Below are 56,912 nucleotides of genomic sequence, written 5' to 3' on the forward strand. Positions count from 1 at the left end.
TGTACTGACCTGCCAGGTACATCTCGGCGAAGCGGTCTTTCAACGGAGACTCCGGGGTGTAACCGGTACGAACCGGTTCCCACAGTCCCTTACCATGCATACCACCGTCTTCCGCCTTGGAGAACTTAACCAGCGTCTCTTTCGGCGTGGCGTTGATGGCATGGTTGTCTGCCTCGTACCCGAACATGAACTTCATCTTGGATTTTGCCTTATGGAACAGACTGTCCGTCTGATGCATCGGCATCAACCAAGACCGGGTGATCGACTGCTGACCGCCGTACCGGAAGTTGGACTGGTACGGAGTGGTCATCGACAACGCGCGTCCGTCCGGGCGCTCTTCGTGCGCTTTAACCGAGCGTTCCGTTGACGTCCAGCAAGAGTGTTTCATCATTGCCGTATGGTACGGGTACGCCGGGTTGTACTTCGCACGGAGCATCAGGCGGGCAACCTTGTAGCGCGGATCCGACGGCTTCCAGCCCATGTACGGGCGGTCGGCCGGGTTCGCGTCTACATACACGTAGTCGCCGTCGTTGATACCCAGGTCCTTACACAGGAACGGGTTCATGTGAACCTGCCACTCACCAACACCCGGAGACCGCTTGTCCATGCGGTAAGGATCGCCGAAGTTGTTGTTCCAGATCATGTTCCAGTCAGTCGTCGCCCAGGACGAATGAGCCGTATGCCTGGATTTCGGAGTGACGCAGTAGAACCGGTACCCCTTCTCCCACAAGAAGTTCTTGGTCGTACGTACGGAAGACCACGGCTTCTTGATGTTACGAACGTGACGCAGATCCGGATCCTGCTCGTCTTCCGGAATCCCGTAATCGTCCGGGCGGATGTAGGGGTTGGTGGATACGATGACGTTCGGCAGGTAAGGAGTCGCCTCAGGACCTTCCCTGTGAACGATGAAGTTTTCACCCCATTCGATCGCTTCCGGCTCGTCGTTGTAGAACTGGATGCGGCCGTTCGGAGTGTAGAAGGGTTTGGACTCCGTGTACATTTCCCAGAACGGAGACCGCGGGTAGGTGCGGTACAGCAACAGACAGGCACCCGGCTCACCATACTTGCCGTTGATGATGTCGTCGATGTTGTAACCCATACCTGCGGTCGACGTGGTGAACAACCGGCGAATCATTGCCTTCGTCCGGTTCGGAGCTTCACCCTCGTATACCTTCACGTAATCCGCAAAGCGTTTGTCACCGGTGACCTGGGACAGGCGTTTTGCGAACTCGCGGTGGATCAGGTTGTCATCGATCGTGTCGAATACCGGTTTGATGCCGGTGCCGCCCCAGATCTGATGGAACGGGTTCGAACACGCCGAAGTGATCTCGTAAGACTCGAACTCGGCCCAGCTGTTCGCCGCCAGTACAAAGTCAGCGTACTCGCAGGAACCGGTGAACTCGATGTCCTGAGCCACGATCATGTCTACGTTGTTGTTGGTGTTGAACACCAGCTCGTAGAACCACTTCGCGTTGTTGATGACGTTGACGTTAACAAACCAGATCAACTTACTCGGAGTCGGCATATGGGTGCGGCCCGTGAAGACCTTACGTCCATACCGCGGGGTATTGACGATCAGAGCCTTGTCACGATGCGCCCAGTAACCCACTTCCTCACCCTTCAGGTAGCCTTTAACATTGGCCCAGTCCACGTTCTTGGAGATGTCCAGAACGGGGTTGAAGGGATCTTCCGCAACCATGGAAGCGAAGCCCGGTCCCGACCAGTGAGAACCCTGGTAGTTACCGGCCTTGTAGTTACCCGCCCAGGTGTGGGAACCGGAACCTTTCGGTCCGACGTTACCCGTCAGCATGAGAGGTACATACGACGCCCGGTTGTGCATGGTGGCGTGGAAGTAATGGTTGATACCTTCACCGTAGTGAATCTCAACCGGCTTGATGGTACCGATGTCGCGTGCCAGACGTACAACCAGATCCTTCGGGGCATGGGAGATCTGGTTTACTGAATCCAGATCGTAGTCCTTCAGGTGGATTTTGTACATCTCGTACAACGGCATAACGGTGATGGTCTTGCCGCTGACCAGCTTGATGTCATAAACACCGTCCAGGGCCGGGTCGATGTTCTTCTTCCGCATCTTCGCGCCAATGTCCTCGCGAGTCACGGCGACCGGTTTGTCGGTGTTGGTGTCCCAAACTACGAAGTCCGGCATTTTGTCCCGGTTGAAGTTCTTCATCCACTTGGTCGTAAAACCGTCCTTAGGCAGGGGCTGGTTTTTGTAACCGGGGATGTAGTCGTCCGGGTGCAACCGGATCAGGTTGTCCGTGCGGACCAGCAACGGCATGTCGGTATAGTCCTTGACGTAATCCACGTCGACCAAACCTTCATCCATGATGATCTTCGCACAACCCAGGAAGATGGAAATGTCGGAGGCGCCGGCGCGGCACGGAATCCAGTAGTCCGCTTTCGTGGAAGGCGGGTTGTATTCCGGGCAGACGGTTACCAGCGTACCGCCACGTTCCATGATTTCCGTGTACCAGTGAGCTTCCGGCATCTTGTTCTCAATGAGGTTTTTACCCCACTGAATGGTCAGCTTCGCATACCGGTGGTCGGCGAAGTCGATGTCGGAAGTCTGCATGCCATGCGTCCAGGAATGACCCGGAGCCTGGTCACCATGCCAGGTGTAGTTGGACCATGCGCGTCCGCCCAGCACCTGACCCGGGCCGCGGCCGCGAATGATCGCATCCAGAAGACCGACCATGTTGGCGAGGCGGTAGATACCATACTTACCGACAACACCCAGCAGGCCCATGCCGCCGCGATACTTGAAAGTACGCGGGCCGGATCCGCCCATGGCTTCGATCATCTCAGGCTGATAACCTTCGTTCTTCAGGCGCTGGGCACCGCGCTGACCGCTGTAGGCTTTACCTACGGCAACGTGGCCTTTTGCCAGATAAGTGAAGGTATCGTCCCAGGTCATGCGGACGAACTCGTCCGTGCCCCGGCTGGTGAACTTATATTTTTCCCGGTTCTCCTTGTCCAGATAAGGAAAGCCGTCGTCGGCCCACTGCTTCCAGCCAACGCGCAACATCGGATACTTGTTGCGGTACGGTCCATAAACACGACGCGGGAACGTCATGCCGCGGAGACACATGCGCGGGTTCCACGCTGCGTCCGCCTGGTTGCCGTACAGATCGCGAATCTTGTGGTGATCGTAGTTCTGCTCGATCCGCATCAGAATGCCGTTACGTACGAAACCGCGCACACGACACTGATGGGTGTCGTTCGGCGAACAGCAGTACGTGAACGAGCGTTCGTACTTATATTGATCGCGATAAACTTCTTCCCAACGACGATCCGGATAGGACTCCAAGGGATTCCCAACCTTCACAACGGGTTTCAACTGAGCGCCTACCCTCTTGCTCGAAAGCGCCATGGCCGAAGCCACACCAGCACTCACCTGCAAGAACTTCCTTCGATTCAAACGCATAAACTTAAACCTCCCTTAGGTTAACAGTTGGCTTAAAAACCGAACTTGTATCCTGATAAAACTTCCCCCGGCGGCCTCACCTGCCGACCGCCCAACCAAATCCTCCTTTCTAAATTTCTGAAACCTGATTTTTGATAATCTATTTTCTGACCCTAGTGACTAAAAACTTACCTGTAAAATTTTCCCAACCCTAATCAGACCTGGCCAAAAAAAAAACCTGATACCCGTTTCGGCCTTATTTTAAGCCTTGAAACGAGATACCAGGTTTTGAAAACCGGTTTTCCCAATGCGGTGAAAATGTGAATTTAGGACCCGTTCGCCACATGTCGAAAACACCAATCCAGGGCAAAATTAACGTGCTGGGGAATCCGTGCATGCCTCTTTATACTTAAATCCAAATGCCTTGTCAAACCCTTTTTATCAAGCCTATTTGAAAAATTTTACGCCCCCAAAGTGGGGTAAAAATTGATTAAATATTAGGCAAAAACAGGGCTGAATTTCCGCTTTTTCCACAACCTCCTGCGGTCTTCCCGCATTATACAAAAAAACCTTTTAAAAACAAATATTTAAACAAAATTTTGGGTGTTTTGCCTATAAAAAATAGAGCTCTTGATCCGCCTCCCCTGGTCCAAAAAATCATTAAACCTTTTAAAATAAATGAGTTAAATGAAAGTTGCTTATTCTTCCCCAGGTTCCATTTATTATCAAATCCACTGGAAATTCATATTTATGAAATCAGAAAAAATTATTCAATGATAAGAAAAAAAGCCTCCAATCTAAAAAAATGGAATAAATGTAAATAAAATAAGAAGTTAAAAATAATCCAACTATAATCTGCAGAAAACCCAAGAAAAATCTGTAAATCCTATACTTAATAAATGATCTCCTATTGATGTATAGGCATACATCCCGATTGGACCCGGGCCCTGTTTTCCCGGAATGGGGGGAGGGTGTCCTATGCTGATTTCGGGGATTCACCCGGGTCAATGCGCTTTTTCTCGGGCGGGGGGTGGATTTGGCTTTCACCCCTGCCGGAATTGCAGTTATAATCCCCACTTTTTCAACTCCCCTTGCTGTCGATGAGACGACCACGAATCGCCATATACCCGGGCACGTTTGACCCGGTCACCAACGGGCATCTCGACATCATGAAGCGCGCCCTGTGCCTGTGCGACAAACTGATCGTGGCCGTCGCCCTGAACCCGAAAAAGAATCCGCTGTTCACGGTGGAGGACCGTGTCGCCTTCATCCAGGATGCGGTGAAGAAGTACGATAATATTCTGGTTCATCCCTTCGGCAGTCTGCTGACGGAGTTCGCCGACGGCAAAAAGGCGTCGATCATAGTCAAGGGTCTGCGCGCCGTTTCCGATTTCGAGTACGAGTTGCAGATGGGATTGATGAACCGCAACCTCAATGACAAACTGGAAACGGTGTTCATGATCCCGAGCCAGGAGTTTTCGTTTTTGAGCTCGAGTTTCGTCAAGGAAATCGCCAAGCACGGCGGCGATGTGAGCAAGATGGTCCCCAAAGCCGTGCTGAAAGGATTCACAAAGGTCAAACCGCTATGAAGTTCTCGCAACGTATCCAGAACATCAAACCGTCCATGACCCTCGCCATCACCGCCAAGGCCAAAGCCATGTCGGCGCAGGGCGACAACGTGATCGGCTTCGGCGCGGGTGAACCCGACTTTGGCACGCCGGAGAACATCAAGCAGGCGGCCATCGACGCCATCAACAACAACGAAACGTACTACACGCCGGTCGGCGGCACGGACAAACTGAAAGACGCGATCCTCGAAAAATTCAAACGCGATAACGGGCTTGCCTATTCACGCGAGCAGATCATCGTTTCCTGCGGCGCCAAGCATTCGTTCTACAACCTGGCGATGGTGCTGTGGGACAAGGGCGATGAAGTCATCGTCCCCGCGCCGTACTGGGTGTCGTATCCGGAGATGGTGACCGTGGCCGACGCCACGCCGGTGATTGTCCAGACGGACCAGGAAAATGATTTCAAACTCACGCCGGAGCAGTTGCAGGCCGCCATCACACCGCAGTCCCGCGCCGTGGTCATCAACAGCCCGTCGAACCCGACCGGCTCCGCCTACACGCGCGCCGAGCTGGAAGCACTGGCCGAAGTCGCGCTCAAGAACAAGCTGATGGTGGTGTCGGATGAGATTTACGAGAAGATCGTGTTCGACGGTTTCGAGCACGTGAGCATTGCTTCATTCAGCGAGGAAATGAGGAAGAACACCGTCGTCATCAACGGCGCGTCGAAGTGCTTCGCCATGACCGGCTGGCGCATCGGTTACCTTGCGGCGGAAGCGGATATCGTGAAAGCCGTGAACAAAATCCAAGGGCAGAGCACGTCGAACCCCACCTCCATCGCACAGGCTGCGTGCGTGGAAGCGCTCACCGGAGCCAAGACGGAAACCGCCATCGCCAGCATGGTCGATGCGTTCACCCAGCGGCGCAATGTGCTGATGGACCGCTACGCGGCGATCGACGGAGTGAAGTGTTACAAACCGGTGGGGAGTTTCTACAGCTTCCCGGATTTCTCCGCGTACTACGGCAGGACGTATAAAGGAAAGACGCTGAACGGGTCGTTGGACATCGCCGACTTTCTCTTGGAAGAAGCGAAGGTGGCGGTGGTGCCGGGAATCGCTTTCGGCGCGGATGCCAACCAGCGCCTGTCCTTCGCCACCTCGCTGCAGAACATCGAAGAAGGTCTGGATCGGATTCAGAAGGCGTTGGGGTTGCTTTAGGCGACATGGCCCCGGCAAGCGGGCTATTGTTCCACCGGGCGTTGCCCGGCTCCCCTCCTTTTCAAGGAGGGGATTGAGGGGAGGTTACCGATACGCGGAATCAGCTTCCTCGATTCCGTTTTCACTTCTCGTCTTTTATTTTTTAGCCCCGTATTTAATCAGAAGATCCACCATTTCATTGTCTTCGCTTTCCACGGCAATATCCAAGGGGACTTTGTCTTCATAATCGGGTTTATTGATATCGGCTCCATGCTTTATCAATAAATTTACAATGGTCAATCTATTGGGGTATCCTTTTACAAACAAATAAGCGGCATGATGTAAAGAAGTGGCGCCAAATATATCCTGAATATTTGAATCTGCACCGCCTTTTAACAATAGTTGAACCATATCCAGGTTTCCAAGCCCAACAGCGTGATGAAGGGGTGTAGCTTTATGTGAATTCAGGGCATTCGCGTTCCCTCCATGCCGTAACAAAAGTTTTGCCATTTCAATATTCCCATCCCTACCTACTGAAAGATGCAAAGGTGTCTCTAGACTCTCCCCGTTCTCTCCAATTGCATTCACGTTCGCCCCATGCGTTAAAAGAAACTTAGCGATTTCATACTGGTTTTCCATTACAGCTACATGAAGTGGAGTGAACATATTCATGGTAACGGCATTTATATCTGCCCCTTCCCGCACCAGTTTTTTTACCTCTTTTAAGTTTCCCATTGCCACAGCCTCATGCAGTGGAATCGGTTCTTCACCGGATATTTCCCAGCCTGAAACCAGAGATTTTGTTGGCAAAATAAACTTTTCACCATCCGCAAAACCAAAGGAAGCCATGAACAGGTTCGAAATGAAAATGAGATAAAAGATTTGATTGTGCATCGTTACACCCCCACTTTATTCTAAAAGAAGGTGTGACTTTTGATGAAACTTTTAAATATATGTCGAGCAAAAAACCCTCAACCACAAAATCCTAAACACACATTGCCCGCTGGAATGTTTTCAAGGATAATTACACGGATGGAAACGGACTTGCTGGCACGCGGGAAGAAGGAGGCGCACCGAGTGCGGAGCGTCCCTAAAAACAGAAATTGCTTTCTGGATTTTAAGGCAAAAAAAATCCCGCCTGTTCGGGCGGGGTATTTTCTGATCAGATTCGCGTGAACCTAAGGTGTCGCTGAAGGGCAGGGGGGTGATGCGGACAGGGGGTCAGGAATTGCAGCCGTCGCCGTCGCAGGAATTCGGCGGCGTGTCGGCGGAAGGCAGTCCTCCCTGCTCCTTTTCCTTGTTGCGTTTCGCTTCCACCTCCAAGGCGCACTTGTAGGCGTGAAGCTTATCCTCGATCTTCGGCCGGCACCGTTTGGCCTTGCAGTTGCCGGTGCCCACGCGGATGGCCCGCCGGAGGGCCTCAAAAGACAGTGCTCCGTCCTGGATGGCTTTCATGATGGTGCCACCGGTTATACTTCTACAAATGCAGACTTTTTTGAAGTGATCGACCCAGTCGGTTTCGGTCTTGAGGGTCATATTTTCCTCGCCATGTGATTCGCAGTTTGTCATTATATCTTGGTTTTAACGTAAGTTAACCCTTTTTTTCAAAAGGTGTCGATGAAGGTTTTCGGCCTCGCCGCGGCCACCGGGGTGCTCCTCGCTTGTTCCTTCCCCCGCATGGACTGGGAATTCCTTGCCTGGGGGGCGCTCATCCCCTTGTTTTTCGCGGTTTTCGGCCAGACGCCGAAGCGCGCCGCCCTGCTGGGATTCACCGCCGGAATGGTGTTTTACGGCATCAGTTTGAGCTGGGTGACGAACACTTTAGTCAACTACGGAAACATCCCGACCGTGATTGCCTGGCCCATCCTTTTTCTGCTGGCCGGGTATCTTAGCGCCTACATGGCGCTTTTCTGTTTTCTGACAGTCCAGCTCAGCCGCAACCACCCGCTTTACTTCATCGCGCTGCCCCCCTTTCTGTGGACGGCGCTGGAATACCTGCGCTCCACCCATCTGGAGTACGGCTTCTCCTGGCAGGGGCTGGGCTACTCGCAATACCTGAACCTGCCCGTCCTGCAGATGGCCGACCTCACCGGCGTCTATGGCATCTCGTTTCTGATCGTCGGGGTCAACGCCTGCCTGTTCTACGTGTTCCATCCGCGCCTGCGCAAAGAAACGCCGTGGAGCCGCTACCGCACGCACGTGTCGGTGACCATGTTCAGCGTCTATGCGCTGGTGATCGCTTACGGTTGGTCGGTGATGAACGCGCACGAAGAAAAACCCGTCAAGCCGTTGAAAGTGGCCATGGTGCAGGGCAACATCCCGCAGCAGATGAAATGGGACCCGCAGTACAAGCAGGAGATCCTGAACACCTACCGCGAGCTCACGGTGAAGGCGGCGGTGAGCGGTCCGGACTTCATCGTGTGGCCGGAGGCGGTGACCCCGTTTTATTTTCTGAACGATCTTGAGGGCACCACGGCGGTCGTGACACTGGCCGACGAACTGGACACGCCGCTTCTCTTCGGCAGTCCCCGCGCGGAACAGCAGGGCGGCAAATGGGTCTCCTACAACAGCGCGTACCTGCTGTCCGGGGACGGCAACATCAAAGGTCGTTACGACAAGATTCACCTGGTGCCGTTCGGCGAGTTCATCCCGTGGCAGTCGGTGCTGTTCTTCCTCGACAAGATGGTGGTGGGCATCGGCGACTTCGGCCGCGGTGAAGAGGCGATGGTGTTCAACCTCAACGGGTACAGGTTTGCCGTGTCCATCTGTTACGAGATCACCTTTCCGGATCTCGTGCGGCGTCCGGTCGATAACGGCGCGCAGTTTCTGGTGAACATCACCAACGACGCCTGGTTCGGCAAAAGCGCGGCATCGTATCAACACATCAGCATGGCCGCCCTGAGGGCCGTCGAAAACCGTGTACCGATTGTGCGCGCCGCGAATACCGGGATCAGCGGCGCGGTGGACCGGCTGGGGCGCATCACCCCCACGACCGAGTTGTTCGAACGCGAGGTGCTGATCGCCAGTATTCAGCCCCGAACCGGTCCCGCCACGCTGTATTCGCGGTTTGGCGACTGGTTCTGCTACCTGTCCCTGGTAATTTCGGCGGCACTGGGCCTCACCGCCTGGCGGCGCACCCGCCCCCTGTCTAGCGTCCGGCCAACCACGCCGCCGGACGGGCCCCCAACTTGAAAATCAAAAACGGTTTTCTTGCACGGCGCATTGCCGTAAAGTAATCTGTCAACGGAGAATTCATCGATGGAAAACGAAACCCAACAGGCCACCTTTGGCGCCGGATGCTTCTGGCACGTGGAACACGCGTTCCGCCAACTGCGCGGCGTCACCCACACTTCCGTCGGCTACAGCGGCGGGCATGTGCAAAACCCCAACTACCGCATGGTGTGCACCGGCGAGACGGGTCACGCCGAAGTCGTGCGCGTGCATTACGATCCCAACGTGGTCTCTTACGAAGAACTGCTGAACGTGTTCTGGCAGGAGCACGATCCGACATCGCTCAACCGGCAGGGACCGGACGTCGGCACGCAGTACCGCTCCGCCATCTTCTACCACACGCCCGAGCAGGAGAAGATCGCGCGCGAGACGGTGGACAAGCTCAACCAGTCGGGCAAGTACAGCTCGCCCATCGTCACCGAGATCGCCGAGGCGGGGCCGTACTACCTCGCCGAAGACTACCATCAGCAGTACTTTGACAAGCGCCGCCGCTTCATGGGCGCCAACCGGGAGCAGGGGTTTTAATTTCAGTTTCGCGGGAGGTTGTCATGCAGGAAGAACACAACGAATCCAAACCGAACCGGCGCACGGTCCATTACCTGAGCAAGACGCAGATCAAAAAGGAGTGGGCGAAGCTCGACCTCGACGACCTGGAAAAACCGCCTCCCAGCGAAGAAGCCCTCACCCTTCACGAACTCTACGAAGACGACCTGTTCGGCCTCGGCAACGAATAGGCCCGCCTGGCGGGCAGGCAGATGGGTAATGCGCGGTGGGCGAACGATGGTCGGCGAGCCCAATTAAAAATCCAGTCCGTTGCTTCCGGACGCAGTCCGGCTAACCTCCAACCAGGGTTTCCATCACCACATTGATATTGGTGTCGCCGGCGTTGGCGTCGATCTTGCCCTCCATGTCGCCGGGCGTCGATTTCAGGTTGCCGTCGTTGTCCAGCCGGAACAGCAGGGTGACGGCCCCGTCGAACTCCGTATCCGGCAGCATGGCGTCCGCCTGGCCAATGCGGAATTCATACGGAAACTGCGCGCCGATGACGCGCTTGACCGCCAGCGGAGCACCGCCCTTCACCCCGTGCGGCCGCGCCAGGATGAACAACACCGGCGTCTCCGGCAGGTTTTTCTGCAATTCCGGGGTCAAAGACAGCGTCCCGGTGATTTCCTTGCCGCCCCGAACCTGCTCACCCAGCACGATGTGCGCCTGCTTATTGCCCGGCTCGACATCGATGCGGCCTTCCAGGTCGCCGGGCCGCGCCTTGGGGTCGCCGTCCAGGTCCAGACGTGCCGACACGGTGAGCGGTCCGTCAAAGCTGGTTCCCTGCATCATCACATCCGCCGGGCCCAGCGAGTACTCCATCGGGAAATTGAACAGGTTGATCTTCTTCACAGCCAGCGGAGGACCACTCTCCACCCCGCGCGGCCGGGCATAGAGGAAAACTACCGCCGACTGCGTCACCATCGGCGTCTGACCTTCTCCCAGGGTGATGGTTCCCTCCACCGCCTTGGCCTGGAGCTTGGGATCGTTCTTTTTCTCCAGTTTTTCCACCACGGCGGGAGGCACCTTGTGTTCTTTCAACTCCCGCTCGCAGGCGCTCAGTACCAAACCTGTGGATAAAAGCCCGATTATGATAAAAAATTTGAAAATGACTTTCAAAGTATATAAAATTTTTGACATAGGATGAATCCTGACAAGGTTCTTTGCATCACAATAGCAGAGGATACAAAAAAATTCATTATTTAGCACATGTGGGTGTAACAGCGAACACCTTTCATTCTGGGGAGGTAGGACGATTTCTTAAAGTGGATGCGCCTTACCGAGACGGTCTTGAAGCAGGAGTTCCGGACCCCAAAAAGAGGAGGGATCCGTATGTTTTATCCGGTTAAAGTTCTCGATGAAGACGGAAATATCAAAAAAGTACTGTCTCCCAAAAAACTGAGCAAGGAATACTGGGGCAAGGTCTTTGACGACAAAAACCGTGCTTCCAAGGGAAAAAAAGGCAAACGCCCGGCGACCAAAAACGACCCCCTGTTGGAGCCGGACGAACACGCATTGGAGGATTGAGCCGGGTTCACCTGCGTGAACCGGGATATCAATCCACCTCCCGACCAACCTCCAGGGGTTGGTGATTCTCCCGCTAATGCAAGAGGAAGGGCCGGGTGCTTCAAGCATCCGGCCCTTCTTCTTTTTAATCCGCACCAGATGGGTAATGCCTCACCCGTACCCGATGATCCGGGGGCCCAATTTAAAATCCAACAAGCCGCCTGCGGATGCGGCCCGCCTTTTTGTACCGTTTTTTATTTTCCCGGACCTGGTGAACGCGGCGCCGATTTCCCGGCCATGGCACGCCGGTAATCCTCGCCTTCCATTTTCACAAACCGGCACATCTCCGCAAGCCGCGAGAAAATGCGGTCACCCACCTTTTCTTCCAGCGTCTCCTCCCCCGCCCAGCTTTGGGAAGCATCGCTCCGGGAAAATTCCACGCGCGTGTCTTTCGTTTTCTTGCCGCGGTCAGGCTGCGACACTTCATCCGTGTAGTTGGTGGTGAAGATGGTCACTTTGTCGGCGGCATTGTAACGATTGGAAATGATCTGGTCGAGCATCGTCAACTCCCACTCCGTGTTACGCCCCTTTGCCAGTTCGTCGATCACCAGCACCGGCGCATGCACGAAGGGATTGATGATGGCCTGCTCGGAGAGGTCCTGCGAATACCCGTGCCGGATATCGGACAGCAATTGGAAAAAGTCGATGAATTTGCCGTGTACGCCTTTCTCCAGCAGCAACGCTTTTAAAATGCTCACCGCCAGATGCGTCTTGCCCACACCCGGTGTGCCCATGAACAAAAGACCGCACTGCGGTTCCTTGTCGAAGTCTTTCACAAAATCCCGGGCGATCCGGAGAGCCAGCTTGTTGGCCTGCGAACCGATGGGATGGTAGGTATCGAACTGGGTTTCGAGGTACTTGCCGGGCAGGTTGGCGTCGTTGAACCGGTCGAGGGATTTTTTCAACTCGGCACATTCGCATTCCTGTAGAAACGACACCCCGGTTTCGTCCTCGGCGAAAACATGGCCGCGTCCGCCGCAGGCCGTGCACACGAAGCACTCACACACCGCCGCCCGCAACCGGCCTTCCCGGTTGTCCAAAACATAATGGTTGCCGCGGCAGGCCTTGCAGCTTTTTTCGGACGTGGTGCGGGGGCGGGTCATCTGGCCGCCTTTCCGAGCTCATCTTCCACCTGCTCGCGCATTCCCGTCAGCGATACGCGCGGCGACGCCGACCGCGACTGCGCAGTGGCGGTGCGGTACGCCGTTTCGATGGCGCGGCACAACACCTCCACGGGCACGCGGCGGTTTTCCCACTGCGTGATGAGGTCGTAATCGCTGGCGGACAGCGACAGGCCCGACCCCTTGAGCGTCAGAAAAAACTGTTCGACGTGGGTCAGGTAATTGAGGTTGTCCCGCTCCAGGAGACTCATGCGAACGTGCGGCGAAAGGATGATTGGAGTGAAGTGTTACCGAATGGTACTGCCTGCCCGGTTTCTTTTCAAGCCGTAATGTCGAGAAGCGTTCCGGTCATATCGTCGGCGGCGCGTATGGCGCTGGCGTTGGCGCGGAACTGGCTGGAGGCGAGAATCTGTTGCACAATTTCTTCGGTGATGTCGACGTTCGACAACTCAAGACTCCCCGATTGCAGGGTGCCGAGCGAGTTGGTGCCGGGACTGCCGAAGATGGGTTGACCTGACGAACCGCTGACGGTGAAGAGGCCGTTGCCCAGAGCGTTCAGTCCGGCGGGATTCTGGAACCCCGCGAGTTGCAGTTGACCCACCGTCTGTGTCTGTCCGTTGACCAGCGCGGAGACGCTTCCGTCGGGACCGATGCTCACATTCTGCGCGTTGCCGGGAATGGTGATTTCCGGAATCAGCGGATGCCCGTCGGCGGTGACGAGCCGGCCGCTGCCGTCGATCTTGATCGCCCCCAGGCGGGTGAAACCGGTGCCGCCACCCCCAAGTGTGACCTGCAAAAATCCGTTGCCCAGAACCGCGACATCCAAGGGATTGCTTGTCGGGACGAGGGGTCCTTGAGAGGGGGACCGCGTCACACCTGCAACGCGCGCACCACCGGAGGCGTTGTCCACGATATTGACGCGACTGCTTTTGAATCCGGGGGTCTGTACGTTGGCGAGGTTGTTGGCGCTGGCCTGCAGTTTGCGGCTGGCCGTATTGAGTCCGGAAAGCGAGGAAAACAAGGAATTGATCATGCATCACCTCCCTGATGGCCCGGAGCAGGCCCATGCGCTTTTTAGGCCGCCGCCGGCTCCATACCCGCGACGGGCTCCGCCATCACGGCGGGTTCTGCGATGGGTGCGAGCACAGGTTCCACCACGGGCGCGAACACCAGCGGCCGGATCATCGCGGTTTCATCACAACGTTCCTGTTTCGGGCACACCTTGCAGTCCCGCCAGATTTTTTCCGGCAGGCCGTTTTTGTCGATCACCTCGAACCCAAACCGGTGAAACAGCGGCACGGCATAAGTCAGCACGAACACGTGCGAGTACCCGGCGTGGATGGCGTCGTCGATGCCGCCTTCGATCAGGCGGCTGGCAATGCCCTTGCGCGCGTGGTCGCGGTGTACCGCCAGCGAGCGAATTTCGACCAGGCCTTCGGCGCCATAGCTGAGCGCCAGAACGCCCCGAACCTGTCCGTCTTCCCGGTATACGCGGAACTGATGGAGGTTTTTCTTAACGTCCTCGAGCACGCGAGGCAACATGAGGCCCGACTCCGCGTAGTCGTTGATGAGGTCCAGAATGTCTTCGGCGTCGCCGGGCTGTGCTTGTGTGATCATGCAGTAAGGGATTCGTTGTTGTCTTCGGGGTCGACGCCGTCCATCACCGACAACGCGTAATCGAAATCGTCGTAGTTGACGATCTCGCTGTCGGGGTACGATACGATCCGCAGGTTGATTTTCAGAAATGCGTCGGCCGGACCGGGGTTGAGTGCCTCTTCCACGTCCGACTTCAGCCGGTTGGCCATTTGACAGGCGGCATCACCCCAAATTCCGGGGAGAAGCACCATGAAATCGCCGTCGTTGACCCGGAACAGCAGGTCGCCGTCGCGTGAATTTTGCTGGAGAATGCGGCCGATCTCGACGAGCATTTGATACCTGTCTATGTCCCCAGTATTCATGAGATCATCCCAATAGTCAATCTGCAATTTGACGCAGGAAAGGCTCTTTTCGTAACGCCTTGCGCGGTCGAACTCGCGTTTGATGGCGGTGTTCAGATACGACTCGTTGTACAGTCCGGTTACGGAATCCAGGAGAGATTGATTTTTCATTCCTTCCATCAGGAGCACGTTGTCGATGGCGATTCCCAGTTTCTCGGCGGTGCGCTCCAGGTAGTCGGTGCGAAGCCCCTCATGAAACTGCGCCGGGTCAATGCTGCCCAGGCACAAAGCGCCGGCCATCTTGCCGTGCAGGGGGATGGGGATCAACGCCTCAGAGCGGATGGGTCCGGAGTCGGTCTCGGCGAACAGATCCGATCCCGCTCCCAGGTTGTTGCGCATCAACGGGCCCCAGCCGTTTTGAAACCAGTCGAACAGCGTTTCCTGGTCGATCAGGCGCAGGCTTTCCACGCCGTCGCGCGGCGAGCCCTGCGGCAGGCTGGAAGCGATGAAATGATCCGCACCGTCCACCAGGCAGATCATCACCCCCTGGATGCCGAAACGTTTGATGATCTCGCTCCGGATCTCGCCTGCCATCTGGAGGAAGTTGTGGCTGTACAGACAGATGCGCTCGATCTCGAACAGGTGCTCGAGAATGCGCTCGTTGCACTCCGCTACTTCCATGAACCATTCGAGTTGACCCTTGATGTGTTCCTTGTCCTGCTGAACGCGGCGCAGGATGCGGTCGGCGATGCTGAGTGTCTTGAGCGGTTGCAGGGGCAGGTCGGTTTCCTCGATGGATTTGATCCGGGTCAACAGCTCCGGGTAGTCGTTGAAAAATTCCGGGTGTTCGTTCAAATACAAAGCCACTTCGTCGTTGTTCATTCTCGCATCCTTCCCACTACCGGTGAATATTACAGGTGCGGAAAACCGGGCTTTCCCACCCCCGTCCGGGTAAAAACAGAAAACATTGAAATTTCAACACTTATAAAAGAGGGCGATTTGAGGCTCTCTTATAAGCCATTGATTTTTTTGAAGTTGATTAGGTAAGCATTATAACCGAAATCTGTTTAGCTGTCTCCATAAAAATGAAATTATCTGATTGAATTTTTGGGGGTTATGGGATGGTGCGGAAATCAGGGGAAAATGGGGAAGGTCCAACCGGGCGATGGATTCAAGGGTAGGGGGGCACGGCGGGCGGGGTGTCGTCCCGGCCTTCGGCAGGAGCGTCTTCTCCACCCAGGGTCGGTGATTCTTCCAGCTGGCTTTCGGGGGCTTCGGTTTCCACCCCGGGTTGCTTGATTGGCGGGAGCGGCGGCGCCTTGCGCCCGCAGGCGGCAATGACCAGAGCGACTAATAACGCTGACAACACAACCCAATGCCTGATTCCTTTCCGGGTGATGCGCATGCCGTTCTCTATTTCCATTCTTTGGTCACGCGTTTCAGTTGTTCACGCACCTGGTTGCGCGCCGTGCCGCCGTAAACGTTCTTGCGGTCCACCGCGCCTGCGATCGACACATAATCGAAAATGTCCTTCTTGAATTTCGGCGAGAAGGTTTTGTATTCATCAAGCGACAGGTCGTTCAATCCCTTCTTGTGTTTCAGGCAATACGCCACCGCCTTGCCCGTCACCTCGTGCGCGTCGCGGAAGGGCATGCCTTTCAGCACCAGGTAATCGGCGATCTCCGTCGCCGTCAGAAACCCGCTGGCCTCCAGCGTGGCAATCGAAGGCGCGGTGAACTGCGCCGACTTCATCATGCCGTCGAACACGTCGAGCGCGGTCTGCACGGTATCGACCGCATCGAACAGCGGTTCCTTATCCTCCTGCATGTCCTTGTTGTAAGCCAGCGGCTGGCCCTTGAGCAGGGTAAGCAGGTTCATCAAATGACCGTACACCCGTCCCGTCTTGCCGCGCACCAACTCCGCCGCGTCGGGATTCTTCTTCTGCGGCATGATACTGCTGCCCGTGGTGAACGCGTCGGACAGCTCGACCAGCTTCCACTCACTGCTCGCCCAAAGGATCAGCTCTTCGCACAGGCGACTCAAGTGCGCCATGAGGAGCGACGCCGTAGCGAGGAATTCGACCACGTGATCGCGGTCGCTCACTGCGTCCATGCTGTTGTGCGTGATGGCCGGGAATTTCAACAGCCGCGCCGTGTAGTGGCGGTCGAGGGGATAGCCCGATCCCGCCAGCGCCGCCGATCCCAGCGGCATGACGTTCACCCGCTTGAGCACATCTTGCAGGCGGGCGCGGTCGCGCGCGAACATCTCGACGTACGCCAGCAGGTGATGCGCCAGCGACACCGGTTGCGCCCGTTGCAGGTGCGTGTAACCGGGGATGATCGTGTTGACGTGTTTTTTGGCCTGACCGATCAGCGTTCGACCGAGCCGTTTCAGCGCGCGTTCGATGTGCGTGATCTCGTCGCGCATGTAGAGGCGCAAGTCGAGCGCCACCTGGTCGTTGCGGCTTCGCCCGGTGTGCAGTTTGCCGCCGGCGGGACCGATCTTTTCGATCAGCCGCTTTTCGATGTTCATGTGCACGTCTTCGAGTTCTTCCTTGAAAACGAACTTCCCGCTTTCGATTTCTTTTAAAATCGCCTGCAAACCGCCGATGATTTTTTTCGATTCCGCGGACGTCACCAGCTTCGCCTTCTGCAGGGTTTTGCAGTGGGCGATACTGCCCTGGATGTCGTAGGCGTAGAGCCGCCGGTCGAACGACACCGATTGCGAGAACCGGATCATCAGGTCGTCCGTCGCCTGCTCGAATCTGCCACCCCACGGTTTTTTCATTTGCAAAGCCTGAATAATAGGAAATGAAACAATAAGTTAAGGCGAGATTGTACTGTCCCGCCGTAAATTGGGCAAATTTTATTTGGGGCTGGAGCAAGAGAAGCGTTCACGGATTATGGATTGCGCCCACAGACCCTCGCCGTGTTCATCTGGCAGTAGCCATGCTCCCGCCCACGTGGTGGAGCGCGCTCACCGACCATCGTTCGCGTGAAAAACTTTTCCAAAAATTTGCGCGTGAATTGTCTTCGTTCCCTCCGGCCGGGGCCGGTCAGGCCGACTTGCTCCACTTTTCTTCGTGGACGATGTGGACGGGGGTGCCTTTGGGCAGGACGTGGGCGAGGAAATCCAGATTCCATTCCTGGATGTTGGGACAGCCCGCACTGCCACCACGGTGATCGTAGTTCTTCTTGAAAAACTCGTTGGTGCGCGCCACGTTCACGCCGTGGATGCCGTAACTGCCGGGCACCGGTTTGCCCAGCCGCTTCATGCCCAGCCACCAGTGGCCGATCTCGTGGTCCGGGTCGCCGAACGGAATGGCACGCACGATGGTCTTGCCGTTCACGTCTTCCTTCTTGTACCACGTCGGTTTGTACAGCTTGTTCTCGATCTCGTACTCGCCGACCGGTGTTTCTTCATCCTTGCGGCCGAAGATGGCGGGGATTTCCAGAATTTCTTCGTCGTTGTAAAAAATCTTCAGCATGCCCGTTTCCAGAATGCCAAGGATGTACCAGCTCTCCGCATTGGTCGAATACCTGGCGATGCGTTTGCCGTCGAACAGCAATTCCGTTGTCCCGTTTTTCTTCACGTATTTCGTGCGCGGATCGTCGTAGATGCGCTTGACGATGACTTGCAGATTCTGTGGAACCTTGTTGTTCTGGATCATCTGGTCGATCATCTGCGCCAGTTCCTGGTTTTTCTTTTTCGTCACCAGAAGATCGCGCTCCAGTTTATCGAGCTCGCCTTTGATCTTTTTCACCTCCTGCGGCGAGGCCATGCCGAGCTGGCCCAGCCGTTCATAGATCATGTAATCGACGCGCTTCTGCATAGCCGCATCCAGCACCAACGCATAGACGAACCACAGGCCCAGCACGGTGACGGCGATAGCGGACCCCGACCACGCCAGCGCGCGGCGGGTGCGGGAGGACAGGCGGTAGCGGGTGACTTCGCTCCTTACCTGGTTTTCCTTTTTCTCCAGGGCCTGGAACTGGGCGTCCTTGAACTTGTCGTGCAGGCGCCGTTCGAGGTCGGACAGGTGCGGCTTGCGGTCCGCCAGCTTGGCGCGGATGGCGTCCAGGTTCTCGCGAGTTTTGCGATCGTAACTGCCGACCGGATCCTTGTTGGCGATCAGGTTGTACTCGGCAATCGTCAGGACTTTTAATTTGGATGTCTGCGCCATAGAGGAATCGGCAAGGACGTTATCCGCTCACGTGCCGAACACGCGGAAGCGAGAGTTGGTTTTGTATTTTTCCAGGTAATTCATTATAACGCGGTCGTCCTCGTCCAGCGCCGGACAATCCTGCATGTTCGACGAAAGGCCGCGCGCGATCTGATCCATGCGGCCCGCCAGTCCCGAGTCCATAGTGTAGAACAGCGAACCGCGGTTGTTGGTGATGTTCACCACCTTGTTCTGCGGCACCATGCCGAGAATATGTATCCGCTTTTTGTACTGATGGTACTTGTCCAGCGTGTCGAGGTACTGACGCAGGCGGTCGAGCGCAGGCGGCACTTCTTTTAAATCTTCGAGGCGGTTGAACACGAGGCCCATCTGCTTGTTCTTCATCGACTCGTACACCGCCGCCTTGCCCTCCTTCGCCTGCACGCGCTCGATGTAAGCCTTTTCGATGCCCGTCAACTGACCGCGCGCGTAATCGGCGTTGAAATCTTCATAGTAGTCGATGAAGGTGTGGAGCGCGTCGATGCTGCCGTTGATCGCAAGGGTGTTGCTGAGATCGAAGACGAACGCCACCTGGTCGATCTGGCAGATGAGCGACGACACGTGGTTGACCCCGCCCGCCGGGGTGTCGAGGATCGTATGCTCGAAGCGGTCGAACACGCCGCGCAGAAAATCGAGAAACAGCAGAAGAAATTCCGGCTGGTTGATGCGCTTCCGGTGCTCGCGTTTGCCGAGGATCGGCACCTCGCCGCCGATCAGCGAGAATCCGTACTCCTCGATGTGGTTGATGTAGTCGTCGGGATCCGGACGCGATCCGGCATCCGTCTTCATCATGACTGCGCGCAGTTTGTCGAGCGGAATGGCATGGACGAGGTCGGCCACCTCGCGCAATTGTGCCGGGGTCTGCACCTCGCCGCGGCGCAGAAACAATTCGTGCAGGGTGTCGGCGAACTCGAATCCGCCGAAATGAAACAGTTCGGTCTTGAGAGTCTGGTAACGGCTGTACTGTTTCTGCAGTTGTGCGTCGCCGGCCTCGATGGTGCCTTCGGTGTAACGGCGGAAGGTGGACAGCATCTGGTAAACCGTGCGCAGGAAATCGACCTGGTACGTCTTGTTGGCCAAAGCCTCAAACAGATCGTAGAAACTGCGCGACGGGTGGCTGTCCAAAAGGCTGGCGATGGTGGGCAGACGCAGGTCGAGATCGACGAGGCAGATGGGTCGCTCAGATTGTGTCGATTCCAAAACCCGCGTCAGGGCGGCGGCGGTGTTGATCGACAAGGTCGTCTTGCCGATGCCCCCCTTCGGGCCTATGTACGAAATGATGGACATGAAAAACAGTGGCTCCTGCGTGAATGAAACAGAGAAGGATCATTCAATTATTCTTCATCGCCTTGCGGCTCCTCTGCCGGCCTTTTCCCACTGCGGCCGGTGCCGGCGAGCACCAGTGTGATTTCACCCTTCCATTTTTTACCACGATGCGCCTCCACCAGTTCCTGTAAAGACCCGCGCAGAATTTCCTCGTGCAGTTTGGTCAACTCGCGGGCGATCACCGCCGGTCGGTCGCCGAACGCGTCGAGCAGTTCCGCCAGTGTCTTTTCCAGGCGGTTGGGCGACTCGAACAGCACCACCGCCCCCGGCAGTTGCGAGAGCGATTCGATCGTCGCCTTCCTGCGTTTCTTGCGCGGCAGGAACCCGGCGAAGGAAAATCGGTCGATGGGCAGACCCGACACCGTGAGGGCCGCCATCACCGACGACGGTCCGGGAATCGACACCACATGGATGCCCGCTTCCAGTGCCTGTCCAACAAGATAGAACAGAGGATCCGAGATGCCGGGCGTGCCCGCATCGGAGATGAGCGCGACGTCCTCTCCCGCCTGCAACGCTTTCAAAAACTGCGGCGCTTTTTTGATCTGGTTGTAACTGTTGAAGCTGGAGAGGGGCGTGGCGATCTGGTAATGGTCGAGCAGGATGCGCGAGCGGCGGGTGTCTTCGGCGGCGATGAGTTTCACCGCGCGCAGGGTTTCGACCGCGCGGTAGGTGAAGTCACCCAGGTTGCCGATCGGCGTGCTGACTATATATAAGGTACCGTCCTCGTGGCTGGCCATACCCCGCATTGTACGGTCAGGCCCGCACAAACTCAATAACTAACTGGAAAACAATGGGTTAAAGAGAGGGTTTGAGAAAAACAGCCGGATTGCGAACGGACTGGGAACGGCCGGTCTGCGGAAGCAAAAAGCCCCGTCAGTTTTTGTGGTCGGTGCCGGTTTTTTCAGCCGACTCATCCTTCACCAGGGGAACCACCTTTTTTTCGCTGACTCCCATCTTGCAGTTGCCGTCGAAGACCGCGCCGACTTCGATGAAGATCGAGGGCGTGTCGATGTTGCCGACCATTTCGCTTTTGGCGTGGATCTCGACGCGCTGGCTGGCCTTGATGGTGCCGTAGATCTTGCCCTTGCAGATGACGGTGCCTGCGGTGATGTCCGCTTTCACCACACCCTTTTCGCCGACGATCAACGTGTCCTGCGTCTGCACTTCGCCTTCCAATTGACCGTCCATGCGCACGGTGCCGGTGAAGCTGAGGGTTCCTTTGAAATGGGTCTCCTCGCCCATGTACGCCTTGATGTCTTTGTTGGTTTCCACTGGCTTCGCCATGCCTCCTCCGCTAGTTGCTGGTTTTGAATCGAACATTCCCATAATCGCATTTCTTTCAATTACTTGATTATCATATCATGGATGCGTTGTAAATCGTCATTGTTGTAATACTGAATGACCACCTGGCCGCCCTTCCTGCCCGCCTTCACGTGCACCCGGGTGCCCAGCTTGCGTTCGAACAGCTTTTCGAGGTCTTTTATGAATATGTCATTTTGGGCGCTTTTTTTAGTGGCGGTGGAAGACGGCTGACTGAGCCGCTGGGCCAGCCGTTCCAGCTGGCGCACGGTCATGCCTTTCCTCACCACCTGCTGGCGCGCGTCTTCGCGGTCGCGTTCGTTGCCGATGGAAAGGAGCGCCCGGGCGTGGCCCATGCTCAACCGCTCGGCGGCGAGGTCGTCCTTGATCGCCTTCGACAGTTTCAGCAGACGAATCGTGTTGGCTACGGTAACCCGGTTCTTGCCGACCCTCTGCGCCACCTCGTCCTGGGTCAGGCCGTAGTCCTGGATCAAGCGCTGGTAGGCCTCGGCCTCCTCAATGGGATTCAAATCCTGGCGGTGGATGTTTTCGATGAGCGCGATCTGGAGCGACTCGGTGTCGTTCACATCGCGGACGACCACCGGGATCTCTTTCTTCCCCGCCGCCTGGCTGGCGCGCCAGCGGCGCTCACCGCAGATCAACTGGTATCCGTCGCCCTGCTTTTGCACGACGATGGGCTGGATGACGCCGTTCTGCTTGATCGACTCCACCAGCTCGTTCAGTTTTTCGTCGTCGAATTCCTTGCGCGGCTGGTTGGTGTTGGGCACGATCTGCTCCAGCGGCACCACGGTGACGCCCGTGGTCGAGGCCGCCGCTTCGGATCCCTCCGGTGCGTCGCCAAACAGGGCGTCGATGCCCTTGCCCAAGGCTTTGCGGCTCATGGCGTCACCTCACTCAGGTTTCCGGACGGATTCCCCTGCCTCAAACGTGTGCGGGCGATGATTTCTTTCGCCAGCTCGACGTAGGCATCCGCTCCTTTCGAGCGGCTGTCGTACAGAACCACCGGCTGGCCGTGGCTCGGTGCCTCGCTCAACCGCACATTGCGCGGGATTACTGTGTTCAGCAGAAAATCCTTGAAGTATTTTTTCACCTGGTCCTGCACCTGCCGCGTGAGACTGGTGCGGGCGTCGTACATGGTCAGCAGGATGCCTTCGATGCGAAGCTCCGGATTGAGCCCCTGCTTGACGCGTTTCAGCGTCTTCATCAAATGACTCAAACCCTGAAGGGCATAGTATTCGCACTGCATCGGCACCAGCACGGAGTGACATCCGGTAAGCGCATTCAAAGTGAGCAGGCCGAGCGACGGCGGGCAGTCGATGACCAGGTAATCGAACCGGCCCAGCGCCGGCTGGAGCGCCTGCTTGAGGCGCGATTCGCGGTGCTCGATGCCGACCAGCTCCACTTCCGCTCCGGCAAGGTCCACCGTGGCGGGAACGATTTTTAGAGTGTCGATTTCGGTGGCGTGGACCACGTCGTCCAGCGTGGCCGAGCCCATCAGCAGATCATAAATACCGCCGTTGCCGTTGGGGGTGACGCCGAGGCCGCTGGTGGCATTGCTTTGCGGATCGATGTCCACAAGAAGGACCTTCTTACCCGCAAGGGCAATGCATGCGGCGAGATTCACCGCGGTCGTGGTCTTGCCGACGCCGCCTTTCTGATTGGCGATGCTGATGATCGAAGCCATAAGGATAGCCTCCAGGGTGGGAGAAAACGTAATCAATGTAGCACGGTTTTTTATACCCCGCCAACCGAAAAACCCCAGCCAATCGGCTTATGACGCTATTTCAACCGGTTCCATTCCCCCGCAATGTTCCACGTGAAACAGGGGCTGAGCCCCTTTCAATAACAGGCTGATCAAATCCTTTTCAAATTCATTCATATTCCCTCCGGGCGGGGCCCGGTGTTTCACGTGGAACATTGGGGAGAGTTGAGGGGCAATAAAATGATTTATATAGGGTTTTCGGCTTAGGGCGGAGAATTTTCAGCCCTGGAGGTGGAAAACGAGAAGCCGGGATTCTTTGCCGTCGTGGCCGAATATGGGGATGGACTGGTTCAGATCGAAGGGGCTGTTGGCCGGGATCTCGGCCTCCCCTTCTTCCAGCCCCTTTTTCACAACCACCCGCGTTCCGGGTTTCAAAAACGGCCGGGCCCATTCCAGGCATTGTGCGGTGGAACCGACGGCTCGGTAGGTGACACAATCGAAGGATTCCGCCAGGGCCGGGTCGCCTGCCGCAACTTCGGCACGGGCGTTCACCACCTGAAAATCGTGGAATTCCAATTCGGACCCGACGGCATGCAGGAACCCGGTTTTTTTGCGCAGGCTTTCGAGCAGAGTGAGAGGAAGGTCGGGAAACAGGATTTTGAGCGGAATCGCCGGAAACCCACCGCCGGAACCAATGTCGAGAGTCCGCCCATCCGGAACCATCGCCCGGGCGTATTGCAGGGAATCGAATACATGCCGGCGCAGCACCTCCGTCGCGTCTTTTTCCGAGGTAAGCTGGATTTTCGGGTTCCACTTCCCCCACAGGCGCAGGAACCGGGAAAGAGATTGGGCGACAGCTGTGGGGTCCGGCAGCTCCGGCAGGTTCAGGTTGGGGTGACGAAGGAGGTCAACGATCAGTCCTTCCACGGCGGGATCACTTTTGCAGGACTTTTTTGAATTCGGCAGTCATCACAGGGAGAATTTCCAGAACGTCGCCCACGATGCCGTAATCGGCGACGTCGAAGATCGGCGCGTTGGGGTCCTTGTTGATGGCAACGATGCAGCGCGAGGAGGACATCCCGGCCAGGTGCTGCACCGCGCCGGAGATGCCGCAGGCTATGTAAAGGTCGGGGGATACCGTCCGCCCCGTCTGCCCGACCTGGTTGGAGTACTCCCGCCAGCCGTTGTCCACCACCGGGCGGCTTGCGCCGACGGCCGCGCCCAAAACTTCGGCCAGCTCTTCCAGCAGCTGGAAGTTTTCCGGTTTCTGCATGCCCATGCCCCCGGAGACGATGATGCGCGCTTCAGTGATATCCAGCTTACGTCCGGCGGCCTGAACCACTTCTTTCACTTTCAGGCGGAGCCCGTTTTCAGGAATGTCCGCCGTGACCGTTTCCACCGGAGCGGCATCGCCGGCGGGGGTTTCACCCGGACGGAACACGTTGGGTCGAAGGGTGAGAATACAGGGCCGGGTGTCGCCGAACTGGAAGGTGATGTGCGCCTTCCCGGCGTACACCGGGCGGCGGGCTTTCAGCATCCCACCTTCAGCATGAATTTCAATGCAGTCGGTGGCCAGGCCCACACCCAGTCTGGCGGCAAGAGCCGGGGCCAACTCCTTGCCGTGGTTGGTAGCGCCCATCATGACCACCTCGGGGTTCTGCGATTGAACCTGCGGTGCAAGCACTTCCACCAGAGCAAGGCTGTTGAACGTTTCCAGCCCCGCATGCTGAATATGGAGTACCCGCGCGACACCACAGTTGGCGACATCCTCCGGGATTTCAGCACCGGGTGCGGTGGCCACCACGGCCGTCACCGTCGCACCCAGTTCACCACCCAGAGTTTGGCCCGCATGGAGCGCTTCCAGGCTGACCGGTTTCACCTGACCGCCCAGCACCTCCGCCAGAACCCAGATCTGTTTGCCCTCGCTCATGGCTCTCCTCTAAATTGAAATTCACAACCCCTTTCGGACGCCCTGCCAGCGAGCCTATTTTAAACCGGAACCGGGCCCGTTCGGGGCGATTTTTTTATAATGCCATTTTAGGCTATTTAAATTTTTACCCCTTCAACCAGGTGCAAGAAAAATAAAAACCCCGGGAACTTTCGTTTCCGGGGTTTTTGGGAACTGAAAAACTTTTTACTTCTTGAGAGTGGCCTGCAGTGTGATCTCCGGGCCCGCCAGTGCCTTGGACACCGGGCAACCGACTTTGGCGGCTTCCGCGATTTCCTGGAACTTGGCGTCATCGATATCCGGGATGGTGGCTTCCATAACGAGATCGATCTTGGTGATGCCAAAGCCTCCTTCGACCTGGTTCAGGTGAACCGTCGCCGTGGTCGCCACCGACTCGGGCGTGAAACCGCTTTTCCCCAGAGTGGCGGAAAACGCCATGGAGTAGCAACCCGCATGGGCGGCGGCGATCAGCTCTTCGGGGTTGGTGCCGTCTCCCGACTCAAACCGGGAAGGAAACGAAAAGGGACCCTCGTAGGCACCGCTTCCGAGTTTCATGGTTCCTTTACCCTCTTTCAAACTTCCGTTCCAGCGTGCAGATGATTTTCTTTCAGGCATGGTTCTCCTCTCCAGAAAAGAAATAAATTTTTATTGGGAGTATTTAAAGATTCGTATCAGATGGGTTGACCTGTCCAAGGTTATATTTTTAGAGGAAGGAAAGGGTAAAAAGATTTATTTTAGGCGCATTTTTTTAGCCTCTTTCGGAGTGCGGCCAATTTCAGGGATCAGGGAATATGCAAGATTTCCTTTATTTTCCTCATAAACTGCAATTTGGTATAGGGTTTGGACAAAATGCCGTCGCACCCGGCCTGGCGGATGGCCTTCAGGTCCGAGTCCCGGCACATCCCGGTCAGGGCGATGATCCTGGCGGGCAGACGGTTCTGGTCCGATTCCATCCTGCGAATGGCTTGAGTGGCGGTCAGCCCATCCATTTTGGGCATGCGCATATCCATGAAAATGAAGGGGAAGGCGTACCTCTGGCATTTGTCCAACACTTCCAGGCCATCGTTCGCAAACTCCACCATGCATGGAAAAGCGTTCATATAATACTTAATCAGCATTTGCTGTTCGGGCGAATCCTCAGCGAACAGCACACGAACCGACTGCGTCGGTACCGGGGCCCTGCTTCCCAGCCCATTCTGCAGATTCTGCTGTCCGTGAAAACCCGGAATGGCGGAAGCATGCTGGGGGTCCCCGGACAATTTGGCCGTAGTGTCGGTTGGATGCCAAACCGGCTTTCCCAACGGCGTTGGCGGTTGAAAATCGAAAACCGCCATCACCGCTTCCCTGGGTCCGCAAAGTTTTTTACAAATCATAATGTCAACCCCACCCTCGCCCGTCCGGCCGTTGTGTCCGTTCATCCATCGAACTCGGGGAATTCCGTTCCAGACCGGGATTCCTTGTCGTCGTACATGGCACCGTTACGGGTTTTGAAAAACAGATCCAGCGGGATGGTTTCCTGCTGCAGGAATCCGTTTTGCGGCAGGTCCCCTTTGGAAACGAGTTCGACCACCGCACAAACGGAAGCGGCAGTGGTCCAGGAAATGGCGCGCCAGTGGTTGCCGGCTATTTTTCGCGGGTAATAACTGCGCACAAACTCTGCCCGGCCCAGTTTTTTGTTGCGCCAGCCTTCCACCGCCGCATAAACGAACACCACATCGTCGTTCACCGGCGGCTTGGCGTTGACCAGGATTTCACCGGCCATTTTGCGGTCGTTGCGCAGGTGAAGTTCGTTGAAGAAAAACCGCATCAGTTTGTTGTGCCCGGGGTAGCGGATGGTTTTATAATTCAAGCGTTCCACCTTGCCGTCGTAAGTTTCGCACATGGTACCGAGTCCGCCGGAGGTGGAAAACGCCTCCAGTTGCATGCCGTCGATCACCACGGTCTCCAGGTTTTCCATTGCCGGGACCTGCGCGCGTTGCCCGTCCTGGATGACATCGCAATCGTTCAGGTATTCGTTGACCACCCCCTCGGGCGACCAGTTGAAGGCGTAACCCAACAGCCCGCTGGGATTCTGCGGCAGGGCGCCGACCCGCAGTTCGATGCTCCTCAACTTTTTGAAGGTCTTGGCCAGCTCCGCACCAACAATGCTGATGTACCCCGGGGCCAGCCCGCATTGCGGCGCCAGAATACCTTTGCCTTTCCGGGCCATTGTGCGGATCGCCGCGGTCGTGGCCACGTCTTCCGTCAAATCAAAATAATGTATTCCCAGGGAGTGCGCGCACTCGGCCACCGCCGTATTCAGATCATAAGGCAGGCACGACACCACCGCATCATGACCGTGAATCTGTTTTCGCAATGTCGCAACCCGGGTCGCGTTTCCCTGCTTCACCGCAAACGGCAAGTCCCCATGAGTTTCGCTGTCCAACCCCGTCACAACGAACCCGGATTCATGAAGCAGGATGCCCACCAGTCGGCCCACTTTCCCCAGACCGACCACAAGTACCGACTCGATTTTGCGATTCATATCCTATTCCCGAACCCAATGATATTCATGGCTAACCATACCTATATTGTATGATTATTCATAAATCGATGTCTGGAATTTCATCCAGATTCCACAGATTTTTTTGCTTTAAGGAGCCGCGTTTCCTTATCGGAAATCCGGAAAACCCCTCTTAGTCTGAAATGCGGAGGGTTTAAATGGGGCAACGAATGTTTTTTAGTAATTTTGGCATGATTTCTGCTTATTTTCATGCAATTGAACTGTATTCAAAGGAAACTTGGAACCATGGTACACGGACAGCTATACAACGCATCCTCATTCAAACGGAATCAACCCAAACTTCTCAAAGCCGTCGCTCTTCTTGCCCTGTTGACCGTTCTTTTCCTGGGAACCTCGAACCCGGTTCCGTTTTCCGCCTATGCCAACACCATCAACGGTTCGGTTGCTTCCCGGAACTGACCCCCGGGAATTCGTATTCCCTGAAGTCGGGAATCTCTGTTCCTCGGTCCCGTTAGCGCTCACTTGCACGGACTCTCCTTTGTATAGACTTCAAACCTCCATGTAAAAAGGGGGAGGCTGGGGCCTCCCCCGGATTACATTTCCTCACCCAATTTTTTCCCAATTAAAATTTTCCCGGTGGCAAAAACAAGGGAAGGTTCAGGATCGCCTCGATTTCAAAAAGCTCGCCCGCGGCACCCAGGGTCAACAGGAACAAATAAAAGATCAGCAATCCCCATCCCCACCTGGCAGGCTTATGCTGTCGGACAGGGCCTGACGCGGAAGAAAGTGAATTGAGGGAGGAAGCAGGATGATCTTTGCCGAAAGGGTCCATGGACTTTTGCCCGATTTAAAAAAACGGAGGACGTGGCCGTCGGTCACACCACTTTGATTTCGTCCCGCAGGATACCCAGCAGTTTGGCACTGATTTCCTGGGGACTGCCATCCAGCATCACGCCTTTCTTGCGCGCGGGGGGTTTGGCCAGGTCCACCTGCGTGATGTGATTGGCCGTCGCTCCCTGTGTTGCCGGATCGAACCCGATCGCCGCCGCGTCGAGCACGGCGATCTCTTTTTTCTTTGCTGCCATGATGCCTTTGAGCGACGGCAGCCGCGGTTCGTTCAGTCCCTTCTGGCAGGTCAGAACAGCGGGCAGGGGCGTTTCGATGATTTCCGACCCGCCTTCAATCTGCCGGGTCACCTCGGCGCTTTTCTTGTCGTCTGCGAGGTTCAGTTTGGTGATGACGGAAACGAACGGCATACCGAGCAATACCGCGAGCGACGGACCCACCTGCGCCATGTCGTCGTCCACCGCCTGGCGGCCGCACAGGATGAGGTCGTGGTCAAGCGTGCGGATGCCCGCCGCCAGCACCTGGGCCACGCCGAGCGAATCCAGTCCCTCGAAGGCCGGATCGAGCAGGTGCACCGCCTTGTCCGCACCCATGGCCAGTCCCCTGCGGAGGGTGTCCTTAAAATTGTCCGGCCCCATGCTGATGAGCGTCACCGTGCTTTCGCCGTCGGTTTCCTTGATGCGCACGGCTTCCTCCACCGCAAATTCATCGTAAGGATTGAGCACGCGCGGCAGGCCTTCACTCTGCACCTTGCCGTCCTTGATTTCGATCGCCGCTCCGGTGTCGATCACCTGCTTGACGCATACGAGGATGTTCACTGTCGTCTCCGTCTGAATTGAAAGTTTCCGGTCAGTTTTGTTGGAAATTATCCCACGCTTGCCTGAAAATGTTAACAGCCAAAGTCAACCCGTCAACCCCTGAACAACCGCCTTTGCCGAATCCAACTTCAACCCAACACCACAACCTGCCACGGGACCCCGGTGAAACGCCGGCCCCCGCCCGTCCGGCAGCCGAAGAACACCTCATTCTCTGGGCCCGCGCATTCATTTACGTGTGGGCCATCGCCTGGTTTTCTCTGGTGAGCGCCGACCCGGACCTGTGGGGCCACATCCACTTCGGTAAAGAAATCGTCGAACAGGGTGCGGTGCACGACACCAATCCGCACTCTTACACGGCGGAGGGTTACCGCTGGATCAACCACGAATGGTTGATGGAGGTGATCTTTTACGGCATTTACTCGGTAGCGGATTCCACCGGCCTCATCCTGGCTAAGCTGTTCCTCGGTATCTACATCATCCACCTGCTTTCCGGCCTGCATTTCGCCCGCTCGCGGAATGTCACCGTGTACCTCGGCCTGTTCCTCCTGGCGGTGCCGGCGATGTCCGCCGGTTTCATGACGCGCCCGCACCTGGCGACGTTCCTGTTTCTCACATGGATGGTCGTGGTGCTTCAAAAATTTTTCGAGGGCAACCAGCGCGTGATCCTCTGGATGCCGATGATTTTTCTTGGCTGGGTGAACAGCCACGGCGGCGTGGTGGCGGGACTCGGTATCTTCGGCCTCATCACATTCATCGAGGTGGCGCGCGGATGGAAATCCAAAGAGCGGGCGCGGCGTCTGCTGGCGAACATTTTCATCCTGTGCTGTGCCGCGGTTTTGATGCATCCCAACCATTACAAGCTGTGGGTGTTCTTTTACGAATCGCTGGGCCGCGAGCGGGTCATCACAGAATGGATGCCGGTTCCGTTGGGGACCGCCGATTACATTCATTACAAAATTTTGGCAGGCCTTTTTGTCGTGAGCTGGTTTTTACCGACGAAAAAACGCGTCTGGGAATTGACGGTGCTGACCGTCGCCCTGGTTTACGGGTTCAAGCACCAGCGCCACACGGTGCTGGCGGTCATCCTGTTGCTTCCGTATCTTTCCATGCAGTACAGCCAGTTCCTGGCCAGGCTGGATTTCAGGCCGCACTACGTCAAGTTGTCCAACCATTTCCGCTGGGCGGCTCAGGCCGTGCTGCTGGTATTCATGATTTTTTTCCTGATCAACCGCTGGCAGTTGTTTTCGGGCAACAATTACAAAATATGGGTCGAGGCCAGCGTGTATCCGACGTACGCCGCCCGTTTCATGCAGGCCAATGGGTTGTCCGGCAACACGGTGGTGCCCTTCGACTGGGGAGAGTACTGGATCTGGAAATTTCCGCAGGCAAAGGTTTCGATTGACGGACGCTTCCGCACCGCCTACCCGCAAAGCATCATCGATTTGAACGCCGCATTTGCCACAGGCAGACCGGAGGGGGACCGCCTGCTCACCGACTTTCCCACGCAGTTCGTGTTGACGGGACATCATGAGGCGGCACACCGGTCGATGGAAGACCAATCCGGATGGGTGAAGATCTACCAGGACCCCATATCTAAAATCTTCGCGCGCAAAACCGAGCCGCCTTCCCCCGCACTGGACAAACACCGGAAAGGAGAACTGATCGATCCCACGACTCCTGTCCCCTACGAGTTTCCGGGGTGATGCGGATAAAAAAGGTGTGACCTGTTGAAAAAGGGGCGGGGCGGGCGCAGAATGAATGGAAGGAGTCTGTTATGAACAACATCATTCTGGGCGTATTCGGGGGGCTCATCGTTCTGCTTGTGGTGCTGGTGGTGCAGAACACCATCGGCCCGATCGTCGCGCTCGGACTGGGTTTTCTGGTGCCGCCCGTGCTGGGAATCCTGACCGGATACATGATCGGTGCGGGCACCACCCTGCAGCGCAACCGCAGCCCGGTATTCTTCTGGACCTACTTCACGCTGTTCACAGTGCTGGGAGCCGTCATCCTCTACATCGGCCTCATGGCCCCGCCTTCCCCCGAAGTCGCCCCCTGAGTTTCACCGAATCCGTTCCTCGATTTTCTTAAGTGCGGCTTTGATGTGGTCGGCGAGCGCCTGACTGGAAATGCGCATCACTTGCGCCGCTTTCTTCTTCTTGAGCCCGCCGTAAAACACCAGGCACACTGCGGTCAACTGCTTGTCGGTCAGCGCCGCGTCGTTGAGGTCGTCTCGACCGCGGCGAGGTGACGCAACGGCGAGCTTTCGGTGATCTGCGTGATGACGCGTTGCGAAATCTCGGAGGTCACCCAGTACCCGCCCTGCGGATCGCTATCCACCGAAAGCAGTTTGACCTCGTGCGGGTTGAGCGCGCCCTCGCCCTTGCGCAGGTACGTGTTGATGGCCTGCTTGCGTTCGGGATCGGCGCCGTGTTGCGCGGGAGAGCCGTCGTCGAAGATGGGGCGGTTGAGCTGCGTCTCGATGCGCTCCATGCGGCTTTTGATTTCGTTCAGGTCCTGAACCTCGTGCACGAGGCGGGAGGGGAACGATCCCTTGCCGCGTTGCTTCGGCGACTGGGCGCGGTCGATCGCCTGCTGGAACCGCCGGTAGAAGTGGCGGTGCATCTTCGACGGTTTTTCCGTCAGGTAATGCGGGAAGTAGGTTTCCGCGAAGAACTTCAGTTCGCGGCAGGCCCGCCCGCGGCGCTCGTCCCGTTGCTCGGCGGTGGTGCGTCCGAACGGGGTGATGGCGCGGGCGAGGGTGCGGCAGATATCCGCGTAGCCCCGGGCCAGTCTGGAAATGCTTTTGAATCCTGCCAAGTCTCTTTCACCTTTTCACCGATGGCTTCCAGATGGTCGCCGACGAACTGCGCCATCTCCTCTTCCCCGCGTTCCAAGAGAAACCGCACCACGGCGCGGAGCGCGTCGATCAGCAACGCCTCTTTGTCCGCCGACTGTTCCTGCAGAAGCGTCTTGCGGATGTCGAGGATGTGGCCGACGTACATGCCGTGGATGCGGTGCAGTTGCACCTCATCCGGCGCGTGCCGCAGGATGTCCTGAATCGATTGCCGGAGCGCGCCCACCTCTTCCAGCAGAATCAGCAGGGCGGGATCGGGCCAGGCGTCAGTCATGATGGCTCTCGGCGGCGCCGATGTTGCGGTTCACCACGCGGTTGAGTTCGTTGAGCTGTTTGAAGATCCTGCCGATGGCGCTTTCCGTCCGGCCAACGGTGCGGTGAAAGCCGTCCTTGTGCACGAACTGCTCGTACAGGTATTTGTGATCGGCCAGGCGCGAGCGTTCCAGCAGTTCCAGGTCGCGCTCCAGTTTATCGATGCGTTTTTCCAGCTCGCCGCCGCATTCGTCGATCTTCGCTTTCAGTTCGGTTTTGACATCGAGGAAGTGGCGGTCGTTGTCCGCAATGAGTTTTTTCATCAGCCAGCCCACCACCCAGATGCCAACCGTCAACAGCAATGTGATGTAGGGCGTGAGGATTTGCAGAAACGGCAGGGTCATGGGTCTTTGGTTGTGGGTGGAAAGGAAGAGGCCTCATTGTTTTTGGGTGCGGGCCACCCGGAAATAAAAATCAAATTCGGTTGAACCGAGAAAATTTTTCATTCCGGGGTTTTGAGGGTTAACGGAAAAGATTTTTAGAAACGCCGGCACGCAGAGTGCCGAGGCCGATCCCTTCCAGCAGGGTGTTGAAGTGCGGACTCGAGACCAGTTCGCTCAGCGACGCGTCACCCGTTATGAGATTGAGTATCGAAATGGCGACCATCATCGCCGCGACCAGGTAGGTTTTTTTCCTCGCAACCAGTTCATGATGTCTCCCTTAAATTGAAAAATGAAAAACAAATTCAAGAAGGCGGGAGGAACGGACCGGGCATTCCGGTCCGTTCCATATACAGGCAGGGGTCGTCTTGTGCGCGGCAAAACGGGTGAGTTGAAGAACCGGCAAACGGCCCGGGCTGTCGACGGGATCCCCGTGATCGCGCGTCCGCCTGCGTTCAGCTGTTGGCGACCGGTTTCTACAAACAGCAGACGGCCCAGGGTATAAAGCCTGTAACCTTATATTTTTGAATGTGTTCTGGTTCAAAAAACGGAGGGACGGGTTTTCCACAAAATGAACACCTGTGGAAAATATGTGAGTAACAAATTTTTAATCAGGCAATTAACCTGTTATTGCACGACTTATTTTTGAAAGAAACTTCTGCCCATTTTTTGTGGTTGAATTGGTTCAGACCGTTTTATATATTCAACGCGTTCTCTCCTCACATTTATTTCGTCCACAAGATTTTCTCAAGTAGAAGGGGCTGGGTTTATGGACGCTCTATGGAAGAATTGTCTCGATCACATCGAACAGAAAATTCTTCCTGAAAACTTCAACACATGGTTCACCCCGCTTTATCCCTGCGCCAAGAATGAAAACACACTCACCCTGGTGGTTCCCAACCGTTTCTTTGAACGGTGTCTTCGGGAAAACTATTTGGAGTTGATTCAAGAGACGCTGGAATATTTCGCGAACAAGAAACTGGAAGTGTGTTTTCAGGTAAACGGCATTTCATCGGGTATTGAAACCCCCTTTAACGGCAATGGAAATGGAAACGGCAACGGGCACCCCCCCGTTTCAGCCCCGTCTGAAGCGAGAATGGAGACCCCTGCGTCTTCGCCACACGTGGAAGTCGGTGAATCTTCACGCACGGAAAGTTTCCTGAACCCGAAATACACGTTCGATCGTTTTGTCATCGGGCCCAACAACCAGTTCGCCCACGCCGCGTGCCAGGCCGTGGCGCAGAAACCGGCGTACACCTACAATCCGTTGTTCCTGTACGGTGCGGTGGGTCTGGGAAAAACGCATCTGCTTCACGCCATCGGCAACCAGATCTCAAACCAGAATCCCAACCTGCGCGTCCGTTACATTTCCGCGGAACGCTTCACCGTCGACCTGATTGAATCCATCAAACGCGACAAGATGGCCGCGTTTCGGGAAAGGTACCGTCCGCTGGACGTGCTTCTCGTTGACGACATTCAGTTCATTGCGGGAAAGGAACGCACGCAGGAAGAGTTTTTCTACACGTTCAATTCGCTGTACGAGTACCACAAGCAGATCGTCGTTTCGAGCGACCGCTACCCCAAGGACATGAAGAACATCGAGGAGCGTCTTCGGTCGCGGTTCGAAAGCGGGCTCATCGCCGACATCATGCCCCCGGACCTCGAGACCAAAATGGCGATTCTTTACAAAAAGGCGGACTTCCATGAAAAAGAAATTTCTCAGGACGTCGCCATGTTCCTCGCCAACAACATCAAGTCGAATATTCGTGAACTGGAGGGCATTCTCCTGCGCGTGATCGCCTACTCCTCGTTCACGCGGCGCGACATCGACCTGGAACTCGCCAAGGAAGTGCTGAAGGACTTCACGGTGGACAAGAACAAGAACTTCTCCATCGCCAACATCCAGAAAACCGTGGCGCAGTACTTCAGCATCCGGGTATCCGACCTCAAATCCAAGAAACGATCCAGGGACATCTCCATCCCCCGCCAGATCGCCATGTACATCTGCCGGGAATACACCCAGGCGTCGCTTCCGGAGATCGGCAGGCAATTCGGTGGAAAAGACCACACCACGGTCATTTTCTCACACCGCAAGATTTCCTCGCTAGTCAAGGAAAACAACGAGATGACCGGATCCATTCAGCAGATCCTGAACATCCTCGAAAGCTGAGCCATCCCTTAAAAATTTGTGGAAAACCTGGGCAAAATTTGTGTCCTAAAGGGCCCCTATTAGGGTATAATTATATAAGGTACGAATTTGTCCCCACCCGCAATGCGTTCGAGGCGTTCGGCCACATGAGTTATTCATGCAATTATTCCTTTAAATTCATTAATTTAGACTGATTTTCCACATTCCCACAGCGCCTTCTACAACAACTATCTTGTTATTTATAATTTCTCTCTGATCTGGAACTGATGGAAACACCTCAAAAGGCTGTTTACGACTCGTCCAATATCAAGGTCCTGGAAGGTCTGGAAGCCGTCCGCAAGCGCCCCGCCATGTACATTGGGGGCACAGGCCAGGACGGGCTCCACCACCTGATTTACGAACTGGTGGACAACAGCGTGGATGAGGCCATCGCCGGATACTGCACCGAGGTTGAAGTCCAGTTGCACGTCGACAGCAGTGTGACCGTGTCGGACAACGGCCGCGGCATTCCCGTGGACCACCACAAGGGCAAGAACATGTCCGCCGCCGAGGTGGTGATGACCACCCTGCATGCCGGCGGCAAGTTCGACAAGGACACGTACAAGGTGTCGGCGGGCCTGCACGGCGTCGGTGTCTCGGTCGTCAACGCTCTGGCGGAGACGCTGCAACTGGAGATCAAGCGCGACAACAAGATTTATCAACAGCAATACGAGCGCGGGAAACCGGTCACGTCCCTGCAGGAAGTGGGACAAACCACCACCACCGGCACCAAAATTGACTTCCGGCCAGACCCCGAAATCTTTCCCGACACCAATTTCAGTTTCGACATCCTGTCCAACCGCCTGCGGGAATTGTCTTATTTGAACAAGGGCCTGCGGATCAAGATTCACGACGAGCGCGACGGACGCAGTCACGATTTCTTTTTCGAAGGCGGCATCCAGTCGTTCATCGATCATCTGAATAAAAACAAAAAGACGCTGCATCCCAAGCCGATCTACATCGAGCGCGAACGCGACAATATGTATTTGGAATTGTCGATGCAGTACAACGACAGTTACGCCGAAGAAATCTTCACCTTCGTCAACAACGTCAACACCAAGGACGGCGGCACGCACCTGAGCGGATTCCGTTCCGCTCTCACCCGCACCATCAACAGTTACGCCACGCAGAACAACCTGCTCAAAACCGCCGGCGTCAGCCTGACGGGCGAGGATGTGCGCGAGGGACTGGTGGCGGTGATCAGCGTCAAGATCCCGGATCCGCAGTTCGAAGGCCAGACCAAGGGCCGCCTGGGCAACAGTGACGTCAAGGGTCAGGTCGAGCAGATCGTCAACGAAAAGCTGGGGCAGATCTTCGAAGAAGAACCCGCGGTGGCCCGGTCCATCGTCGGAAAGGCCATCAGCGCCGCTCAGGCACGCGAGGCGGCCAAGAAAGCCAAAGACCTGGTTCGGCGTAAGAGTGCGCTGGAAATCAGTTCCCTGCCCGGAAAACTCGCCGATTGCGCGGAAAAAGACCCGGCCGAGTCGGAACTGTATATCGTTGAGGGCGATTCCGCCGGCGGTTCCGCCAAGCAGGGCCGCAACCGCAAGTTCCAGGCCATCCTGCCGCTCAAGGGAAAAATTCTGAACGTCGAAAAAGCCCGCTACGACAAAATGATCAGCAGCGACGAAATCCGCGCCCTCATCACGGCGCTCGGAACGGGCATCGGCAAGGAAGATTTCAACGTCGACAAGATCCGTTACCACAAGATCATCATCATGACCGACGCCGACGTGGACGGTTCGCACATCCGCACGCTCCTGCTCACCTTTTTCTTCCGGCAGATGCCGGAGGTGATCGAACGCGGATACCTGTACATCGCCCAGCCGCCCCTGTTCAAGATCAAGCGCGGCAAGTCGGAAACCTATATCAAGGACGAAAAAATCCTGTCGCAGTACCTGGTCGAGCAGGGCAGCGAGAATCAGGAACTCCATATCGCCGACAACGGCAACGCCTACGCCGGACCGGAACTGGTCAAGATCGTCAACCAGCTGATCCAGTACCGCGATTGCACCGACATGATTTCCAAAAACAACATTCCGGCGGAGGTTCTGGACGCGCTGGTGCGGCAGACCATGGATGAGAACACTTTCCGCACGCTGGGTACCATGCTGAAAACCATCGAAGACATCATGGAGCAGTTGATCGATGCCGATTGCCGGGATCGGTTTGAACTCGGCAAGGGTCTCAAAAACGTGCCCGTTGTCCTCAAAAACGGCGAGATGCTGGGCGAGGAAGAAGCGGCGGAGTTCGGCAAGTTCGGCATAGAGTTCGACGAGCCGGAGGGCAACACCTATCGCTCGAAAACGGAGCACGGCCAGAAATGGATCCAGGTGACGACGTCGATCAAGGATTTTTACATCACCATCGATTACGATCCGGAAAAGAATTTTTACCAGTTCCTGTTTTCCGGCCGCCGCTGGGGGCGGGAATTTGGTGTTCAGTTCAACGCGGAGTTCGTAAAATCCCCGCTCATCAAGAAACTGTATTCGTATTACGAACCGATCCGGGGACTCGACCGCCCTCCGTTCACCCTGAACTACAAGAACGAGTCGCGCCAGCTTCCCAACAAGCACCAGCTTCTGGACGCCATCATGGAAGCCGGCAAGGGTGGCATGTACATCCAGCGCTATAAAGGACTGGGCGAGATGAACCCGGACCAGTTGTGGGAAACCACCATGAACCCGGAGTCGCGGGTGCTGCTGCAGGTGCGCGCCGAGGACATCGTCGAGCTGGAAGAACTGTTCTCGACGTTGATGGGCGACGCCGTGGAACCGCGCCGCGAATTCATACAAAAACACGCCATGGATGCCAAGAACCTGGATATCTGAACAGGCCACCACGCAAAACGCACAACGAACTTAACCAACGACACGACACATGGGCCAGACTGTAGAGCTGATCAATATCGAAGACGAGATGCGGAGCGCGTATCTCGATTACGCGATGAGCGTCATCATCGGGCGCGCCCTGCCGGACATCCGCGACGGACTGAAACCCGTGCACCGGCGCTCGCTGTACGCCATGCACGATCAGGGCAACGTGTTCAACCGGCCCTACCGCAAGTCGGCGCGCATCGTCGGCGATGTCATCGGTAAATACCATCCCCACGGAGAGATGGCGGTGTACGACACCATCGTGCGCATGGCGCAACCGTTCGCCCTGCGCTACCCGCTGGTGGACGGACAGGGCAACTTCGGGTCGGTGGATGGAGACTCGGCCGCGGCGATGCGCTACACGGAAATCCGCATGCGCGAGATAACGCAGGAGCTGCTCAACGATCTCGAAAAAGACACCGTCCAGTTCATTGCCAACTACGACGAATCGACCACCGAACCTACGGTGCTACCCGCGGCGTTTCCGCATCTTCTGGTCAACGGCTCGTCGGGCATCGCCGTCGGAATGGCAACCAACATTCCACCGCACAACCTGACGGAAATCGTCAACGCGGCCATTCACCTCATCGAAAACCCGGGGTGCAGCATCGACGACCTCATCAAGATCGTGCCGGGGCCGGACTTCCCGACGGCGGGGCTGATATACGGCACCGCCGGCATCCGCGCCGCCTACCATACAGGACGCGGGCAGATCAAGGTGCGCGGCCGGGTGGAGATCGAGGAAAGCCCGAAAGGCGACCGCGAATGGATCATCATCCGCGAACTGCCGTTCCAGGTGAACAAGGCGCGCCTCGTGGAAAAGATCGCGCAACTGGTGCGCGACAAGAAACTCGAGGGCATCAGCGACCTCCGGGACGAATCCGACCGCGAGGGCATCCGCGTGGTGATCGAACTCAAAAAGGGCGCCAACAGCCAGGTCATCCTGAACACGCTGTACAAGAACACGCAGTTGCAGGAAACCTTCGGCATCAACCTGCTGGCGCTGGTGGGACGCGAACCGCGTCTTTTGGACCTCAAGGACGCGCTCGAGCAGTTTGTGCTGTTCCGCCGCGAGGTCATCACCCGCCGCACGGAATACGATCTCAAAAAAGCACGCGAACGCGAACACATTCTCGAAGGCCTGAAGATCGCCCTCGACCACCTCGACGAAGTGGTGCAGTTGATCCGCCAGGCCGCCGACCCCGCCACCGCGCGCGAGGGGTTGATGGCGCAGTTCGGCCTGTCGGAAATTCAGGCCAAAGCCATTCTTGAAATGCGGTTGCAACGGCTCACCGGGCTCGAACGTCAGAAGATCGTGGATGACCTGGAAGCCGTGCGCAAGGAAATCGCCGAATACGAAAACATTCTCGCCCACGAGGACGTGAAGCTCGACATCATCAAGGAAGAACTGGTCCGCATCCGCGACAAGTACGGCGACGAGCGCCGCACCGAAATCGTGGTGACGGACGAGGCAGACATCGACATCGAGGACCTCATTGCCGACGAGGACGTCGTGGTCACCTACTCGCGCGGCGGCTACATCAAGCGCCAGTTGATCGACAACTACCGCGCGCAGAAACGCGGCGGCAAGGGCATCAAGGGCATGGCCGTCAACGAGGAGGACGTGGTGCACCAGGTGTTCGTGGCGTCGAACCTCGATTACCTGCTGGTGTTCACCAACCTTGGCCGTGTGCACTGGCTCAAGGTGTATCACATTCCGGAAGCGAGCCGCATCGCCAAGGGCAAGTCCATCGCCAATCTCATCCAGCTTCAGCCGGATGAGAAGATCGCGAGCATCCTCACCGTGGATACATTCGAAGCCGACAAGTTCATCACCTGCGTCACCGAGCGCGGCATCGTAAAGAAAACGTCGATGGACGCCTACAGCCGGCCCCGGCAGGGCGGCATCATCGGCCTCACGCTGGACGAAGGCGACCGCGTCATCACCGCGCTCATCAGCGACGGCCAGCAGCACATCCTGATGGCCACCCGCTCCGGCATGGCCATCCGCTTTGACGAGCAGGACGTGCGTCCCATCGGCCGCACCGGACGCGGCGTGACGGGCATCCGCTTCAAGGACGACGACCGGGTGGTGGGTGCGGAGATCGTGGAGCCGGGCAAGCATCTCCTCGCCGTGGCGGAAAACGGGCTGGGCAAACGCACGCCCATAGACGACTACCCCGTGCAGGGCCGCGGCGGCCGCGGCGTCATCACCCTCCGCTGCAACGAAAAAACAGGCCACCTCGTCGGCGTCGAGCAGGTGCAGGACGACGACGAACTGCTGGTGGTCACCTCGCGCGGCAACATCGTTCGCATGGAAGTCAGCGAGATTTCCGTCATGGGCCGCAACACGCAGGGGGTGCGCCTAGTCCGCATGGAAGAGGGCACGCAGATTGTGGGATTTGAAAAACTCGAAGACTGATCCCTGCCCGGTCATCAAACCCCATTAAGGCGGATCGTGTTGGATTCTCGAATCACAACCCAGTTCCAATTTCTGATTTGGATTGTGGCGTTCGTGTTCATCGGCGCCTGCCAGCCGGACTCCGAACCGCGTCGGCTGCTGGAAAAGGCGCACGACCGGTGGATCGACGGCCACAGCCACAGCGCCGTCGAACTGTTCCGCGCCGTCATCGAAATCTCGCCGAAAGGCCCCCTCGCGCAGGAAGCCCTGTTCCGCCTGGGTGAAATCCATTACTTCGACCTCGACGACTACGAAAAGGCCCTCACGTTTTTCCAGGACGTGGCCAAACGCAACCCGAAGGGACCCTTCGCCTACGATTCGCGCAAGTACATCGCCGAGATCGTGGAGCTCAACATCAAGGACCTCGACCAGGCGATCATCGAGTACCAGAACCTGATCAACCTCAACGAGCGGCCGGATGAAAACGCCGAACACCAGTTCCGCATTGCGTCGATCTTCTTCAAAAAACACAACTACGACCAGGCGTTGATGGAACTGGAAATCCTGCTCGAGAATTACCCGAAATCCGACTGGGCGGAACGCGCGTATTTTCGTATGATGGAAATCCTCTTCTCGCTCAAAAAATGTGAAGAAGCGCGGGCGCGTTACACCGCGTTTCAAAATGAGTATCCACGCAGCGATTTCGAAGGCGACATGGAATTCATCATGGCTTCGTGCCTGGAGGAAGAGGGTCAACTGGACCAGGCGTATGAACGATTTCAAGGACTGGATGGCAACTACCGTTACCCGGCGCTCATCAAAATGAAACTGGAAGGACTGGAACAGCGCATCAAAAAGGGTGGCCGCTCGAAGCGGAAAATCCACCGAAGCCGCAGAAAAGATTAGGAACGCTCATGCTCGATATCAAACTCATTCGGGAAGATGCCGCAGGCCTGCGCGCCCGGCTGGCCCAGCGCGGAATCGCGTTTGCCGACGGACTCGACCGCCTCGCTCAATTGGACGCCCAAAGGCGCGACAAGCAAAAGGAAGCCGATTCGCTCAAGAATAAAAAGAAAACCCTGTCGAATGAAGTCGGTCAGCTCAAGAAAAAAGGCGAAGACGCCACCGCGCTGATGGACGAGGTGAAGGAAATCAACGCGCGCATCAAGGAACTCGACGATACGGCGGAGGACCTGGAACGTCAGGTGAAGGACACCCTGCTGGCCATCCCCAACGCGCCCAGCGACTCCACGCCCAGGGGCAAGGACGAGACACAGAATGAATTTGTGCGCGAGTGGGGAACGAAGCCTGAGTTTTCTTTCAAACCGAAAACCCACCTGGAGGTGGGTGAAGCTTTGGGACTGCTCGATGTCAAACGTGCCGCCAAAATTTCCGGTGCGCGCTTCGCCGTGTTCCGCGACCAGGGCGCGCAGCTCCTGCGCGCGCTCATCAACTTCATGCTCGACGTGCAGACGCGCGAGAACGGCTACACCGAGCTGTACCCGCCGGTATTGGTCAACGAGGAAAGTCTGGAAGGCACCGGGCAGTTGCCCAAGTTCAAGGAAGACCTGTTTCACCTGGACGACGATTATTACCTGATCCCGACCGCCGAAGTGCCGGTCACCAACTATCACCGCGACGAGATCCTGAAGGAAGACGATCTGCCGGTCAAGTACACCGCCTACACCCTGTGTTTCCGGCGCGAGGCGGGATCGTACGGCAAGGACACGCACGGCATCATCCGCCAGCACCAGTTCGACAAGGTGGAGCTGGTGCAGTTCGCTCACCCAGACCGCTCGTGGGACGAGCTGGAAAAGCTGCTCACACATGCGGAATCGATCCTGCAAAAACTCGGCCTGTATTACCGCGTGATGAACCTGTGCAGTGGCGATCTCGGTTTCTCGGCGGCGAAGACGTACGATATCGAAGTGTGGTTGCCGACGCAGGACACGTTCCGCGAGATTTCGTCGTGCAGCAATTTCACCGACTACCAGGCCAGGCGGGCGAAGATCCGTTACAAAAGCAAGGACGGCGGCAACCAGCTGGTGCACACGTTGAACGGCTCCGGCGTGGCAGCGGGACGTCTCTTCGTCGCCATCCTCGAAAACTATCAGCAGGCCGACGGCACCGTGGTCGTGCCCGAGGCGCTCCGTCCCTACATGCACGGTCTGGAATTGATTGGCAAACCCGGCTGAATCTGGTACGGTTTCGCAGTTTGCGGAGCCGGGCGTGGGCCGGGCAGGCCTCAAAGCCATGACTTCTTGCAGTTTGGGCCGGACTTGGGTACATTGAGGTCACCGAGGGCGATACCGAATGAATGGAGGGATGGCCGAGTGGTTTAAGGCGGCGGTCTTGAAAACCGTTGACCGAAAGGTCCGTGGGTTCGAATCCTACTCCCTCCGCCAGATATGACGGGCGGGCGACCCGTTTTAAAAAAGAAAGAAGTGGAACCCCGGCTACGCGGCGCCGGGACGTCTCGATAAAAGAAACCGAATACAAGGAGAGGTGGCCGAGCTGGCTGAAGGCGCACGCCTGCTAAGTGTGTGTAGGGCTTAAACCTTACCGAGGGTTCGAATCCCTCCCTCTCCGCCAGTCATTACATGACGCGAAACGGGCTAATGCGTTCCAGGCAGACGATGGTCCGGGGGCGCAATTTCAGGTTGGCCCATGCTTATGTAATTCGCACACAAAGAGGGTTGAGCCCATCAACAGGCTTCAACCCTCTTTTGGTTTTTAAAACAGGAGTTGTGACCTATGAAAGCCTACCTGGTGCATGAGTACGGCGCGTCCGCGAAATTTGTCGAAGGCGACATTCCGAAACCCGCCGTCCAGCCCGGCCATGTGCTGATCGAAACCAAAGCCACCAGCCTCAACCCGGTCGATCACAAAATCCTGACCGCCGACCTGGGCATCAATCCGGACCTGCCCGCCGTCCTGCACATGGACGTCGCGGGCGTCGTCGCCGAAGTGGGTGCCGGGGTCAACGACTTCAAAGTCGGCGACGAGGTGTACGGGTGCGCCGGGGGGCTGAAGGGATCGGCGGGAAACCTGAACGGGGCGCTGGCCGATTTCATGCTGGCGGATGCCAACCTGATCGCCAAAAAGCCCACCACCCTGGGTTTTGCGGAAGCGGCGGCCCTGCCCCTGGTCAGCATCACCGCATGGGAAGGCCTCTTCGACCGCGCCAAGGTTGCGCAAAACGACACCCTGCTGGTGCACGCGGGAGTGGGCGGGGTCGGGCACACCGCCATCCAGCTGGCCAAAACACGCGGCCTGCGCGTGGCCACCACCGTCTCCACCCAGGACAAGGCCGACATCGCGAAGAGCCTCGGCGCGGACGACATCATTTTCTACCGCGACGAAAACGTGGCGGATTACGTGAAGCGCCTGACCGGAGGCAAGGGATTCGATGTGATCTTCGATACGGTCGGGGGCGACACCCTCGATAAATCCTTGGAAGCCGCCGCGCCGTGGGGCCGCGTGGTGTCGATCATCGGCCAGAACACGCACGACCTGACCAACATGCACATCAAGGGATTGTCCCTGCACCTGGTCTTCATGCTGTTGCCGATGATTACGGGCGAGAAGCGCGCCGACCACGGTCACATTCTGAGCGTCGCCGCCCGTCTGGTCGATGCGGGCAACCTGAAACCGCTCATTCACGAAAAACGGTTCCGCTATTCCGAGGTGAACGAAGCCCACGCCCTGTTCGCGAGCAACGGCCACACCGGAAAAATCGTTCTGGAGAATTTATAAGAAGCGAAACCGGCGATCTCGTCTTTCCCGGCTCCCCCATTGACCGCGGTACAGCAGGATGCCCCCTTTTTATCAACCACTTGAGATTTGTGGACGGGGGCTCCTGGTTTCTGGTAAAGTGGCTCTACCAAATCGATTTATTGAATATGAAATTCCGTTGACTCCGGGTTCTCTCCGGGGCGGGAAGGTTATTTGTGAAAACTTCAATGAAATCATTGTTTCGGACCGCGGTCCTTGCTATGGTAATCGCTTTTCTCGGCGCGGCCTGTTCCATGGGCGATTCCGACGGCAAGGACACCTCAGGCGCGGTGGACGTCGCGGCACTCAAGGAAAAACCGCAGGACGTGGAGGGCTCGTTTTCGCGTGAGGCCCCGCCTCTGACCGACCAGCAGATGGCCGAAGGTTCCGCCACCGAGGTGGAGGGGCATCCGGACCTCGAGCAGGCGCAAAAAGTGAACCGCAAGCTGGTGGTGCCGAAAACAGTTGAAGGAAAATGGAAAGCGGTTAAAATACTGGTCCGCGACAAGACCGACGACGAAAAAAGCGAAATGAAAACGGTGACCCTCGGGGACAGTTTCCCCTTGGGCACGAGCGGCATCACGGTCACGACGGGCGCGTTTCTGCCCAACTTCGTGCTGACCGGAGATGAGGTTACGTCGAAGGGCAACGAACTGCAGAACCCGGCGGTGCGGCTGGTCATCACCGACAACGGCAACCTGATTTTCGACGGCTGGGCGTTTGCCATGTACCCGGCGATGTACGCGTTCGAGCACCCGCGTTACAGTCTGCAGTTGATGGATTTCATTCCCGAATCGGTGGGCTAAGCGCGTTGCTTCAGGTGGCGGAAACGAATTAGCACGACATTCGAAATTTAAAAAATTTATGCGCCCATAGCTCAGCTGGATAGAGCGACGGTTTGCGGAACCGTAGGTCGGAGGTTCGAGTCCTCTTGGGCGTACTTATTTTTTTCTTGGGAGAGGTGGCCGAGTGGTCGAAGGCGGTTGACTCGAAATCAGCTGTACCCTCCGGGTACCGTGGGTTCGAATCCCACCCTCTCCTCTCTGCCTTGCAGATTACCGGGAGGGAGAAGCGACTGACCCTTTAGCGAGGGTGGAACGGGTTGACCGTTGCCAGTGAACACGAGTATAGGGTTTTAAATTACATGTGGAGGTATATCTAAAGCGCAACTTCGTGCCGGTATTACAAACCCATAAATCTGGCGGGAGGGTAAGGATGTGCTCAAGCATAAAATAGTTGTTTTTACCCTGATTGTATTTCAGCTTGCAATGATTGGATGTGCCACTTCAAGTCATCAAAAAAGTAGTGTTGTTCAGTATTTATATCCGAATGAAGATTCTAAAATAGAATCTCCCTCCATTCCAACCCTGTCGTTGCCCTTGCGGGTGGGTATCGCTTTTGTTCCTGGCAGTTCAATTGAGGTCCGCCGGTCGGTCCATGCCCAGCATTCAGGTCACATCGGAAACTACGGACCGGAAAGCTTTACTGAAAAAGACAAGATGATGCTCATGAAAGAAGTAGCGGCGCATTTCAAGCAATACGATTTTGTCAAATCCATTGAATTGATTCCATCTGCCTATTTAAAACCAAATGGAAGTTTCACCAATCTCGATCAGATCAAAACCATGTACGGTATCGATGTCATAGTCCTGTTGTCCTATGATCAAACACAATTTACGGATGAAGATTTCAGCTCTATTTCTTACTGGACGGTCATTGGTATGTATGCGGTTAAGGGCGAGAAAAATGATACCCACACTATGCTGGATGCGGTCGTATATGACATCAAAAGCCGTAAGATGCTTTTTCGGGCGCCGGGTTTAAGCCATATAAAAAGTAAAGCGACCCCGGTTAATCTTTCAGAGCAAAGTCGCTTGGACAGGATGGAAGGATTTAATGAGGCTTCCAAAGACTTGATCGTCAATTTGGATGAGCAGTTAAATCTTTTTAAGGAGAAGATCAAAGAATCGCCGGAATCTATTAAAGTGATACGTCAGTCCGGATATACAGGCACGGGGAGTTTGGATATTTACTTCGTGCTTCTCAGTTTGATGATCGCATTGCGTTTGTATGTAAAACGGAATACGACGATGCCATGACTAAAATCCCGGTCTGGACCTGCGGAATCACTGTAGCGAGCCTGGCGGTTTACTTTACGCCTTCTTTGGAAAAATTGTTTATTTATGACCGCAATGCTGTTTTTTCGGGTGAGCTATGGCGAATAGTCTCCTGTTATCTGGTACACTATTCGCCTTCACACCTATTCTATAATAGTATTGTATTTCTTATTGTTGGAGCTTTGATAGAACAGAGAAGCCATTCTTTTTTAGGCCCTCTATGTCTGGTAATGGCGCTTTCAATAAGTGGCGTTTTATTGATTTTCAAACCGGAAATTATTTATTATGCCGGCCTTTCTGGAGTTGCCTGCGGTGCGGTTGTTTATTACATTTTACTGGAGGCTTCAAAACAAAATAATAAACGGGGCCTGATCTATCCAGGCCTGTTACTCCTATTGGTTGCCGGGAAATTAATCTCTGAAATATTTTTTGGACAAACCTTGTTTGCAACAACCAATGTGGAAATAAAACCCGTGTTTCTTACTCATTTCACGGGTGTGCTGACAGCGATACTATTTTTCTTTTCTGTCGGGGTTAAGAATTACAAGCTGGAATATATTTGAAAACCGGTGTCAATCCCATACGGTTTTTCCCCAGTGAGGATTTTTTAGAGCAATGCGGAGTTGATCAAATTTCCTTGTTCCGCATTCCGCAATAACAAATGGAGAGGTGGCCGAGCGGTTGAAGGCGCACGCTTGGAAAGCGTGTGTAGGTGACCCCTACCGAGGGTTCGAATCCCTCCCTCTCCGCTCCCTTACAGGGAGGTGAAGCTGGCTAATCCATCGAACCGCGAACGCTGGCCGGTGGGCGCGGAGTAGGGTCAGCCGATTATTCAGCCCCTTTAAAATTCAACCGATTGCCTCCGGGCGCCCCGCCGCCGGATTAAGGTTGGAATCGGGTGCCGTTTTGACATAAGATGGTCGAAAGAATTTGGCAGTTTTGTTGGGCCTCACGCAACGAGGTCTTGTAAACCCCGCCAGGTCCGGAAGGAAGCAACGGTAGCAAGTTTCCTTGGGTGCTGTGAGTTCCCCAACAATTCTGCCTTGAATTTTCCCCAGCGTCCGCTGGTCCCCTCCGCAGGTCGTCACGCATGGATTACCAGGTCTCGGCGCGCAAATGGCGTCCGCAGAAATTTTCGGAGCTGATCGGACAGGAACATATTGTCCGCACCCTGAAAAACGCCATCGAGCTGGACCGCATCGCCCACGCCTACCTGTTCTCCGGCACGCGCGGCGTTGGCAAAACCACCACCGCGCGCCTGCTGGCGAAAGCGCTCAACTGCGAGCAGGGTCCCACGCCCGAGCCCTGCGACACCTGCACCCACTGCATCGAAATCCGCGAAGGCAACAGCCTCGACGTTCTGGAGATCGACGGCGCATCGAACAACGGCGTCGCCGAGGTGCGCGACCTCATCGAAAACGTGCAGTACAGCACGTCGTCGTGCCGCTTCAAGGTGTACATCATCGACGAAGTGCACATGCTGAGCCGCAGTGCCTTCAACGCCCTGCTCAAAACGCTGGAAGAACCGCCGCCGCAGGTGGTGTTTCTGTTTGCGACGACCGAGCTCATCAAGATTCCGGAAACGATTCTGTCGCGGTGCCAGTGTTTCGAGTTCAAGCCGCTCAACCACGCGCAGATCTGCGCCCAGCTCGAACTCATCTGCAAAAAAGACAACATCAATATCGACCAGAAAAGCCTGGAAGAGATCGCCACCAACGGCGCCGGGAGCATGCGCGACGCGCAGAGCCTGCTCGATCAGGTGATCGCTTTCGCCGGGCGGGAAGTGGATCACGCATCGGTCGAATCGGTGTTGGGTATCGTCGGCCAGGGCATCCTCGAACAGTTCATGGACCGCGTCATCGCAGGCGACGCCGCGGCATTGCTCGGACTCGTGCAGGAAGTGGCCGACCGCGGTAAGGACCTCAGCCTGTTCTGCCGCGACCTCATCGAGTACGTGCGCAACCTGATGTTCGTCAAGGTGTCGGCGAAACCCGAAACGCTGGTCAGCACCCGCACCTGCGACATCGAAACGTTGAAGAAACAGGCGGGCCACCTGGAGACGGACCAACTGCACCAGATGTTCACCGTGCTGTCGCGCGCGGAGATGGACATGAAACGCGGTTCCCTGCCGCGCCTGATTTTCGAGATGGCGGTTCTGCGACTGACCGACGTGCGTCCGTACCAGGAGATCGATCAACTGATCCAGAAGATCAATGCCGCAGGCGGCGCCGCGCCCGCGCCATCTTCTGCTGGAGCGGCGGTGGTGACGCCGCAGGCCGCGCCTGTTGCGACCCAACCGGCCGCCGCTTCCGCACCGGTGCCGTCCAGTGACCCCGCACCCTCCGTTCCGCCCGTGGCTGTGGCACCGGGTGTCCCGGCGGGATCGCAATGGGAGCAGATCCGCGCGCTGGCCAGCGAGAAGAAACGGTCGCTCGGTACCTTTCTCGACAACTGCACGGTGGTGGCGTTTGGTGAAGACGGGTTGCACCTCAGCTTTCCCGATCCGTACACGCGCGACCTCGTTGGCAAAGAAGAAAACCTGGAAGTGATCCGCGACGCGGCGCAGGCGGTGTGCGGCCGGGCGGGCATTCCCATTCAACTCGACATCGCCAATGGCAACGAGGGCAACGGAGCGTCCGCAAGCGAGGCTCCCGCGCCCGGAGCAACGCAGGCATCCAGCGCGGCGCCTGCGAGCCCGGCTCAAAAAAAACGGCAAAGCGCTACGATAAAAAGGCAGTCCGTCGGAAGAGGAAATTTTAAAAGACGCGCTCGACATCTTCGGCGGCATCGTCATCCGTTAAACGTAAAAGGAAGTCATCATGTTCGGCAAATTCGGCGACCTCATGAAAAATGCGCAGGCCATCCAGGAAAAGATGGCCGAGATGCAGACCGAGCTCGCAGGCAAAACGGTTGAAGCCTCCGCCGGCGGCGGCATGGTGAAGATCACCGCCAACGGCCTCAACGAAATTTTGTCGGTGCACATCGACGAGGAATTGATCAACATGCAGGACCGCGCCATCCTGGAAGACCTCGTCACCGGCGCCATCAACGAAGTTCATCGCAAGGTGCAGGCCCTGTCGCAGGAAGAGATGGGCAAGATCACCGGCGGCCTGAACATCCCCGGTCTGTTTCCGCCCCCGCAAGCATGAAGCGTCCCGCACCCGTCACGGAACTCATTGAAGAGCTCAAGCGCCTGCCCGGCATCGGGCAGAAGACCGCCGAACGCCTGTCGTTCTACCTCATGCGCGGGCCGAAGGAGCAGGCGGAAAAACTGTCGCGTGCGGTTGTCAACATCAAGGAAAAGATCGTGCTGTGCAAAAACTGCCACGGCATCAGCGACAAGGAACTGTGCGACATCTGCTCCGACACCCGCCGCGACCACGGCGTCATCTGCGTCGTCGAGGAACCGTACGACGTGTACGTGATGGAGAACATCGGCGACTTCAAGGGCGAGTACCACGTGCTGATGGGCGTGATCTCACCACTCGACGGCATCGGCCCGGCCGACCTCACCATCGGCGAGTTGAAGGCCAAGACCGAGACGCGCGAGATCAAGGAAATCATCCTCGCCACCAACCCGGACATGGAAGGCGAGAGCACCGCCGTGTTCATCGCCCGCATGATGAAGGGATGCAACGTGCGTGTCACCCGCATCGCGCGCGGGCTGCCGGTGGGCGGCGACATCGAGTACGCCGACCCCGTCACCCTGTCCAAATCCCTCGAAGGCCGCACCGAGATGAAGTTCTCGGATTAAGCGGACACTGTCCACGGGTAGCAGGCTAATGCGGGGTGCCGGGAACGAAGGTCCGCGGGCGCAATTCCAAAATTTATTCCTCCCCTTATCAAGAGGAGGATTGAGGAGGGGTTACTCATGATTCTTCCTAATTCTTCCTATTTCCCCGACCCTCGTTCGATCAGTCTGGCCCATCGGCCCAAACCCTTAAAAATAGACTCTGTTGCTTCCCCGCTAAGCGGGGTGGTTTTGACTTGACCGGTCGGGTATAATTGCGTAAATTATGGGGTTTTCAGAAGCACCCGATCCCGAAACTACCATTCCGGAGTGGCGCAATGGTAGCGCAAGCGGCTGTTAACCGCTGTGTTACAGGTTCGAGTCCTGTCTCCGGAGCCAGATACAGAAAAGCCGTCCCCGCAACGCATCGCGGCGGACGGCTTTTTGATTTTGGGCGTTTCCCCTATCAAGCTTTCAAATTCCGTTTGGCCTCGGCGAAGCGGATGAGGTGGTACACCTGCGTGTTGTGCGGGACCGGGATGCGGTGCTGTTCGCCCAGTTTCATGACCGCGCCGTTCAAGGCGTCGATCTCGGTGCGCTTGCCGGCGCGCAGGTCCTGCAACATGGACGGGATGTGCCGGTAGGTCGCGGGCAACTGCTTTTTGTAAAAGGTATCGAGGTAGCCGTCCGCTGACTCCCAGTGTGTGCGGTATTCCGCCGCCTGCATGACGGCGAACACCTCGCGCGCGATGGCGTCCATCAGCCGCCGCGTGTCGGGCGACTCGCCCAGCAGTCCGTACGGCACGTCGAACAGCGTGCTCAATCCGTTCAGCATGCAGTTGTACAGCATCTTCGCCCAAAGGTCGCGCCCCACCGTTTTGGTCACCGCACAGGGCAGACCGCCGCCATCGATTGCATCGCTCAACGCCTGCAATGAGTCCACCGCATCGTCGAACAGCGAACCGATGTGCATGGTGTCGGCGTGCACGGTGATGTCCACGTGATGTGGCTCCGGACGGGTGAAGCCGGTGATGACGCGCGCGCTCTTCACGCGCTCTTCAGGAAAGTGTTGCGCGAAGATCTCCGAATTGCCCCAGCCGTTCTGGCACAGCACGAACGGGGTGCGGGCATTGTTTATGAACGCGGCGGATGCCAGGTCCTGCGCCGCCGATGCGGTGTCGAACGACTTGGTGCAGACGAGGGTGAAGTCGTAGGTGCTGCCTTTAAGTTCGGTTAGTGATGCCACCGCGCCGAAGGCGGATGGCGGTGCATGGAAGTCGCCGAACAGTCCTGTGCGCGTCAGTCCATACCGGCGAAGCGCTTCCACCGTTGCCGCGCGGCCGACCACATCCACTGCGTTTCCCGTCTTCATCAGGCAGGACGCGAGCCCCAGTCCCACCGCCCCGGCTCCGTAGATCAGAATCTTCATGGCTTGCATTGTACCACCCCACTACGTGGTGATGGAAAAGGGGTGTGGCTTGATGGTTTCTACGATGGTCGGCGGGCCCATCCGCCCATTGCATGGGAGGAGGATGGGTACTTTTCAGGTTCCCATGTGCCGGGGCGTTGTCCGAAAAAGGCGCACGCGCAATTCAGGTTGGATAAGGGAGGCCGGTGATTTAAGATTTTGACATTGTTTAAAAACCCTCTCGCAAGGTTCAAGAAAAACACCATGTCCGATCCTGACTCCAACGGCCCCACCGATTACGTCGTCGACAAAGCTGAAAGCCGGTGGAGCGACCTGTGGCAGACCGAGGACTACTGGGCCATCTGGCTGGGACTGTTCCTGTTGTTTGCGGGCCTTCTCATTTATCTGCCGAATCCTCCCGCCGGACTCGACTCCAGAATCGCCGAAGCCAACGCGGTTCTGGAAAAGGAGTCGAAGCGTGCACCGTTCCACACGCTCGCCTGGTACGAAGCCGAGGACGCGAAGTCTGCATTGAAAGCGACCGGCGAGCCGTACGCCAAAACTATCAAACAGTGGACGCACAAACCGCACAAATGGACGGCCAATCCGCTCGATGCGTTTTTTCTTTCCGAAGAACGCGCCGGAGCCAAAGCCGAACGGGCGAAGAAAAATTACGAAATTCTGAAAGCGGAATCGGAAATGCTGAAAGCCGCCGCGCAACAGGCCGAACAGCGTGCCGAAGCCGCAGGATTCAACGAGACGGCGCTCAACACCGAAGCCAAAGCCGCCATCCAGAAATACCGCGATCATCTGCGCAACGTTGCCGCCGCCAAAAAGCAAACGAAAGCGAAGGCATACAACCAGGTTCCGTACCTGTTGGCCACCGGACTCGCCATCGCGCTCCTGTTCGCGCTCGGCATGCAGGTGATGAACGGAGGCGGCCTCGCTTTTCTGAAAGGCTTCGCGTTTATTTTTGCGCTGGCGGTGCTGGCATTTTTCTTCGCGGCGCAGGCGGACATCAAGTCGCTGGGCATCGGCTGCGCCGCGTGGGCGATTCTATTGGGCTTGCTCATCAGCAACACGCTGGGCACGCCGGAGTGGGTGAAGCCCGCCGTGCAGGTAGAGTATTTCATCAAGACGGGGCTGGTCCTGCTCGGCGCGGAAATCCTGTTCAGCAAGGTGCTCACCATCGGCCTGCCCGGCCTGTTCGTGGCGTGGGTGGTGACACCGGTTGTGCTCATCACCACGTACTGGTTCGGCCAGCGCGTGTTGAAGATCGAATCGAAAACGCTCAACATGACCATCAGCGCCGACATGTCTGTGTGCGGCGTCTCGGCGGCCATCGCCACCGCCGCCGCCTGCCGCGCGAAGAAAGAAGAGCTGACCCTCGCCGTCGGCTTGTCGTTGGTGTTCACCTCGGTCATGATGGTGGTGATGCCGAACGTCATCCTCGCGCTCGGCATGCACCACGTGCTGGGCGGCGCGTGGATGGGCGGCACGATCGACGCCACCGGCGCGGTGGCCGCCGCCGGGGCTTTCCTGAGCGACCGCGCGTTGTATGTCGCCGCCACGGTGAAGATGATCCAGAACATCCTCATCGGCGTCATCGCTTTCTGCGTTGCGCTGTACTGGGTGGCGAAAGTGGAACGCGATCCCGCGCGGCCGCGTCCCGGTCCCATGGAAATCTGGTACCGCTTTCCCAAGTTCGTCATCGGCTTCGTGTTCGCCTCGATCCTGGTGTCGTCGATTTACAGCGGACTCGGACCCGGCGTGGGTGAAGCGATGATCACCGACGGTGTCATCAAGGGCTGGACGAAGATCGGCCGCGGCTGGTTTTTCTGTCTCGCGTTTGTCAGCATCGGGCTCGCCACCAATTTCCGCGAACTCGGCCATTACTTTCACAAAGGACAACCGCTCATCCTGTACCTGTGCGGCCAAACGCTGAACCTGGTCCTGACGCTGGCGATGGCGTACCTGATGTTCTTCGTTGTCTTTCCTGAAATCACGGCGCAGATATGAAAACGCAAACGAAACTTTCAATCCCTCGCGATGTGCGCACGTTTATTATTGGAGTGGCGTTGCTCTTGACGTTCGCTTTCGGCGTTCTGCCGTGGGTGGCGGATCACCTGCCGTGGGCCGAGGGCGTGGCGGCTTCGGTGAAAGCCAACGGACTCAACGCCTCCGGCCTGTTCTACACCGATGTGGATTATTGACGAACAAGGGCCCACTCGCTCAATCTAGATTTTATCCCCCTTGCCGCGGATTTTACCCGCTAGCAGATGCGCGGCAGTTGGTCACCGCTCAGCATGTCGAGCAGGCGGGTCGTGCCGAAGGCGTTGTGCAGGGTGACGCGTCCGCGAGCCTCCATCTCCACGGTGCCGATGCATGCCGCGTTGCGCCCCGTTTCGTGCCGCCGCATGATCTGAAGTGCGGACTCCGCCTGCTTTTCTGGTACGAAGGCCACGCAACGTCCCTCGTTGGCGACGTAAAGCGGATCGAATCCCAGAAGCTCGCACGCGCCGCGCACGGCGTCGGTCACACCGATCTTCGTTTCCTCCAGCGCGAAGGACAACGATGAGGTTTTGGCGATTTCCACCAGCGCGGTGGCCAGTCCGCCGCGCGTCAGGTCGCGCAGGCAATGCAGGTCGATGCCGCCTTCGATCAGTTCGCGCACCATGCCATTCAGGGGCGCGCAATCGCTTTCGATCGCCGACTCGAACCGCAGGCCTTCCCGCACCTGCACGAGCGCCATGCCGTGGCGTCCGACATCGCCATTAAGAAGAATCGCGTCGCCCGGTCGCACCCGTCTGGGCGAGACGGGTTGCGGTGCGATCACCCGCCCCACGCCGGCGGTATTGATGAACATGCCGTCGCCCTTGCCGCGTTCGACCACCTTGGTGTCGCCGGTGGCAATGCGCACCCCTGCTATTTCCGCGGCTTGCTGCATCGACTGCACCACCTGCCACAGCGTTTCCATCGAAAGTCCTTCCTCCAGGATGAAGCCGGCGCTCAGGGATTGCGGCACCGCGCCGCACATAGCCAGGTCGTTCACCGTGCCCCACACCGCGAGCCGGCCGATATCACCGCCGGGAAAGAACAGCGGATGCACGACGTAGGAATCGGTGGTGAACGCGAGCTCGCCCTCGTTAACCGGAAGCACCGCGCCGTCGTGTTGCGTCGCCTGCGTGCCGAACGCGGCGGCGAACAGGGTGTCGATGAGCTGGTGCATCAGGCGCCCGCCGCCCCCGTGCGAAAGCAGGATCTGCGGAATGTCGTTCAGCGGAACGGGGCATTGCAGTCCGTCGGCCAGTTTGCGATGCGGAGGTTTGTCCACGGTGCGCTCCTTATGAATGACGGTAACGGTAATACGCCGAGCAGGCACCTTCGGTGCTGACCATGGTGGCGCCCAGTGGTTTTTCCGGTGTGCAGCGTGCGCCGAAGGCCGGGCAGTCTGTGGGCTTGTCCAGTCCCAGAAGAATGCGTCCGCTGATGCAATCGCCGTTCTGTTCCACAGAAGCCGGTGTCACGCCAAAACGCCTTTCCGCGTCGAACGCTTCATACTCCGGGGTCAGGCTCAGGCCGCTTGCCGGAATTTCCCCGATGCCCCGCCAGGCGCGCGGCACCACGTGAAACACTTTCTGGATCAACTCCTGCGCCGGACGGTTGCCCGTGCGTGTCACTGAGCGCGTGTACTGGTTTTCCACTTCGGCGCGGCCGCTTTCCAGTTGGCGCACGCACAGGTACAGGCCGTGCAGGATGTCCACCGGCTCGAACCCCGTCACCACCAGCGGCACCCGGTAGCGTTCGGCGATGGGTTCGTATTCGGTGAAACCCATCACGGTACAAACATGGCCCGCCAGCAGGAATCCGTTGATCCGGTGCTGTTCCGACTGCAGGATGGATTCCACTGCCGGCGGCACCAGCACCTGCGAGACAAGCATGGAAAAATTGGTGAGGCCGCGAAGTTTGGCTTGGTGCACCGCCATGGCGTTGGCGGGAGCGGTCGTTTCGAATCCCACGGCGAAAAATACCACCTGTCGTTCGGATTTCTCTTCAGCCAGCTGGACCGCATCCATCGGCGAATACACCATGCGCACATCGCCGCCAGCCGCTTTCACCGACAGCAGGTCGCGGTCGCTACCCGGCACCCGCATCATGTCGCCGAACGAGCAGAGAATCACCCCCGGTTGCTGAGCGATGTCGATGGCGCGGTCGATCAACTCCACAGGCGTCACGCACACCGGGCAGCCGGGTCCGTGAACCAGCGTGATGGATTCGGGCAGCAATTGGTCGATGCCGTGCTTGACGATGCTGTGAGTCTGCCCGCCACAGACTTCCATGATGCGCCACGGTCGGGTGACGGTTTTGTGCAAAGCGTCGGCGAGGCGCCGGGCCGCTTCCGGGTCGCGGAATTCGTCGAGAAATTTCATGATGCGGTCACTCCTCCTCCGGCTCCGGCGGTGGGGAATCGAGCCGGTCCATCTCATCCAGGTACTTCAGTGCGCGGTGCGCCTCGCGTTCATCGACTCGGCTGATGGCGAATCCGGCGTGCACGATGACGTAATCACCCACCTTCGCCTCCGGCACGTAGGAAAGCCAGGCTTCTTTCACGATGCCGCCAAAGTCGATGCGGCCTTTGCGCGTCAACGCCTCGCCTTGTTCGATGCTTTCGATTTTTCCCGGTATGGCAAGACACATGACATCACACCATCGTTTTCGGAGCTTCTTTTTGCAGGGCGGCGAGGATCTGCCCTACCGCCACACCGCCATCGTTGGGCGGGATGCGCTGGTGCCAGGACGGCTGGAATCCCGCTTCCCGAAGCGCCGTCACCGTCATCTCCGTCAGCACCCGGTTCTGAAAACAGCCGCCGCTCAACACCACGCGCGGTTCCCCCACCAGTTGCGCCATGCCCACCACGATATCCGCCAGCGTATGATGAAACGTGGTGGCGATTTCACTCACCTCACGGCGCCGGGCGAGGTCGCTTAAAATCTCTTCTATCATCGGTTGCCAGTCCACCACGTAAGTGTACCGGTGCACGGCTTCCGCCGGAGACTTCCCCGATTCCATTTCCAGGATTCTGAACGTGTAGCGTTCGTCGGACCACGGAATGCCACTGAGGAACGGAGCCGCCAGATTGCGGGAAGTGCCGAGGATTTCCTCTTCACTGATCCACGGTTCGCGGGCGGGAGACCTGACCGGGCCCGTTTTGGTTTCCTTGGGCGACAGGAAAATTCCCGTGGCAAACTCCAGCCGCATGGCCCCCTGCCCTTCGTAACGGTTGTGGTTGCCGAGACCCAGCAGCGCCGACACCGCATCGAACAGCCGCCCGGCACTCGATGTGCGGGGTGCGTTTATCTGTTTATCCAGCATGCCGCAAAGTACATCGTGTTCGGGAGGACTCCATCGCAATGAACTCATGAGGTCGTTATGTTCAAACACCTGCTTACCCAGCATTTCGTAAAGCAGGCCCAGCGCCGCGCGACGCGGCTCGCGCACCGCCTGTTCCCCACCAGGAAGCATGAAAGAACGAAAATGGCCTTCGCGTGAAAACCCTTCTTCCGTAACCAGCAGAAACTCGCCGCCCCACACCGTGCGGTCGA

The 56,912-nt window shown here is 57.0% G+C and carries 56 protein-coding genes, 6 tRNA genes and 1 other RNA gene (1 of these 63 only partly in view); 30 read left to right on the top strand and 33 right to left on the bottom strand.

Annotation, left to right across the window (positions count from 1 at the left end):
- The coding region (locus tag TX82_RS03220; RefSeq protein WP_244875000.1) for a molybdopterin-dependent oxidoreductase at positions 1-3,328 on the bottom strand (3,328 nt) is incomplete at its 3' end.
- A gap of 1,196 nt (positions 3,329-4,524) precedes the next feature.
- On the opposite strand from TX82_RS03220, the gene coaD reads away from it, so the two are divergent.
- Both coaD and TX82_RS03230 read left to right on the top strand, forming a co-directional pair.
- On the top strand, positions 4,525-5,013 hold the full coding sequence (gene coaD / locus TX82_RS03225) for a pantetheine-phosphate adenylyltransferase (RefSeq protein ID WP_005006792.1): 489 nt from the start codon (positions 4,525-4,527) through the stop codon (positions 5,011-5,013).
- A complete protein-coding gene (locus TX82_RS03230) occupies positions 5,010-6,206 on the top strand; it encodes a pyridoxal phosphate-dependent aminotransferase (RefSeq protein WP_005006795.1) in 1,197 nt (398 codons plus the stop codon). Before coaD ends, TX82_RS03230 begins: the two co-directional genes overlap by 4 nt.
- 135 nt (positions 6,207-6,341) lie before the next feature.
- Here the strand turns inward: TX82_RS03230 and TX82_RS03235 are convergent, their stop codons facing one another.
- Both TX82_RS03235 and TX82_RS15630 read right to left on the bottom strand, forming a co-directional pair.
- Entirely contained in the window at positions 6,342-7,079 is a 738-nt protein-coding gene (locus tag TX82_RS03235; protein WP_042250445.1) for an ankyrin repeat domain-containing protein, read from the bottom strand.
- Between the two features lie 327 nt (positions 7,080-7,406).
- Entirely contained in the window at positions 7,407-7,721 is a 315-nt protein-coding gene (locus TX82_RS15630) for a (2Fe-2S)-binding protein (RefSeq protein ID WP_005006798.1), read from the bottom strand.
- 81 nt (positions 7,722-7,802) lie between these two features.
- Between TX82_RS15630 and lnt the strand changes: the two genes are divergently transcribed.
- From lnt to TX82_RS03255, 3 genes are all read left to right on the top strand, one after another.
- On the top strand, positions 7,803-9,377 hold the full coding sequence (lnt, locus tag TX82_RS03245) for an apolipoprotein N-acyltransferase (RefSeq protein ID WP_005006799.1): 1,575 nt from the start codon (positions 7,803-7,805) through the stop codon (positions 9,375-9,377).
- Between the two features lie 66 nt (positions 9,378-9,443).
- The gene (gene msrA / locus TX82_RS03250) at positions 9,444-9,941 is read left to right on the top strand and encodes a peptide-methionine (S)-S-oxide reductase MsrA (protein ID WP_005006800.1); all 498 of its coding nucleotides are present in this window, start codon (positions 9,444-9,446) and stop codon (positions 9,939-9,941) included.
- Between the two features lie 23 nt (positions 9,942-9,964).
- A complete protein-coding gene (locus TX82_RS03255) occupies positions 9,965-10,150 on the top strand; it encodes a hypothetical protein (protein WP_005006801.1) in 186 nt (61 codons plus the stop codon).
- A 100-nt stretch (positions 10,151-10,250) separates the two neighbouring features.
- Here TX82_RS03255 and TX82_RS03260 read toward each other — a convergent pair whose 3' ends face one another.
- Positions 10,251-11,099, bottom strand: coding sequence for a c-type cytochrome biogenesis protein CcmI/CycH (locus TX82_RS03260; protein WP_005006802.1), 849 nt, complete (start codon positions 11,097-11,099; stop codon positions 10,251-10,253).
- Between the two features lie 192 nt (positions 11,100-11,291).
- Between TX82_RS03260 and TX82_RS03265 the strand changes: the two genes are divergently transcribed.
- Positions 11,292-11,486 carry a hypothetical protein gene (locus tag TX82_RS03265; protein WP_005006803.1) on the top strand — a complete coding sequence of 65 codons (195 nt, stop codon included), beginning with the start codon at positions 11,292-11,294 and terminating at the stop codon, positions 11,484-11,486.
- A 233-nt stretch (positions 11,487-11,719) separates the two neighbouring features.
- On the opposite strand, the gene TX82_RS03270 is transcribed toward TX82_RS03265, so the two are convergent.
- From TX82_RS03270 to TX82_RS03355, 18 genes are all read right to left on the bottom strand, one after another.
- Complete coding sequence (locus tag TX82_RS03270) at positions 11,720-12,628, bottom strand: ATP-binding protein (RefSeq protein WP_005006808.1); 909 nt, start codon at positions 12,626-12,628, stop codon at positions 11,720-11,722.
- The gene (locus TX82_RS03275; protein WP_005006809.1) at positions 12,625-12,897 is read right to left on the bottom strand and encodes a hypothetical protein; all 273 of its coding nucleotides are present in this window, start codon (positions 12,895-12,897) and stop codon (positions 12,625-12,627) included. The genes TX82_RS03270 and TX82_RS03275 overlap by 4 nt, the downstream gene beginning before the upstream one ends.
- Positions 12,898-12,965: 68 nt before the next feature.
- On the bottom strand, positions 12,966-13,679 hold the full coding sequence (locus tag TX82_RS03280) for a flagellar hook-basal body protein (RefSeq protein WP_005006810.1): 714 nt from the start codon (positions 13,677-13,679) through the stop codon (positions 12,966-12,968).
- Between the two features lie 41 nt (positions 13,680-13,720).
- Positions 13,721-14,263, bottom strand: coding sequence for a GNAT family N-acetyltransferase (locus tag TX82_RS03285; protein WP_005006812.1), 543 nt, complete (start codon positions 14,261-14,263; stop codon positions 13,721-13,723).
- On the bottom strand, positions 14,260-15,465 hold the full coding sequence (locus tag TX82_RS03290; RefSeq protein ID WP_005006816.1) for a DUF484 family protein: 1,206 nt from the start codon (positions 15,463-15,465) through the stop codon (positions 14,260-14,262). The genes TX82_RS03285 and TX82_RS03290 overlap by 4 nt, the downstream gene beginning before the upstream one ends.
- A gap of 289 nt (positions 15,466-15,754) precedes the next feature.
- Positions 15,755-15,949 carry a hypothetical protein gene (locus tag TX82_RS03295; protein WP_144079070.1) on the bottom strand — a complete coding sequence of 65 codons (195 nt, stop codon included), beginning with the start codon at positions 15,947-15,949 and terminating at the stop codon, positions 15,755-15,757.
- Positions 15,950-15,996: 47 nt separating this feature from the next.
- Positions 15,997-17,376 (bottom strand): argininosuccinate lyase, encoded by a 1,380-nt coding sequence (argH, locus tag TX82_RS03300; RefSeq protein ID WP_144079071.1) that lies wholly within the window; start codon positions 17,374-17,376, stop codon positions 15,997-15,999.
- A gap of 262 nt (positions 17,377-17,638) precedes the next feature.
- The gene (locus TX82_RS03305) at positions 17,639-18,766 is read right to left on the bottom strand and encodes a L,D-transpeptidase (protein WP_005006824.1); all 1,128 of its coding nucleotides are present in this window, start codon (positions 18,764-18,766) and stop codon (positions 17,639-17,641) included.
- A gap of 27 nt (positions 18,767-18,793) precedes the next feature.
- A complete protein-coding gene (locus tag TX82_RS03310; protein WP_005006826.1) occupies positions 18,794-20,092 on the bottom strand; it encodes a P-loop NTPase family protein in 1,299 nt (432 codons plus the stop codon).
- 47 nt (positions 20,093-20,139) lie between these two features.
- The gene (gene rsmI, locus TX82_RS03315) at positions 20,140-20,868 is read right to left on the bottom strand and encodes a 16S rRNA (cytidine(1402)-2'-O)-methyltransferase (RefSeq protein WP_042250448.1); all 729 of its coding nucleotides are present in this window, start codon (positions 20,866-20,868) and stop codon (positions 20,140-20,142) included.
- A gap of 136 nt (positions 20,869-21,004) precedes the next feature.
- Complete coding sequence (locus TX82_RS03320; protein WP_005006831.1) at positions 21,005-21,415, bottom strand: bactofilin family protein; 411 nt, start codon at positions 21,413-21,415, stop codon at positions 21,005-21,007.
- A 59-nt stretch (positions 21,416-21,474) separates the two neighbouring features.
- Positions 21,475-22,332: a ParB/RepB/Spo0J family partition protein gene (locus TX82_RS03325; RefSeq protein WP_005006833.1), complete on the bottom strand. Its 858-nt coding sequence runs from the start codon at positions 22,330-22,332 to the stop codon at positions 21,475-21,477.
- Entirely contained in the window at positions 22,329-23,135 is an 807-nt protein-coding gene (locus TX82_RS03330; RefSeq protein ID WP_005006835.1) for a ParA family protein, read from the bottom strand. Before TX82_RS03330 ends, TX82_RS03325 begins: the two co-directional genes overlap by 4 nt.
- 297 nt (positions 23,136-23,432) lie before the next feature.
- Positions 23,433-24,080 carry a 16S rRNA (guanine(527)-N(7))-methyltransferase RsmG gene (gene rsmG / locus TX82_RS03335; protein ID WP_005006839.1) on the bottom strand — a complete coding sequence of 216 codons (648 nt, stop codon included), beginning with the start codon at positions 24,078-24,080 and terminating at the stop codon, positions 23,433-23,435.
- A gap of 7 nt (positions 24,081-24,087) precedes the next feature.
- Positions 24,088-25,083 (bottom strand): electron transfer flavoprotein subunit alpha/FixB family protein, encoded by a 996-nt coding sequence (locus TX82_RS03340; RefSeq protein WP_005006840.1) that lies wholly within the window; start codon positions 25,081-25,083, stop codon positions 24,088-24,090.
- A gap of 204 nt (positions 25,084-25,287) precedes the next feature.
- Complete coding sequence (locus TX82_RS03345; RefSeq protein ID WP_005006842.1) at positions 25,288-25,716, bottom strand: OsmC family protein; 429 nt, start codon at positions 25,714-25,716, stop codon at positions 25,288-25,290.
- 167 nt (positions 25,717-25,883) lie between these two features.
- Positions 25,884-26,435, bottom strand: coding sequence for a response regulator (locus tag TX82_RS03350; protein ID WP_187291901.1), 552 nt, complete (start codon positions 26,433-26,435; stop codon positions 25,884-25,886).
- 80 nt (positions 26,436-26,515) lie between these two features.
- Positions 26,516-27,625, bottom strand: coding sequence for a saccharopine dehydrogenase family protein (locus TX82_RS03355; protein WP_005006848.1), 1,110 nt, complete (start codon positions 27,623-27,625; stop codon positions 26,516-26,518).
- Between the two features lie 264 nt (positions 27,626-27,889).
- On the opposite strand from TX82_RS03355, the gene TX82_RS16145 reads away from it, so the two are divergent.
- Positions 27,890-28,063, top strand: coding sequence for a hypothetical protein (locus tag TX82_RS16145; protein ID WP_005006849.1), 174 nt, complete (start codon positions 27,890-27,892; stop codon positions 28,061-28,063).
- Positions 28,064-28,479: 416 nt separating this feature from the next.
- Here the strand turns inward: TX82_RS16145 and TX82_RS03365 are convergent, their stop codons facing one another.
- Positions 28,480-29,268, bottom strand: a complete 789-nt coding sequence (locus TX82_RS03365; protein ID WP_005006853.1) for an electron transfer flavoprotein subunit beta/FixA family protein — start codon at positions 29,266-29,268, stop codon at positions 28,480-28,482.
- 113 nt (positions 29,269-29,381) lie between these two features.
- On the opposite strand from TX82_RS03365, the gene TX82_RS03370 reads away from it, so the two are divergent.
- Positions 29,382-30,971 (top strand): hypothetical protein, encoded by a 1,590-nt coding sequence (locus tag TX82_RS03370; protein WP_042250454.1) that lies wholly within the window; start codon positions 29,382-29,384, stop codon positions 30,969-30,971.
- Positions 30,972-31,042: 71 nt separating this feature from the next.
- On the top strand, positions 31,043-31,324 hold the full coding sequence (locus TX82_RS03375) for a hypothetical protein (protein WP_005006856.1): 282 nt from the start codon (positions 31,043-31,045) through the stop codon (positions 31,322-31,324).
- A gap of 3 nt (positions 31,325-31,327) precedes the next feature.
- Here the strand turns inward: TX82_RS03375 and TX82_RS16610 are convergent, their stop codons facing one another.
- From TX82_RS16610 to TX82_RS16150, 5 genes are all read right to left on the bottom strand, one after another.
- The gene (locus TX82_RS16610) at positions 31,328-31,462 is read right to left on the bottom strand and encodes a hypothetical protein (protein WP_338038031.1); all 135 of its coding nucleotides are present in this window, start codon (positions 31,460-31,462) and stop codon (positions 31,328-31,330) included.
- A gap of 11 nt (positions 31,463-31,473) precedes the next feature.
- On the bottom strand, positions 31,474-31,890 hold the full coding sequence (locus tag TX82_RS16615) for a phage major capsid protein (RefSeq protein ID WP_042250457.1): 417 nt from the start codon (positions 31,888-31,890) through the stop codon (positions 31,474-31,476).
- 53 nt (positions 31,891-31,943) lie between these two features.
- Positions 31,944-32,396: a hypothetical protein gene (locus TX82_RS16620; protein ID WP_005006864.1), complete on the bottom strand. Its 453-nt coding sequence runs from the start codon at positions 32,394-32,396 to the stop codon at positions 31,944-31,946.
- A complete protein-coding gene (locus TX82_RS03390; RefSeq protein ID WP_005006866.1) occupies positions 32,389-32,778 on the bottom strand; it encodes a hypothetical protein in 390 nt (129 codons plus the stop codon). Before TX82_RS03390 ends, TX82_RS16620 begins: the two co-directional genes overlap by 8 nt.
- 118 nt (positions 32,779-32,896) lie before the next feature.
- A complete protein-coding gene (locus tag TX82_RS16150) occupies positions 32,897-33,043 on the bottom strand; it encodes a hypothetical protein (RefSeq protein ID WP_005006868.1) in 147 nt (48 codons plus the stop codon).
- 540 nt (positions 33,044-33,583) lie between these two features.
- On the opposite strand from TX82_RS16150, the gene dnaA reads away from it, so the two are divergent.
- From dnaA to TX82_RS03480, 19 genes are all read left to right on the top strand, one after another.
- Positions 33,584-34,984, top strand: coding sequence for a chromosomal replication initiator protein DnaA (gene dnaA, locus TX82_RS03395; RefSeq protein ID WP_005006869.1), 1,401 nt, complete (start codon positions 33,584-33,586; stop codon positions 34,982-34,984).
- 245 nt (positions 34,985-35,229) lie between these two features.
- Positions 35,230-37,833: a DNA topoisomerase (ATP-hydrolyzing) subunit B gene (gene gyrB / locus TX82_RS03400; protein WP_005006871.1), complete on the top strand. Its 2,604-nt coding sequence runs from the start codon at positions 35,230-35,232 to the stop codon at positions 37,831-37,833.
- Positions 37,834-37,882: 49 nt separating this feature from the next.
- The gene (gyrA, locus tag TX82_RS03405; RefSeq protein WP_005006876.1) at positions 37,883-40,300 is read left to right on the top strand and encodes a DNA gyrase subunit A; all 2,418 of its coding nucleotides are present in this window, start codon (positions 37,883-37,885) and stop codon (positions 40,298-40,300) included.
- 36 nt (positions 40,301-40,336) lie between these two features.
- Positions 40,337-41,185, top strand: coding sequence for an outer membrane protein assembly factor BamD (locus TX82_RS03410; protein ID WP_005006879.1), 849 nt, complete (start codon positions 40,337-40,339; stop codon positions 41,183-41,185).
- 8 nt (positions 41,186-41,193) lie between these two features.
- The gene (serS, locus tag TX82_RS03415) at positions 41,194-42,474 is read left to right on the top strand and encodes a serine--tRNA ligase (protein ID WP_005006881.1); all 1,281 of its coding nucleotides are present in this window, start codon (positions 41,194-41,196) and stop codon (positions 42,472-42,474) included.
- A 124-nt stretch (positions 42,475-42,598) separates the two neighbouring features.
- A tRNA-Ser gene (locus TX82_RS03420) sits at positions 42,599-42,684 on the top strand.
- A gap of 94 nt (positions 42,685-42,778) precedes the next feature.
- Positions 42,779-42,871, top strand: a tRNA-Ser gene (locus TX82_RS03425).
- A gap of 162 nt (positions 42,872-43,033) precedes the next feature.
- Positions 43,034-44,035, top strand: a complete 1,002-nt coding sequence (locus TX82_RS03430) for a zinc-dependent alcohol dehydrogenase family protein (RefSeq protein ID WP_005006883.1) — start codon at positions 43,034-43,036, stop codon at positions 44,033-44,035.
- 239 nt (positions 44,036-44,274) lie between these two features.
- Positions 44,275-44,859, top strand: a complete 585-nt coding sequence (locus tag TX82_RS15025) for a DUF2155 domain-containing protein (RefSeq protein ID WP_005006885.1) — start codon at positions 44,275-44,277, stop codon at positions 44,857-44,859.
- A 60-nt stretch (positions 44,860-44,919) separates the two neighbouring features.
- Positions 44,920-44,993 (top strand) — tRNA-Arg (locus TX82_RS03440).
- A 15-nt stretch (positions 44,994-45,008) separates the two neighbouring features.
- Positions 45,009-45,094: transfer RNA gene (locus TX82_RS03445), tRNA-Ser, on the top strand.
- Between the two features lie 176 nt (positions 45,095-45,270).
- A complete protein-coding gene (gene rhlP, locus TX82_RS03450; RefSeq protein WP_005006887.1) occupies positions 45,271-46,152 on the top strand; it encodes a rhombotarget lipoprotein in 882 nt (293 codons plus the stop codon).
- A complete protein-coding gene (gene rrtA / locus TX82_RS03455; protein WP_005006889.1) occupies positions 46,149-46,733 on the top strand; it encodes a rhombosortase in 585 nt (194 codons plus the stop codon). The genes rhlP and rrtA overlap by 4 nt, the downstream gene beginning before the upstream one ends.
- Positions 46,734-46,833: 100 nt before the next feature.
- Positions 46,834-46,919: transfer RNA gene (locus tag TX82_RS03460), tRNA-Ser, on the top strand.
- Positions 46,920-47,110: 191 nt separating this feature from the next.
- Positions 47,111-47,208: signal recognition particle sRNA small type (gene ffs / locus TX82_RS15635), an RNA gene on the top strand.
- Positions 47,209-47,260: 52 nt separating this feature from the next.
- Complete coding sequence (gene dnaX / locus TX82_RS15030; RefSeq protein ID WP_005006893.1) at positions 47,261-49,084, top strand: DNA polymerase III subunit gamma/tau; 1,824 nt, start codon at positions 47,261-47,263, stop codon at positions 49,082-49,084.
- Positions 48,990-49,319, top strand: coding sequence for a YbaB/EbfC family nucleoid-associated protein (locus TX82_RS03470; RefSeq protein WP_005006895.1), 330 nt, complete (start codon positions 48,990-48,992; stop codon positions 49,317-49,319). Before dnaX ends, TX82_RS03470 begins: the two co-directional genes overlap by 95 nt.
- Positions 49,316-49,924: a recombination mediator RecR gene (gene recR, locus TX82_RS03475; RefSeq protein ID WP_005006897.1), complete on the top strand. Its 609-nt coding sequence runs from the start codon at positions 49,316-49,318 to the stop codon at positions 49,922-49,924. The genes TX82_RS03470 and recR overlap by 4 nt, the downstream gene beginning before the upstream one ends.
- Positions 49,925-50,224: 300 nt before the next feature.
- A tRNA-Asn gene (locus TX82_RS03480) sits at positions 50,225-50,299 on the top strand.
- A 67-nt stretch (positions 50,300-50,366) separates the two neighbouring features.
- Here TX82_RS03480 and TX82_RS03485 read toward each other — a convergent pair.
- Entirely contained in the window at positions 50,367-51,329 is a 963-nt protein-coding gene (locus tag TX82_RS03485; protein ID WP_042251776.1) for a ketopantoate reductase family protein, read from the bottom strand.
- Positions 51,330-51,572: 243 nt separating this feature from the next.
- Here TX82_RS03485 and TX82_RS03490 point away from each other — a divergent pair, with 243 nt between their 5' ends.
- Positions 51,573-53,327 carry a YeiH family protein gene (locus TX82_RS03490; protein WP_005006902.1) on the top strand — a complete coding sequence of 585 codons (1,755 nt, stop codon included), beginning with the start codon at positions 51,573-51,575 and terminating at the stop codon, positions 53,325-53,327.
- Positions 53,324-53,521: a hypothetical protein gene (locus TX82_RS03495; protein WP_005006904.1), complete on the top strand. Its 198-nt coding sequence runs from the start codon at positions 53,324-53,326 to the stop codon at positions 53,519-53,521. The genes TX82_RS03490 and TX82_RS03495 overlap by 4 nt, the downstream gene beginning before the upstream one ends.
- Before the next feature lie 59 nt (positions 53,522-53,580).
- Here TX82_RS03495 and hypE read toward each other — a convergent pair whose 3' ends face one another.
- The 4 genes in view from hypE to hypF are tightly spaced (at most 10 nt apart) and all read right to left on the bottom strand, a layout consistent with a single transcriptional unit that may run on beyond the window.
- Positions 53,581-54,642 carry a hydrogenase expression/formation protein HypE gene (hypE, locus tag TX82_RS03500; RefSeq protein ID WP_237100577.1) on the bottom strand — a complete coding sequence of 354 codons (1,062 nt, stop codon included), beginning with the start codon at positions 54,640-54,642 and terminating at the stop codon, positions 53,581-53,583.
- Between the two features lie 10 nt (positions 54,643-54,652).
- Positions 54,653-55,738, bottom strand: coding sequence for a hydrogenase formation protein HypD (hypD, locus tag TX82_RS03505; RefSeq protein ID WP_005006906.1), 1,086 nt, complete (start codon positions 55,736-55,738; stop codon positions 54,653-54,655).
- A 7-nt stretch (positions 55,739-55,745) separates the two neighbouring features.
- Complete coding sequence (locus tag TX82_RS03510; protein ID WP_005006907.1) at positions 55,746-56,006, bottom strand: HypC/HybG/HupF family hydrogenase formation chaperone; 261 nt, start codon at positions 56,004-56,006, stop codon at positions 55,746-55,748.
- A gap of 4 nt (positions 56,007-56,010) precedes the next feature.
- Positions 56,011-56,912: the 3' end of a carbamoyltransferase HypF gene (gene hypF, locus TX82_RS03515; RefSeq protein ID WP_005006909.1), read on the bottom strand. The gene runs 1,564 nt beyond the window's last position; only the last 902 of its 2,466 coding nucleotides appear in the window; its start codon lies off the right edge, out of view — the gene reads right to left on this strand; the stop codon is at positions 56,011-56,013.

The organism is Nitrospina gracilis 3/211 (genome assembly GCF_000341545.2).
GTDB classification, from domain to species: Bacteria; Nitrospinota; Nitrospinia; order Nitrospinales; family Nitrospinaceae; genus Nitrospina; species Nitrospina gracilis.

Excerpts from the sequence above, each read along its gene's own strand:
- TX82_RS03310 (WP_005006826.1), bottom strand. The coding sequence starts at position 20,092 with ATGTCCATCATTTCGTACATAGGCCCGAAGGGGGGCATCGGCAAGACG.
- TX82_RS15630 (WP_005006798.1), bottom strand. The coding sequence starts at position 7,721 with ATGACCCTCAAGACCGAAACCGACTGGGTCGATCACTTCAAAAAAGTC.
- TX82_RS03330 (WP_005006835.1), bottom strand. The coding sequence starts at position 23,135 with ATGGCTTCGATCATCAGCATCGCCAATCAGAAAGGCGGCGTCGGCAAG.
- TX82_RS03305 (WP_005006824.1), bottom strand. The coding sequence starts at position 18,766 with ATGGCGCAGACATCCAAATTAAAAGTCCTGACGATTGCCGAGTACAAC.
- TX82_RS03235 (WP_042250445.1), bottom strand. The coding sequence starts at position 7,079 with ATGCACAATCAAATCTTTTATCTCATTTTCATTTCGAACCTGTTCATG.
- TX82_RS03510 (WP_005006907.1), bottom strand. The coding sequence starts at position 56,006 with ATGTGTCTTGCCATACCGGGAAAAATCGAAAGCATCGAACAAGGCGAG.
- TX82_RS03270 (WP_005006808.1), bottom strand. The coding sequence starts at position 12,628 with ATGACCCGCCCCCGCACCACGTCCGAAAAAAGCTGCAAGGCCTGCCGC.
- rrtA (WP_005006889.1), top strand. The coding sequence starts at position 46,149 with ATGACTAAAATCCCGGTCTGGACCTGCGGAATCACTGTAGCGAGCCTG.
- TX82_RS03255 (WP_005006801.1), top strand. The coding sequence starts at position 9,965 with ATGCAGGAAGAACACAACGAATCCAAACCGAACCGGCGCACGGTCCAT.
- TX82_RS03290 (WP_005006816.1), bottom strand. The coding sequence starts at position 15,465 with ATGAACAACGACGAAGTGGCTTTGTATTTGAACGAACACCCGGAATTT.
- gyrB (WP_005006871.1), top strand. The coding sequence starts at position 35,230 with ATGGAAACACCTCAAAAGGCTGTTTACGACTCGTCCAATATCAAGGTC.
- recR (WP_005006897.1), top strand. The coding sequence starts at position 49,316 with ATGAAGCGTCCCGCACCCGTCACGGAACTCATTGAAGAGCTCAAGCGC.
- TX82_RS03230 (WP_005006795.1), top strand. The coding sequence starts at position 5,010 with ATGAAGTTCTCGCAACGTATCCAGAACATCAAACCGTCCATGACCCTC.
- TX82_RS03320 (WP_005006831.1), bottom strand. The coding sequence starts at position 21,415 with ATGGCGAAGCCAGTGGAAACCAACAAAGACATCAAGGCGTACATGGGC.
- TX82_RS03280 (WP_005006810.1), bottom strand. The coding sequence starts at position 13,679 with ATGATCAATTCCTTGTTTTCCTCGCTTTCCGGACTCAATACGGCCAGC.
- TX82_RS03485 (WP_042251776.1), bottom strand. The coding sequence starts at position 51,329 with ATGAAGATTCTGATCTACGGAGCCGGGGCGGTGGGACTGGGGCTCGCG.
- TX82_RS03325 (WP_005006833.1), bottom strand. The coding sequence starts at position 22,332 with ATGAGCCGCAAAGCCTTGGGCAAGGGCATCGACGCCCTGTTTGGCGAC.
- gyrA (WP_005006876.1), top strand. The coding sequence starts at position 37,883 with ATGGGCCAGACTGTAGAGCTGATCAATATCGAAGACGAGATGCGGAGC.
- dnaA (WP_005006869.1), top strand. The coding sequence starts at position 33,584 with ATGGACGCTCTATGGAAGAATTGTCTCGATCACATCGAACAGAAAATT.
- TX82_RS03285 (WP_005006812.1), bottom strand. The coding sequence starts at position 14,263 with ATGATCACACAAGCACAGCCCGGCGACGCCGAAGACATTCTGGACCTC.
- TX82_RS03430 (WP_005006883.1), top strand. The coding sequence starts at position 43,034 with ATGAAAGCCTACCTGGTGCATGAGTACGGCGCGTCCGCGAAATTTGTC.
- TX82_RS16145 (WP_005006849.1), top strand. The coding sequence starts at position 27,890 with ATGGTACACGGACAGCTATACAACGCATCCTCATTCAAACGGAATCAA.
- TX82_RS03260 (WP_005006802.1), bottom strand. The coding sequence starts at position 11,099 with ATGTCAAAAATTTTATATACTTTGAAAGTCATTTTCAAATTTTTTATC.
- TX82_RS16615 (WP_042250457.1), bottom strand. The coding sequence starts at position 31,890 with ATGCACCGCCACTTCTACCGGCGGTTCCAGCAGGCGATCGACCGCGCC.
- TX82_RS16150 (WP_005006868.1), bottom strand. The coding sequence starts at position 33,043 with ATGATGGTCGCCATTTCGATACTCAATCTCATAACGGGTGACGCGTCG.
- TX82_RS03490 (WP_005006902.1), top strand. The coding sequence starts at position 51,573 with ATGTCCGATCCTGACTCCAACGGCCCCACCGATTACGTCGTCGACAAA.
- TX82_RS15025 (WP_005006885.1), top strand. The coding sequence starts at position 44,275 with ATGGTAATCGCTTTTCTCGGCGCGGCCTGTTCCATGGGCGATTCCGAC.
- coaD (WP_005006792.1), top strand. The coding sequence starts at position 4,525 with ATGAGACGACCACGAATCGCCATATACCCGGGCACGTTTGACCCGGTC.
- msrA (WP_005006800.1), top strand. The coding sequence starts at position 9,444 with ATGGAAAACGAAACCCAACAGGCCACCTTTGGCGCCGGATGCTTCTGG.
- TX82_RS16620 (WP_005006864.1), bottom strand. The coding sequence starts at position 32,396 with ATGACTGACGCCTGGCCCGATCCCGCCCTGCTGATTCTGCTGGAAGAG.
- lnt (WP_005006799.1), top strand. The coding sequence starts at position 7,803 with ATGAAGGTTTTCGGCCTCGCCGCGGCCACCGGGGTGCTCCTCGCTTGT.
- TX82_RS03265 (WP_005006803.1), top strand. The coding sequence starts at position 11,292 with ATGTTTTATCCGGTTAAAGTTCTCGATGAAGACGGAAATATCAAAAAA.
- TX82_RS03345 (WP_005006842.1), bottom strand. The coding sequence starts at position 25,716 with ATGCCTGAAAGAAAATCATCTGCACGCTGGAACGGAAGTTTGAAAGAG.
- hypD (WP_005006906.1), bottom strand. The coding sequence starts at position 55,738 with ATGAAATTTCTCGACGAATTCCGCGACCCGGAAGCGGCCCGGCGCCTC.
- rsmI (WP_042250448.1), bottom strand. The coding sequence starts at position 20,868 with ATGGCCAGCCACGAGGACGGTACCTTATATATAGTCAGCACGCCGATC.
- serS (WP_005006881.1), top strand. The coding sequence starts at position 41,194 with ATGCTCGATATCAAACTCATTCGGGAAGATGCCGCAGGCCTGCGCGCC.
- dnaX (WP_005006893.1), top strand. The coding sequence starts at position 47,261 with ATGGATTACCAGGTCTCGGCGCGCAAATGGCGTCCGCAGAAATTTTCG.
- TX82_RS03390 (WP_005006866.1), bottom strand. The coding sequence starts at position 32,778 with ATGACCCTGCCGTTTCTGCAAATCCTCACGCCCTACATCACATTGCTG.
- TX82_RS03495 (WP_005006904.1), top strand. The coding sequence starts at position 53,324 with ATGAAAACGCAAACGAAACTTTCAATCCCTCGCGATGTGCGCACGTTT.
- TX82_RS03275 (WP_005006809.1), bottom strand. The coding sequence starts at position 12,897 with ATGAGTCTCCTGGAGCGGGACAACCTCAATTACCTGACCCACGTCGAA.
- TX82_RS03375 (WP_005006856.1), top strand. The coding sequence starts at position 31,043 with ATGAACAACATCATTCTGGGCGTATTCGGGGGGCTCATCGTTCTGCTT.
- TX82_RS03340 (WP_005006840.1), bottom strand. The coding sequence starts at position 25,083 with ATGAGCGAGGGCAAACAGATCTGGGTTCTGGCGGAGGTGCTGGGCGGT.
- TX82_RS03470 (WP_005006895.1), top strand. The coding sequence starts at position 48,990 with ATGTTCGGCAAATTCGGCGACCTCATGAAAAATGCGCAGGCCATCCAG.
- TX82_RS03350 (WP_187291901.1), bottom strand. The coding sequence starts at position 26,435 with ATGGCGGTTTTCGATTTTCAACCGCCAACGCCGTTGGGAAAGCCGGTT.
- TX82_RS03355 (WP_005006848.1), bottom strand. The coding sequence starts at position 27,625 with ATGAATCGCAAAATCGAGTCGGTACTTGTGGTCGGTCTGGGGAAAGTG.